Origin of the sequence: Vibrio sp. Hal054 (genome assembly GCF_037162405.1) — a bacterium.
Classification (GTDB): domain Bacteria; phylum Pseudomonadota; class Gammaproteobacteria; order Enterobacterales; family Vibrionaceae; genus Vibrio; species Vibrio diazotrophicus.
Map to the genome: position 1 here is coordinate 1,384,116 of NZ_JARLUT010000001.1, position 57,671 is coordinate 1,441,786.

At 43.8% G+C, this 57,671-nt stretch carries 48 protein-coding genes and 1 pseudogene (2 of these 49 cut by a window edge); 21 read left to right on the forward strand and 28 right to left on the reverse strand.

Features of this window, described 5'->3' with window-relative positions; genetic code table 11:
* Positions 1-532 carry the 5' portion of a 2-dehydro-3-deoxy-D-gluconate 5-dehydrogenase KduD gene (gene kduD / locus P4S58_RS06400; RefSeq protein WP_112404019.1) on the reverse strand. Its footprint begins 230 nt before the window's first position, so the window shows 532 of its 762 coding nt (coding positions 1-532); its start codon is at positions 530-532; its stop codon lies beyond the left edge, outside the window.
* A gap of 368 nt (positions 533-900) precedes the next feature.
* Complete coding sequence (locus tag P4S58_RS06405) at positions 901-2,391, reverse strand: alkaline phosphatase (RefSeq protein ID WP_337163238.1); 1,491 nt, start codon at positions 2,389-2,391, stop codon at positions 901-903.
* A 201-nt stretch (positions 2,392-2,592) separates the two neighbouring features.
* Here P4S58_RS06405 and P4S58_RS06410 point away from each other — a divergent pair, with 201 nt between their 5' ends.
* A complete protein-coding gene (locus tag P4S58_RS06410) occupies positions 2,593-3,138 on the forward strand; it encodes a DUF3299 domain-containing protein (RefSeq protein WP_337163239.1) in 546 nt (181 codons plus the stop codon).
* An 80-nt stretch (positions 3,139-3,218) separates the two neighbouring features.
* On the opposite strand, the gene puuE is transcribed toward P4S58_RS06410, so the two are convergent.
* Both puuE and P4S58_RS06420 read right to left on the reverse strand, forming a co-directional pair.
* Complete coding sequence (gene puuE / locus P4S58_RS06415; protein ID WP_337163240.1) at positions 3,219-4,148, reverse strand: allantoinase PuuE; 930 nt, start codon at positions 4,146-4,148, stop codon at positions 3,219-3,221.
* A 41-nt stretch (positions 4,149-4,189) separates the two neighbouring features.
* Entirely contained in the window at positions 4,190-4,852 is a 663-nt protein-coding gene (locus tag P4S58_RS06420; protein WP_337163241.1) for a GntR family transcriptional regulator, read from the reverse strand.
* Between the two features lie 299 nt (positions 4,853-5,151).
* Here P4S58_RS06420 and P4S58_RS06425 point away from each other — a divergent pair, with 299 nt between their 5' ends.
* The 6 genes from P4S58_RS06425 to P4S58_RS06450 are packed head-to-tail and all read left to right on the forward strand — an operon-like array spanning position 5,152 to position 11,440.
* Positions 5,152-6,147 carry a bile acid:sodium symporter family protein gene (locus tag P4S58_RS06425; protein ID WP_042482662.1) on the forward strand — a complete coding sequence of 332 codons (996 nt, stop codon included), beginning with the start codon at positions 5,152-5,154 and terminating at the stop codon, positions 6,145-6,147.
* Between the two features lie 25 nt (positions 6,148-6,172).
* The gene (locus P4S58_RS06430; RefSeq protein WP_337163242.1) at positions 6,173-7,375 is read left to right on the forward strand and encodes an amidase; all 1,203 of its coding nucleotides are present in this window, start codon (positions 6,173-6,175) and stop codon (positions 7,373-7,375) included.
* Positions 7,372-8,937, forward strand: a complete 1,566-nt coding sequence (locus P4S58_RS06435; protein WP_337163243.1) for a gamma-glutamyltransferase family protein — start codon at positions 7,372-7,374, stop codon at positions 8,935-8,937. The genes P4S58_RS06430 and P4S58_RS06435 overlap by 4 nt, the downstream gene beginning before the upstream one ends.
* 1 nt (position 8,938) lies before the next feature.
* The gene (locus tag P4S58_RS06440) at positions 8,939-9,421 is read left to right on the forward strand and encodes a hypothetical protein (RefSeq protein WP_337163244.1); all 483 of its coding nucleotides are present in this window, start codon (positions 8,939-8,941) and stop codon (positions 9,419-9,421) included.
* The gene (locus P4S58_RS06445) at positions 9,322-10,188 is read left to right on the forward strand and encodes a pyridoxal-phosphate-dependent aminotransferase family protein (protein WP_337163246.1); all 867 of its coding nucleotides are present in this window, start codon (positions 9,322-9,324) and stop codon (positions 10,186-10,188) included. Before P4S58_RS06440 ends, P4S58_RS06445 begins: the two co-directional genes overlap by 100 nt.
* 10 nt (positions 10,189-10,198) lie before the next feature.
* Entirely contained in the window at positions 10,199-11,440 is a 1,242-nt protein-coding gene (locus P4S58_RS06450) for an allantoate amidohydrolase (protein WP_337163247.1), read from the forward strand.
* Between the two features lie 69 nt (positions 11,441-11,509).
* On the opposite strand, the gene sbmA is transcribed toward P4S58_RS06450, so the two are convergent.
* On the reverse strand, positions 11,510-12,781 hold the full coding sequence (gene sbmA / locus P4S58_RS06455; protein WP_112404013.1) for a peptide antibiotic transporter SbmA: 1,272 nt from the start codon (positions 12,779-12,781) through the stop codon (positions 11,510-11,512).
* 318 nt (positions 12,782-13,099) lie between these two features.
* On the opposite strand from sbmA, the gene P4S58_RS06460 reads away from it, so the two are divergent.
* On the forward strand, positions 13,100-14,098 hold the full coding sequence (locus tag P4S58_RS06460; RefSeq protein ID WP_102966621.1) for a branched-chain amino acid aminotransferase: 999 nt from the start codon (positions 13,100-13,102) through the stop codon (positions 14,096-14,098).
* Between the two features lie 93 nt (positions 14,099-14,191).
* Here P4S58_RS06460 and P4S58_RS06465 read toward each other — a convergent pair whose 3' ends face one another.
* The 3 genes and pseudogenes from P4S58_RS06465 to P4S58_RS06475 all read right to left on the reverse strand — a co-directional run bounded on the left by P4S58_RS06465 (position 14,192) and on the right by P4S58_RS06475 (position 17,243).
* Positions 14,192-15,577: a TRAP transporter large permease gene (locus P4S58_RS06465; RefSeq protein WP_337163248.1), complete on the reverse strand. Its 1,386-nt coding sequence runs from the start codon at positions 15,575-15,577 to the stop codon at positions 14,192-14,194.
* A complete protein-coding gene (locus P4S58_RS06470) occupies positions 15,564-16,106 on the reverse strand; it encodes a TRAP transporter small permease subunit (protein ID WP_042482643.1) in 543 nt (180 codons plus the stop codon). The genes P4S58_RS06465 and P4S58_RS06470 overlap by 14 nt, the downstream gene beginning before the upstream one ends.
* A 67-nt stretch (positions 16,107-16,173) precedes the next feature.
* A pseudogene (locus P4S58_RS06475) lies at positions 16,174-17,243 on the reverse strand (TRAP transporter substrate-binding protein).
* Positions 17,244-17,447: 204 nt separating this feature from the next.
* On the opposite strand from P4S58_RS06475, the gene P4S58_RS06480 reads away from it, so the two are divergent.
* From P4S58_RS06480 to P4S58_RS06510, 7 genes are all read left to right on the forward strand, one after another.
* A complete protein-coding gene (locus P4S58_RS06480; RefSeq protein ID WP_337163249.1) occupies positions 17,448-18,833 on the forward strand; it encodes a cache domain-containing protein in 1,386 nt (461 codons plus the stop codon).
* On the forward strand, positions 18,830-19,459 hold the full coding sequence (locus tag P4S58_RS06485) for a response regulator transcription factor (protein WP_337163251.1): 630 nt from the start codon (positions 18,830-18,832) through the stop codon (positions 19,457-19,459). Before P4S58_RS06480 ends, P4S58_RS06485 begins: the two co-directional genes overlap by 4 nt.
* Complete coding sequence (locus tag P4S58_RS06490) at positions 19,459-20,403, forward strand: LysR family transcriptional regulator (protein WP_337163253.1); 945 nt, start codon at positions 19,459-19,461, stop codon at positions 20,401-20,403. The genes P4S58_RS06485 and P4S58_RS06490 overlap by 1 nt, the downstream gene beginning before the upstream one ends.
* A 106-nt stretch (positions 20,404-20,509) precedes the next feature.
* Complete coding sequence (locus tag P4S58_RS06495; RefSeq protein ID WP_337163254.1) at positions 20,510-22,093, forward strand: acyl CoA:acetate/3-ketoacid CoA transferase; 1,584 nt, start codon at positions 20,510-20,512, stop codon at positions 22,091-22,093.
* Positions 22,094-22,156: 63 nt separating this feature from the next.
* Positions 22,157-22,891, forward strand: coding sequence for a 3-oxoacyl-ACP reductase FabG (gene fabG, locus P4S58_RS06500; RefSeq protein ID WP_337163255.1), 735 nt, complete (start codon positions 22,157-22,159; stop codon positions 22,889-22,891).
* Between the two features lie 16 nt (positions 22,892-22,907).
* Positions 22,908-24,119 carry an acetyl-CoA C-acetyltransferase gene (locus tag P4S58_RS06505; RefSeq protein WP_337163256.1) on the forward strand — a complete coding sequence of 404 codons (1,212 nt, stop codon included), beginning with the start codon at positions 22,908-22,910 and terminating at the stop codon, positions 24,117-24,119.
* Between the two features lie 638 nt (positions 24,120-24,757).
* Positions 24,758-25,588, forward strand: a complete 831-nt coding sequence (locus P4S58_RS06510; RefSeq protein ID WP_337163258.1) for a LysR family transcriptional regulator — start codon at positions 24,758-24,760, stop codon at positions 25,586-25,588.
* A 110-nt stretch (positions 25,589-25,698) separates the two neighbouring features.
* Here the strand turns inward: P4S58_RS06510 and P4S58_RS06515 are convergent, their stop codons facing one another.
* The gene (locus P4S58_RS06515; RefSeq protein WP_337163260.1) at positions 25,699-26,631 is read right to left on the reverse strand and encodes an alpha/beta hydrolase; all 933 of its coding nucleotides are present in this window, start codon (positions 26,629-26,631) and stop codon (positions 25,699-25,701) included.
* An 877-nt stretch (positions 26,632-27,508) separates the two neighbouring features.
* On the opposite strand from P4S58_RS06515, the gene P4S58_RS06520 reads away from it, so the two are divergent.
* Positions 27,509-27,853: a DUF3316 domain-containing protein gene (locus tag P4S58_RS06520; RefSeq protein WP_102964307.1), complete on the forward strand. Its 345-nt coding sequence runs from the start codon at positions 27,509-27,511 to the stop codon at positions 27,851-27,853.
* Positions 27,854-28,019: 166 nt separating this feature from the next.
* Here the strand turns inward: P4S58_RS06520 and nlpI are convergent, their stop codons facing one another.
* Together nlpI and P4S58_RS06530 are read right to left on the reverse strand one after the other, a co-directional pair.
* On the reverse strand, positions 28,020-28,955 hold the full coding sequence (nlpI, locus tag P4S58_RS06525) for a lipoprotein NlpI (RefSeq protein WP_237292632.1): 936 nt from the start codon (positions 28,953-28,955) through the stop codon (positions 28,020-28,022).
* A gap of 399 nt (positions 28,956-29,354) precedes the next feature.
* Complete coding sequence (locus P4S58_RS06530) at positions 29,355-31,388, reverse strand: methyl-accepting chemotaxis protein (protein ID WP_337163262.1); 2,034 nt, start codon at positions 31,386-31,388, stop codon at positions 29,355-29,357.
* 392 nt (positions 31,389-31,780) lie between these two features.
* Here P4S58_RS06530 and P4S58_RS06535 point away from each other — a divergent pair, with 392 nt between their 5' ends.
* On the forward strand, positions 31,781-33,244 hold the full coding sequence (locus P4S58_RS06535; RefSeq protein ID WP_337163263.1) for a hypothetical protein: 1,464 nt from the start codon (positions 31,781-31,783) through the stop codon (positions 33,242-33,244).
* Between the two features lie 375 nt (positions 33,245-33,619).
* Here the strand turns inward: P4S58_RS06535 and P4S58_RS06540 are convergent, their stop codons facing one another.
* From P4S58_RS06540 to P4S58_RS06590, 11 genes are all read right to left on the reverse strand, one after another.
* Positions 33,620-34,882 carry a urate hydroxylase PuuD gene (locus P4S58_RS06540; protein ID WP_337163264.1) on the reverse strand — a complete coding sequence of 421 codons (1,263 nt, stop codon included), beginning with the start codon at positions 34,880-34,882 and terminating at the stop codon, positions 33,620-33,622.
* Positions 34,828-36,195 carry a guanine deaminase gene (guaD, locus tag P4S58_RS06545; protein ID WP_337163266.1) on the reverse strand — a complete coding sequence of 456 codons (1,368 nt, stop codon included), beginning with the start codon at positions 36,193-36,195 and terminating at the stop codon, positions 34,828-34,830. The genes P4S58_RS06540 and guaD overlap by 55 nt, the downstream gene beginning before the upstream one ends.
* A gap of 1 nt (position 36,196) precedes the next feature.
* Complete coding sequence (gene uraH / locus P4S58_RS06550; RefSeq protein ID WP_042482607.1) at positions 36,197-36,520, reverse strand: hydroxyisourate hydrolase; 324 nt, start codon at positions 36,518-36,520, stop codon at positions 36,197-36,199.
* On the reverse strand, positions 36,517-37,008 hold the full coding sequence (gene uraD, locus P4S58_RS06555; protein ID WP_337163268.1) for a 2-oxo-4-hydroxy-4-carboxy-5-ureidoimidazoline decarboxylase: 492 nt from the start codon (positions 37,006-37,008) through the stop codon (positions 36,517-36,519). The genes uraH and uraD overlap by 4 nt, the downstream gene beginning before the upstream one ends.
* Entirely contained in the window at positions 37,005-37,946 is a 942-nt protein-coding gene (xdhC, locus tag P4S58_RS06560) for a xanthine dehydrogenase accessory protein XdhC (RefSeq protein WP_337163269.1), read from the reverse strand. Before xdhC ends, uraD begins: the two co-directional genes overlap by 4 nt.
* Entirely contained in the window at positions 37,930-40,314 is a 2,385-nt protein-coding gene (gene xdhB / locus P4S58_RS06565; RefSeq protein ID WP_337163271.1) for a xanthine dehydrogenase molybdopterin binding subunit, read from the reverse strand. The genes xdhC and xdhB overlap by 17 nt, the downstream gene beginning before the upstream one ends.
* On the reverse strand, positions 40,307-41,716 hold the full coding sequence (gene xdhA, locus P4S58_RS06570; RefSeq protein WP_337163273.1) for a xanthine dehydrogenase small subunit: 1,410 nt from the start codon (positions 41,714-41,716) through the stop codon (positions 40,307-40,309). The genes xdhB and xdhA overlap by 8 nt, the downstream gene beginning before the upstream one ends.
* A gap of 160 nt (positions 41,717-41,876) precedes the next feature.
* Positions 41,877-42,953, reverse strand: coding sequence for a BMP family ABC transporter substrate-binding protein (locus tag P4S58_RS06575; protein WP_102964317.1), 1,077 nt, complete (start codon positions 42,951-42,953; stop codon positions 41,877-41,879).
* A gap of 415 nt (positions 42,954-43,368) precedes the next feature.
* Complete coding sequence (locus P4S58_RS06580; protein ID WP_102942098.1) at positions 43,369-44,298, reverse strand: ABC transporter permease; 930 nt, start codon at positions 44,296-44,298, stop codon at positions 43,369-43,371.
* Positions 44,298-45,404: an ABC transporter permease gene (locus P4S58_RS06585; RefSeq protein ID WP_102955044.1), complete on the reverse strand. Its 1,107-nt coding sequence runs from the start codon at positions 45,402-45,404 to the stop codon at positions 44,298-44,300. The genes P4S58_RS06580 and P4S58_RS06585 overlap by 1 nt, the downstream gene beginning before the upstream one ends.
* Positions 45,397-46,926: an ABC transporter ATP-binding protein gene (locus P4S58_RS06590; RefSeq protein WP_337163277.1), complete on the reverse strand. Its 1,530-nt coding sequence runs from the start codon at positions 46,924-46,926 to the stop codon at positions 45,397-45,399. The genes P4S58_RS06585 and P4S58_RS06590 overlap by 8 nt, the downstream gene beginning before the upstream one ends.
* Before the next feature lie 261 nt (positions 46,927-47,187).
* On the opposite strand from P4S58_RS06590, the gene P4S58_RS06595 reads away from it, so the two are divergent.
* A complete protein-coding gene (locus tag P4S58_RS06595) occupies positions 47,188-47,832 on the forward strand; it encodes a TetR family transcriptional regulator C-terminal domain-containing protein (protein ID WP_337163279.1) in 645 nt (214 codons plus the stop codon).
* A gap of 27 nt (positions 47,833-47,859) precedes the next feature.
* Positions 47,860-48,687, forward strand: a complete 828-nt coding sequence (locus P4S58_RS06600; protein ID WP_337163281.1) for a DUF5718 family protein — start codon at positions 47,860-47,862, stop codon at positions 48,685-48,687.
* Between the two features lie 72 nt (positions 48,688-48,759).
* Here the strand turns inward: P4S58_RS06600 and P4S58_RS06605 are convergent, their stop codons facing one another.
* On the reverse strand, positions 48,760-49,986 hold the full coding sequence (locus P4S58_RS06605) for a sensor domain-containing diguanylate cyclase (protein ID WP_258006724.1): 1,227 nt from the start codon (positions 49,984-49,986) through the stop codon (positions 48,760-48,762).
* A gap of 614 nt (positions 49,987-50,600) precedes the next feature.
* Between P4S58_RS06605 and P4S58_RS06610 the strand changes: the two genes are divergently transcribed.
* A complete protein-coding gene (locus P4S58_RS06610) occupies positions 50,601-53,498 on the forward strand; it encodes a ligand-binding sensor domain-containing protein (RefSeq protein ID WP_337163282.1) in 2,898 nt (965 codons plus the stop codon).
* A gap of 62 nt (positions 53,499-53,560) precedes the next feature.
* Here P4S58_RS06610 and P4S58_RS06615 read toward each other — a convergent pair whose 3' ends face one another.
* Positions 53,561-54,754 (reverse strand): class I SAM-dependent methyltransferase, encoded by a 1,194-nt coding sequence (locus P4S58_RS06615; RefSeq protein ID WP_337163283.1) that lies wholly within the window; start codon positions 54,752-54,754, stop codon positions 53,561-53,563.
* A 222-nt stretch (positions 54,755-54,976) separates the two neighbouring features.
* Between P4S58_RS06615 and yccX the strand changes: the two genes are divergently transcribed.
* Positions 54,977-55,252 carry an acylphosphatase gene (yccX, locus tag P4S58_RS06620; RefSeq protein WP_102955053.1) on the forward strand — a complete coding sequence of 92 codons (276 nt, stop codon included), beginning with the start codon at positions 54,977-54,979 and terminating at the stop codon, positions 55,250-55,252.
* 58 nt (positions 55,253-55,310) lie between these two features.
* Here the strand turns inward: yccX and P4S58_RS06625 are convergent, their stop codons facing one another.
* From P4S58_RS06625 to P4S58_RS06640, 4 genes are all read right to left on the reverse strand, one after another.
* Positions 55,311-55,640 (reverse strand): TusE/DsrC/DsvC family sulfur relay protein, encoded by a 330-nt coding sequence (locus P4S58_RS06625; protein ID WP_337163285.1) that lies wholly within the window; start codon positions 55,638-55,640, stop codon positions 55,311-55,313.
* 122 nt (positions 55,641-55,762) lie between these two features.
* Complete coding sequence (locus P4S58_RS06630) at positions 55,763-56,425, reverse strand: Bax inhibitor-1/YccA family protein (RefSeq protein WP_042482578.1); 663 nt, start codon at positions 56,423-56,425, stop codon at positions 55,763-55,765.
* A 309-nt stretch (positions 56,426-56,734) separates the two neighbouring features.
* Positions 56,735-57,490, reverse strand: a complete 756-nt coding sequence (locus tag P4S58_RS06635) for an amino acid ABC transporter ATP-binding protein (RefSeq protein WP_102955055.1) — start codon at positions 57,488-57,490, stop codon at positions 56,735-56,737.
* Positions 57,491-57,512: 22 nt separating this feature from the next.
* Positions 57,513-57,671, reverse strand: the 3' portion of a protein-coding gene (locus P4S58_RS06640; protein WP_042482572.1) for an amino acid ABC transporter permease. Its footprint extends 939 nt past the window's final position; only the last 159 of its 1,098 coding nucleotides appear in the window; its start codon lies off the right edge, out of view; the stop codon is at positions 57,513-57,515.

Here is a 57,671-nt window from a genome sequence, read left to right on the forward strand (position 1 = left end):
TAGCCCATTCGTTCGCCATCAGGCGAGTAATACCCATTACGCCGCTCTTAGAAGCTGTGTATGAAGGAACACGGATACCACCTTGGTAAGAAAGCATAGAAGCGATGTTGATGATCTTGCCGCCGTTGCCTTGAGCCATGAATTGCTTAGCGACTGCTTGAGACATAAAGAATACAGACTTGATGTTGATGTTCATAACGTCGTCCCAGTCTTGCTCTGAGAAGTCGATAGCGTCGTTACGACGGATGATACCTGCGTTGTTTACTAGGATGTCAATGCGGCCACACTCTTCAACAGCGCGGCTAACGATAGAAGGGATGTCGTCCAGTTTCATTAGGTTGGCGCGAATGTCGATGAACTTTTGGCCAGTTGCTTTGATAAGTTCGATGGTTTCAGTTGGTTCAACAATGTTTACACCAACGATGTCACAACCAGCTTGTGCAAGACCTAAAGCCATACCTTGACCTAGACCAGTATCACAACCGGTTACGATTGCAACTTTACCCTTCACATCAAATGAATCAAGAATCATTACTTTTTCCTCAACGTACCTAATTAAATATGAACAGGAACGCCCTGAACATCATGAAAAGGAATATAACAAGAAAAAACTCTTCAACAAATAAAAATGAAAGGGTGTTTCAAAAAATATAGCTGATCTCTAATTTTTGAGGTGAGTTGACTGTTGTTAAAAAATCAAAAATGCATTTTAAAATCAATTTTCGTGAGGGTTTGAGCGCTGTTATTGAGGATTAGGGAGTCTTTTGGTGAGTGTAAGAGAGTTAAAATAGAGGGCTAGTTTCAACCAGCAAGATCTTTTATAAACAAAAAAAGCCACCTTCTTGAGATTAAGAAGGTGGCTTTATACAACTTGCCAGATGAAGAATCAGCGCATTACTTCTACTTCGTTAAACTTAATGCTTCATTCATTACGTGGAAGATGTAGTTTTGCTCAACTGCACCTTGGAACAGGTAAGCCTGAGGACCACGAGCGAAGATAGCAACGTCTTCACCTGAGTGAGTTTCTGAATCAAGTTTGATTAGAGACTGTTGCAGGTAATCAATGTTCATCACTTCTTCAGCAGTTGGGTTAGGGCGATCTGCACCGCCTTTTTCAACCGCACCAGGACCATTACCGTAGCTCAATGTAGTGTAGTTTTTGCCATAAGCATCGACACTCAATTTACCGTTTGATTTAGATAGACCAAGGATTGGATTGCCGCGCTCTGCGTAACCGTTTGAAATCAGAGTGTGCGCATGGTCAGCAGTGACAATGATCAACGTATCTTCAGGGTTTGTTTTATCAAGTGCAGCTTTGACTGCTTCGTCATAAGCAACGGTATCCCAAAGTGCACGAGCTGCGTTACCAGCGTGGTGTGCGTGGTCAATACGACCCGCTTCAACCATGAGTACGTAACCTTCTTTGTTTTGAGAAAGAAGATCAATCGCTTTGGAAGTCATTTCCGCCAATGATGGCTCATTGCCACGGCGATCCGCTTCATACTTCATGTGGCTGCTTTCAAACAGACCGAACACTTTTTTCGCGTCTGCTGGAATGCTTTCGAAACCTTTTTGATCGTAAACATATTGACCATCTGGGTGTTGAGTTTGCCATTTTTCAACGAGGTTTTGACCGTCTTTACGTTTACCTTTTTTACCTTCTGGGTCAACAACATCGACAGGTAGGAATTCACGGCGTCCACCACCGAACACCACATCCATACCTTTACCTTCGTTGAAGCTAATCAACTGCTGAGCGATATCAACACAACCTTGATTCTTGGCGATGTTTGGAAGCGAAGCATCGTTCTCCCAGTTACGATCGGCTGAGTGAGCATAAGCGGTTGCAGGTGTTGCATGAGTGATACGTGCAGTAGACACAACACCTACAGACAGTCCTTTCTCAGCGGCCATTTCCCAAGCTGTTTTTGCTTCGTTGCCTTTTACTGTGTTACAGAAACCACGTTTAACGTTGTCATCAACACTGATGACACCTTGCTTGGTTTTAACACCTGTCACGATTGCAGAGGCAGTACCCGCTGAATCCGGAGTTTGAGCGTTGGTATTGTAGGTTTTAGCCAAAGCCATATTTGGCATGGTTTCCATGTTCAGTTTGTACTCTTCGCCCATTAAACCGCGACGCTGGCCTTCAAAAATACGCGCTGCGGTAATTGTACCTACGCTCATACCGTCACCAACAAATAAGATCACGTTCTTAGCTGGTTTATCGATAGGCATGTTCGCTTTTGCTTTTGCGATATTTTCCTGTGCTTGCTTGAACCACACGTCATCTTTCTGTGGTGCATCGACACCAGTGGTTTGGCTCTGTGTCGAACAGCCAGCTAGTGCTGTCAAAATACCACTGACTAATAGAAGTTTTTTACTTTTCACGGGCATAGGCTCCAATTGTTTTTTCGAATTTCCATGTTGCTCAAAGGCTTAACGGGGTCTAATTACCCAACATATATATGAATAATGCGTTACTAATGGATGAAGTTTTTATTATTGTCATATTACTGTCTTATGCTGCAGGTACTTTTATTAGCAACAATGAATAACGTATCTTTTTGATATCAATAGAAATTACAACTTATGAAACTGACTTTATTAAAACGTTTTGGCCGCATTAGCGCGTTAGGAATATTACTGGCACTTGGTTGTGCTTCTGGTACTTATGCTCAAGAAGACATCAATATCGCAAGTTCAGATGTTATCACTTTGGATTGGTTCGATCTGATCCCAGAAAGTGAACGCAACGCGGCACTACTGCCAAATAAAGCGCCGCTAAATCATGATAGTGATACTCCACCTCAGAATATGGCTGGAGGTTTTCGTGATGACTTAGATGGAAAACAAGTGCGAATTCCGGGCTTTGTCATTCCGTTGGAAGGTGACGATAAAGTGGTAACTGAGCTACTTTTGGTTCCTTATTTTGGCGCTTGTATTCATGTTCCGCCTCCGCCACCGAATCAAATTCTTTACGTAAAATTCGATAAGGGCGTGCCTATTCAGGGACTTTGGGATGTGGTTTACATAGTGGGCAAGTTGAACGTGGAAATGGTTGAGTCTGATTTGGGGCAAGCGGGCTATCTGATTAACGGTGTGACTGTTGAAGCTTATAACGACTCAAGCTCGTAGTATTGGAAGCAAGAAAAACAAGCCGCTGAGAATAAGGTGATGCTCAGCGGCGACAGAGCCTATATACCAATATTTAATGGTTACTTAGGCGGATGGTGCTCGATCCAATGGCGGGCAATTTGTTCGCGGGTTGCAACCCAAACGCCTTCGTGAGATTGCACGTAATCAAGAAACTTCTTCAGTGACATAAACCTGCTTGGTTTGCCTATGATTCGGCAGTGTAAGCCAATCGACATCATTTTTGGCTTATCTTTGCCTTCTTCATATAAGCAATCAAAGTTCTCTTTGAGATACTGAAAAAACTCTTCACCGTGGCTAAATCCGTAGGGCGAGGAAAAACGCATGTCATTGGTATCTAACGTGTATGGAATCACCAGGTGTGGCCGAGTTTCTCCGGGTTTCTGGCTATTGGGTACTTGAGTCCAGAAAGGCAGGTCATCACCGTAGTAGTCTGAGTCATACAAGAGCCCATCCTGTTCTGCGACTAACTCGCGCGTATTTGGTGAATCTCTTCCTGTATACCAGCCAATAGGGCGCTTACCTGTCAGGCGCTCGATGATGTCTAGTGCCTGTTTCATGTGTTTGCGTTCTTTCTTAACGGGCATGTTCTGGTAGTGAATCCACTTTAGCCCGTGGCAGGCGATTTCATGTCCATCTTCCATGATCGCTTTGGTCACTTCTGGATTACGCTCTAATGCGGTGGCCACACCAAAAATGGTTAATGGCAGTTTGCGTTTTTTAAACTCGTTTAGAATGCGCCAAACCCCTGCACGAGAGCCATATTCATACAGTGATTCCATGCTCATATGGCGGGTAGGGTAAGCCTCTGCGCCTGCTATCTCAGACAAGAAAATCTCAGAGTGTGAATCGCCATGCAATACGCAGTTCTCGCCACCTTCTTCATAGTTAAGAACAAACTGAACGGCAATTTTTGCTTTGTTAGGCCAGTTGGCGTCTGGGACATTATCGCGTCCGTAACCGATATAATCGCGAGGATTAAAATCTTTCATTCGAATTCCTTATCTAATCGTCCACGTTTTTATGTTATTTGCTAGGTGAAGAGTTTGCTGAAATCAACATGCGTTTCTTGCTTGTTGGTTAAAGATATAGAGGCCTTGAGCTGTTCCAGATGATGGCGCATCCAATTTTGAGCTTCGCTGATCAAATTTCTATCGAGTAAATCTATTAAGTTCGAATGGTCACCACAGTCGCAATTCACACTTTCGCGAGTACCATAAGCGGCAATAACCAGAGATGAGCGGTAACACAACTGCTCGACAAACTCAGCCAGAACCAAATTGTGACCGACACGTGCAAGCTCATAATGGAACTTAGCGGTAAGTTGAATAGCTTGCGCCATATCGCCGTTATTATTGGCTCGCTTTTCCAGCTCTACCATTGACCGAAACTGTTGTGACAGCTTGTCGTTCCAGTTTTCACTGATTGAGGGGATGAGAAGAGGCTCTAGCATGATTCGGCTATCCCAGACTTCAGAAGCTTCTCTGCGACTAGGGCGGTTAACCTGAGCCCCTTTGTTTGGTTGAATAACGACAAATCGTTCCAACGCTAATCTTTGCAGAACTTTGCGAATACCAGTACGGCTAACGCCAAAAGCTTCAGACAGTTTGTCTTCTGGCAAACGTTCACCTGGTGGAATTTGGTGTTCAACAATGGCCTTTAGCATTTTTTGATAAATGATTTCGTCGTTAGACATGCGGAACTCTCTAATTACGTTTGTATACAAAGCAGTAGTGCAATATGTATACCAAACAGACTTTTATTGTTTTCCGTAAGCACCAGTCAATCTCTCGCTGTCAGCCTTCCAACTTCTTGCACTAAGATGCAGCATTTGTTCGACTCTGGTGCACAAAACTGTGTGTACAATATTCGGTAAGCTAGTGATATGGTAGCTTGTGAGTTTGGCACACTACTTGTATTTATAATTGTATACAATTAATGCGAATAAAAGCTTACATGGGAATGTAGGGAATAATTAAAGAGCAGACACGATATATGAAAGTATTAGAAAAGTTGAAAAAGGAATGGTTTCTTGTTGGCATGGTGGTCGCTATTGCATTGGCAACAGTGAGTTCAGATGTAGGTAAATCTGGAGGATGGATTCACCTAGATCAACTGACGGGCATTGGTGTGGCCATTGTCTTCTTTCTACACGGTTTGGGGCTTTCTCCTCAAGCAATCAAAGCGGGCATGACCAACTGGCGTCTTCACTTGTACATTCAAGCAGCGACCTTTGTTGTTTATCCACTATTGTGGGTCATCTTCGGTGAAGCATTCATGGCGTATATGCCAGCGGCTTTGGCTTTTGGTTTTTGCTATCTGCTGGTGCTACCAAGCACAATTTCTTCTTCTGTTGCGATGACCAGTGTCGGTAAAGGTAACGTTCCGGGCGCGATTTTCAACGCTTCACTTTCAAGCATTATTGGTGTTTTCATCACGCCGTTTCTTATTCAACTGTTTATGGGCGTGGAAGGGGTAGAGCTTGATCTGATGGCTTCCGTTCTTTCAATCGCTAAATTGTTGCTGGTACCAATGATCGTTGGGCAAATCCTTCGTCCATACCTTATTAGCTGGATCGCTAAACACAAAAGTGCAGTAGGCAAAGTTGATAAATACGTCATTCTGGCGATCGTCTATAACGCATTCTGTGATTCAGTAGAGAACGGCATCTGGCATGAATTCTCTATTGGTCTGCTGGCAAGTTCTATTGCTATTTGTTTAGTGGTTCTTCTTTTTATGGTTCATCTCATTCAATGGGGCGCGCGCCGTGTGAATATGAATCTGCCGGATGAAGTGGCGGCGGTGTTCTGCGGAACTAAGAAAACGCTGGCAGCGGGTATCCCTATGGCGAAAGTGATATTTGGAACCGATCCTACACTTGGCATGATCTTGTTGCCTATCATGCTTTACCACCCAATTCAGATTTTCTACTGTGCAATATTAGCGAATCGCTATGCTCGCCAAACAGAAGGTGCAGCAGTAACAAACTAAAACAATTAAAAAGTAAGGAAGCGAAATGACTAAGGATAGTCGAGTCTATTGCTCTCAAGGGCCAGAACAGTTACCTGCCAAAGAACGAGGAAGCCTAAGCGGCACACAGTTTGTATTTAAAGACTTGTTTGATGTTAAAGGCTTTAAAACAGGCGCAGGAAATCCACAATGGTTGGCGACTCATCCCTGTGCGCCAACCACATCTTCATTGATATCAAAGTTGCTGAACAATGGTGCTGAATGTGTCGGCCGTGTACAGACCGACGAATTGGCATACAGCCTAAACGGACAGAACATCCATTACGGTACGCCAGTTAATCCTGTCGCTCCCGATTGTATTCCCGGCGGTTCGTCTAGTGGCAGCGCAGTCACAGTTGCAAACGGCGAATGTGACTTTTCAATCGGAACAGATACCGGAGGATCGGTTCGTGTTCCCGCCAGTTATTGTGGCTTGTTTGGTCTTCGTCCTACACTTGGTTCGCTTGATCTTCACGCTTGTTTTGAACTGTCGAAAAGTTTCGATACCGCAGGCATTTTCAGTCGCGAATTACCATTACTACGCAAAGTTTGGCGTGTGCTGTCTGGGTCAAAATCAGAAAGTCGCAGTGCCACACATCTGTATTTGGACAATCAGTGCGCTCATGTGCTCAGCGAAGAGCGATTAGCTCGCCTGAAACACTGGTGTAAACAAGCTGATATTGAGTTGATATGTGGCGATCTGTTGCATGAGAACGGATGGCAACTGAGTGACCTAAGCTTGCTGTTCAGAACCATTCAAGGTTTTGAGATTATCCAAAAGCTCGGTTTATGGCTTGAGCAGCATGGCGAGAGTTTAGACCCAACCATTTTAGAGAGAGTGAAATGGTCACGTACCATTTCCGAGCAAGATTACTTACAAGCCTTGGATAAGCAAGCGAAGTTCAAAGAACTCATTACTTATCACCTGACTGAATACGCACTGGTTTGGGCGATTCCGACTACACCATCGGGACCACCGGCACTCACTATGTCTGGTGAGGCATTAGCCACTTACCGGATGCAGTTGATGGGGTTAACCAGTATTGCGGGCTTAAGTGGTTTACCGCAATTGCATTTACCCATGCGAGGATTGCAAGAAGGGCCATGCGGCATTTCCGTTATGGGCTTAACGAATCGTGAAGAAGATCTGATTACGACGGGCGAAACGCTGATTCAAGGAGAAAAGCTTGTTCAAGGAGATAGTAAATGAAATATCAAACCGCTTTCACAGCTCCGCATTACAAGGCCGCTCAAGTAGGTCAGAAGATTCTCGACCAAGGTGGAACAGCGAGCGAAGCTATGGTTGCAGCAGCAGCAATGATCGCTGTGCAGTATCCACATATGAACAGCATCGGTGGTGACAGCTTTTGGTTGATCGCCAAAAAAGGCCAAACACCCGTCGCCATCGATGGTTGCGGTTCTGCTGCGTTGGAGGTTGATGTTGAACACTATCGCAGTCAAGGTGAAGAACTTCCGGAATTTGGTGGTGAAGCGGCGATTACCATGGCAGGCACTGTTGCTGCGTGGCAAAAGGCGCTAGAACTGGATTCAACCGATATCAGTTTACACACGCTACTAGAACCAGCCATTGAAGCTGCGCAGCAAGGCGTCGAAGTGACTCAAAGCTTAGTTAATGCCAGCGAAAAAACCTTCGGTAGATTAGCTCAGCTCAAAACGTTCTCTGAACATTTCCTGAAGGAAGGAAAAACACTCACGGTAGGTGACATTGTCACTAATCAGGCGTTAGCCGAAACGCTCAAAACTCTAGCAGAAAACGGGCTGGATGATTTTTATCGTGGCGAAATAGCCAAAAGTGCGGCAGAAGAACTTCAGCAGGCAGGCAGCCCGATTACTTTAAAAGATTTTCATCACCACCAAGCCAAGGTAATGGCACCACTGAGTGTCAATACCTCGAAAGGTAAATTGTACAACTTCGGTGCTCCGACTCAGGGGGTGGCTTCGTTGTTGATTCTGGCGATTTATGATCGTCTCGCTTCACAAGCACAAAGCGACGTTGATCATATTCACCTGTTAGTGGAAGCAACCAAGCAAGCCTTCATCATTCGCGATAAAGAAGTATGTGATGAAGAGTATCTGACTCAGCCTTTGCAAGAGTGGCTCAATGAATCAGTGATTGATCGCTGCGCTGAGCAAGTGTCTATGGAACAGGCGCTACCTTGGCCACACCAAGCGCAACCGGGAGACACCATCTGGATGGGGGCTACCGATCAGTACGGCACTATGGTGAGCTTCATTCAAAGTATTTACTGGGAGTTCGGCTCAGGTCTTGTGCTGCCAAGTACCGGCATATTGTGGAATATCCGTTCGAAAAGCTTCTCTTTGGATGCCAAACATCACAACGTGCTGGCGGGTGGTAAGAAGCCATTCCACACATTAAACCCAGCTTACGCAGAGTTAGGTGATGACCGCCGTATGGTTTACGGCACTATGGGAGGCGAAGGCCAACCACAAACACAGGCATGTTTGTTTAGCCGTTATCACTATCAAGGCTATGAATTGGATGAAGCGGTAGCACTGCCAAGATGGTTGTTGGGTCGTACATGGGGTGATCCAACCAACAACTTACGTCTAGAAGAGTCTTTGTATCACCAGTACGGAGAACAATTTAAACAAAGAGGCCACGATGTTACTTACGTGGCTGATAACAATGAATTAATGGGACACGCTGGCGCAATCATTATTGATTCGCATGGAAAAGCCTTGGCGACCAGTGATCCTCGTAGCGATGGAACTTATTTACTTGGAGAATAAAATGACAGCCCATTATGAATTGCATTCAACTGGCAATCTGTTTGAAACGCTCAACCCGCCACAACGACTGCTTATGGGGCCGGGCCCAATCAACGCGTATCCGCGTGTACATCAAGCTATCTCTCAGTCATTGATTGGCCAGTATGATCCTGTGATGACAGGTTACATGAACCAAGTTCAGTCGCTGTATCGCGGCGTGTTTTTCACTAATAGCCAACAAACCATGTTGGTGGATGGCACTGCGCGCTCTGGGATTGAAGCGGTATTAGTGTCGGTTCTTCAACCGGGTGACAAAGTGTTGGTTCCGGTGATTGGCCGATTTGGTCATCTGCTGTGTGAAATAGCGCAACGTGTCGGTGCTGTTGTTCAAACCATTGATATCGAATGGGGGAAGTGTGCCCAGCGGAGAAAGTCGAGCAAGCAATTAAAGCCTTCAAGCCCAAGCTACTTGCCACCGTTCAGGGTGATACATCCACAACCATGAATCAGCCGTTGCAAGAGATGGGTGAGATTTGTCAACGTCACGGTGTTCTGTTCTACTGTGATGCCACAGCATCGATTGCGGGTAATGATCTCAAAGTCGATGAATGGCATTTGGATGCGGTATCGGCGGGTTTGCAAAAATGTCTCGGTGGCCCTTCTGGCTCGGCACCTATTACCTTAAGTGATCGATGTGCTGAATTGATTAACCGACGCAAACACGTTGAAGCAGGTATTCGTGCCGATCACCATACCCAAGGTGAAGATGCGATGATTCAGTCGAACTATTTCGACTTAGCAATGATCATGGATTACTGGGGCCCAGAACGTCTTAACCACCATACAGAAGCGACCAGCATGCTTTATGCCGCTCGTGAATGTGCGCGACTCTTCCTTGAAGAAGGCCCAGACAAGGTGATTGCGCGCCACAAACAAGCGGGTGATGCGATGGCGGCAGGTTTGCGTGCGATGGGGCTTGAGCTGTTCGGCAATCAAACATACAAGATGAACAACGTTGTCGGTGTTTATATCCCCGCAAACGTGAATGGTGATGTGGTTCGACTCGAACTGCTAAACCGCTTTGGTATCGAAATTGGTACTTCATTCGGCCCGTTACATGGCAAGATTTGGCGTATTGGCACAATGGGTTATAACGCTCGCCAAGAGTGCGTACTTTCAACTTTGGCTGCGTTAGAAGCGCTGCTGATTAAGCACAAAGCGAAAATCGATCCGGGTCAAGCTGTTGCTGCGGCAATGGCATTTTATCAGTAGTAGGAGTGTTATGACTGTTCTTAATGAGATGGAAGGACAAAGTCGCGCTGCACGACTTATGGAGCAAGCGGATGTACTTGCTTCATTCAGCGAGAGTGAAACGGGCTTAACGCGTGCGTATTTAACACCACAACATCGCGCGGCTCATGATCAAATATCGCTCTGGATGCAACAAGCAGGTTTACAAACATGGCAAGACAGCGTTGGTAATCAGTGGGGAAGAAAAGTATCACCCAACCCGACCAAGCCAACGTTGATCTTAGGTTCTCACAGCGACACGGTGGTAAACGCTGGCAAATATGACGGTAACTTAGGTGTCTTGCTCGCCATTGAAACACTGGCGGCGCTTCGTGGGGAAACCTTTCCTTTTCATATTGATGTTGTTGCCTTTGCTGATGAAGAAGGTACACGGTTTAACACCACGTTAATTGGCTCAAGTGCGGTCGCTGGTTGCTTTGATTCCAATTGGTTAGAGGTGACTGATGCGAACGGTGTCACCATGGCACAGGCGATGCGAGAGTTTGGTCTTGACCCTGCAAAAGCGGGTAATGATGCGCGTCAGGCGCAAGAAGTACAAGCCTATCTGGAAGCGCATATTGAGCAAGGACCAGTACTTGAAGCGGAGAATCTCGCTGTAGGTGTGGTGACGGGTATTGCTGGAGCAAAGCGTTTTCAATGTGAAGTGACAGGCATCGCTGGGCATGCGGGCACGGTACCTGTGCATTTACGTCAAGACGCGATGACTGGCGCTGCTGAAATGATTTTGTCCATTGAGAAATTGGCGAAAGATGAGGGCGTTGTGGCAACCGTTGGCAAGTGTGAAATTGTATCCGGCGCGGTAAACGTAATTGCTGGCAGAGTAAGATTTACGATTGATATCCGCAGCGCTTCTCAATCAGCATTAGAGAATGCGACCTATGAGATGCTGGAGCAACTCAAACATATTGCGCAGCAACGTAAGCTCTCTTTTGAGTATGAGAACATCTACAAAGCAAAAGCGGTTCAATGTAACAACAAGCTGCAACAGAAGTGGGCCTCTGCGATTGAAAAAGTCACCAATTCGTCCGCCCGTTTTCTGCCAAGTGGCGCGGGGCATGACGCTATGGTAATGGCTGACTTGACCGAAACGGCAATGCTGTTTATTCGCTGTGAAAAAGGCATCAGCCACAACCCTAAAGAACAAGTGTTAACCTCTGATGTTGAGATTGGTTTAGCGTGTTTTATTGAGATGATTCGCAGCTTTAACGCTTGATGAGAATTGCCTTTTGAACGCTCGACAGGATAAATAAAGAACCCCACAGGAGTGGGGTTCTTTTTATGCTTAACTGATTTCTTTTGCTTCAACCAAACTTGCAGTTTTCTCTTCATAAGCGTGTTCAAACGCTTTAAGACGTTTGTAGATAGACAGCAGTTCTACAATCGTGGTCCACGAGTTGACTAAGTATTGGAAAGAGTTCTCTACTTGGTTGAACGCGTTCATGATTCGTTGCATCACGCCAAGCGTAAATGCACCAGCAACAATTGAAGGTGCAAGAGCAATGAACGGTATAAAAGCACCGAACTGCAAGTAGCCATAGCGAACCACGTTGAAGTACACATAGTGCATGTACAGTTTGAAGTAGTTTTGACGAACGTTTCCAAACAGTTCTTCTAATGTGAGTGGATGTGCGCGGTCTTCGTAGTCTTCCCCGTAAACCAATTCTTTACGATATGCCGCTTCTACTTTCTGGTTGTTAAATTCCAGACCCGGTAGTTTGATACCCGCAAACGCAAGTAGCACAGTACCAAAAATCGACCAAATAATAGCGACGAAAACCAGCGCTTGAGGTACTTCTCCGACAAACGGAAGCGTCGTGACGTAACCAGACAAGCCCCAAAGAATAGGCAGGAAGGCGATCAGCGTCATTACGGAGTTGAGCAAGCGAACGCCTAAGTTTTCCATAATGCTGGCAAAACGCATGGTGTCTTCCTGAATACGCTGCGCAGCACCTTCAATATGGCGAACATGTTCCCATCTTGCGGTGTAATGCTCGGTCATTGCGGTGCGCCAACGGAAGACAAAATGGCTGACAAAGTAGGCGTTACCAACTGCCACCATAATCGCTATCATCAACAGCACCATTACCGTTGATAGCTCAGAATAGAACTCAGTTAGGGTAATACTGTTTGGTGCGGTCAGTGCTTTTTGAATTAGGTTGTAAAAGTCACCGTACCATTCGTTAAGCATGACGCTGACTTCCACTTGGAACCAAGTAATGAACACAATTAAGCCTGAACCAAGTACCGACCATTTTGCCCATTTTTGTCCACCAAGCACCATCCAACCGCCAATGAACAATGCATAACACACAGTCATAAACTGATAGAGCCAAGCATTGATTGCAGACTGTGTCGCTGCTTGAAATTCAGCCGTGGCTGCCTCACTTGCGCCTTCAGCTAATGCTGGTGGGTAATCGACACCGAAAATATGAGCCAGACTGAGGTGAGGGCCAAGATCCTCAATAACGGTATACCAGCCAATAACACAAACGAGAGCCCAAAGAACAAAGCTCAGAAAAAACAATTTGGGTTTTGGAAAAAAAGAACTAAACACGGCATCTTCCTTTTGATGACAACTCGCATACCCATCCTTTAAGAGTTTGAGTCAGGGTATCTTTGATTTCAGTATATTACTGACCGCATAAACTACGATTAGTTTTATACACATCCTAATTTAAACCATTTTAGGCATGGCTTGATTTGTAAAAAAACTATTAATTGGTGTTAATGAGTATTTAATCCAACAAACCTCTTTTCTTACGGGTTCAACTTGTTTTAGTATCAGAACACTAAGTATTGGACATGCATCTCACATCGCCAGCCCAGACTTAACGGACTTATCTTTAGTAGTAATTTATTTGTAGGAAAACATATGGCGGCTTTTGGTACTGTATTTATGCCTAAGATGGCATTAGCAACATTCGAAAATAATCAATGGTCAGACGCAGAAATCGTAGCTTCTGACAGCATCTCGCTTCATCCAGGTGCTCACGTCTTGCATTACTCAAGTACGTGTTTTGAAGGTTTAAAAGCATTCCGTCACGAAGACGGTAGTGTGCACGTCTTTCGAATGGATCAAAACGTCGAGCGTTTTGCTCAAAGCAGCCGACTACTTTCTTTACCAGAAGTGAACAAAGAACAACTTTCAAAGATGATTGTCGATGTTGTTGCTGAGTTCGCTTCAGAAGTACCAGCGCCTCCTGGTTCTATGTACATTCGTCCAACTCACATCGGTACTGAAGCGGCGGTTGGTAAAGCAGCAGCGCCATCTCTTTCATCTATGATGTATGTGCTGCTTTCTCCAGTGGGTGACTACTTTGCTGGTGGCGCAAGTGCACTGCGCCTGCTTCTGGACGAAACAGGTCAACGTTGTGCACCGCACATGGGTATGATCAAGAGCGGTGGTAACTACGCAAGTGCGCTTTCTCCGACTCTAGAAGCGAAAGCAAAATACAAAGCTGACCAAGTTCTGTTCTGTCCAAACGGCTACATTACAGAAACAGGTGCTGCAAACTTCCTGTTGGTTGATGGCAACGAAATCATCACTAAAGCATTGGATTCAAGCTTCCTACACGGTGTTACTCGTTCGAGTATCCTGACTATCGCAAAAGATCTTGGCATGACAGTAAGCGAGCGTGAAGTATCTGTAGAAGAACTTCTAGAGCGTGCAGCGAAACCGGGTGTAGAAGCAATGCTTTCTGGTACAGCTGCAGTTCTGACTTCTGTTGGTACTTTGATTCACAACGGTGAAGATGTGAAAGTAGGCAGCGGTGAAGTTGGCCCTATTGCACAGAAACTTCGTCAAGCACTGAACGACATTCAGTGGGGTAAAGCACCAGACACACACAACTGGCTAACTAAGATTGCTTAATTCAATCAAGTAAATAGTTAGAAAGAGAACATAGAAAAGCCAGCGATGATCGCTGGCTTTTATGTTTATCGATGTCAATCTATTGGGGGCTAACTACCCATAAGCCACACTTGGGAACCACAATACCAGTTGTGGCCAAGCGACGAGACAAACCAGAGCCATCAACTGAATCACAATGAAAGGTACTACGCCACGGTAGATATCTTTCAAGGTTACGCCTTCTGGGCAAACACCTTTGAGATAGAACAGCGCAAATCCCACTGGCGGTGTTAGGAAGCTGGTTTGAAGCGCCATAGCCACTAACATTACAAACCAAACCAACGACGGGTCATCAACCACGCCGTGACCATCCAGTTCGATACCTAAACTTCTCACCACAGGCGCAAGTAATGGCAGCGCAATTAAGGTTATTTCTATCCAATCTAGGAAGAACCCAAGGAAGAAAACAATCATCAATATAAACGCAATAATGCCGTATGGACCAAACGGTAATCCACTTAGGAAACTTTCAATCAGTTCGTCGCCACCCAGTTCGCGCAACACTAGCGCAAAACAAGAAGCACCTAAGAAAATCATAAAGATGTAAGCTGTTGTGCCGTAGGATGCCAACACCACTTCTTTGACCACTTTCAGGTTGAGCTTCTTGTTGTAAGCCGCAAGTAATGTTGCTCCTAGCGCACCAATACCGGATGCTTCGGTCGGTGTAGCGATACCCGCGAAAATAGAACCTAGTACAACAAAAATCAGTAACACAGTTGGAGTGATATCTTTAAACACTTGCAGAATCAAGTTCCATTCTACTGGCTGAATGTTTTCAGGAACCGGTGCTTTGACAGGGTTCATCTTACCTACAAACAATATGTAGAGGATGTAAAACAGACCTAACAACAAGCCTGGTATTACAGCGCCCATAAACAGGTCGCCAACGGAAAGCCCAAGTTGGTCAGCCATGATAACCAGCATGATTGAAGGTGGAAGAAGGATTCCCAGAGTGCCAGCAGAGGCTACTGTACCAAGTGCGAGAGGTAAGTGGTAACCTTGGCGCATCATGGTTGGCAGTGACATTACCGCTAACAGAACCACTGAAGCTCCGATGATTCCTGTTGACGCTGCTAGAATAATACCTATAGCCATAACAGTGACGGCGAGTCCACCATGCACTTTTCCAAACAGAGCTTGCATGGATGCCATCAGTTTTTCGGCAATACCGGATTTATCGAGCATGTTACCCATAAAGATAAACATCGGAAGCGCCACCAAAATCCAGTTATCCATGATTTTGTAAATGCGATTCACCACTAAGCCGAGGCTAGTGAAGTTCAATCCGGTAAAAGTATCGAGATAAATATCGGCTAGGTATCCAACACCCGCGAAGAATACGCCAATGCCACCTAAAACATAGGCTACAGGAATCCCAGTAAATAGAAGCAGGATAAACGAGCCAAACATCGCGATTACAATCCACTCATTTGGTTCCATGGCTATTTCCTTTGTAAATGATCTCTAAATTGCGCAGCACTTTTGCCAGCATGGAAAGCAGCAACAGTGAGAAGCTGATTGGGATAACACTTTTGATTAACCAACGATAAGGTAAACCAGAAGGTGAAGCGGAGCTTTCATTGACACGCCAAGACTCATAGGTGAAGTCGTAGGAATGGATGATCACCACAATCACAAAGGGTGCGGCCAAAAATAGCAGACCTAAAAGGTCGATCATCGCTTTTTTGCGCTCGCTAAATTTGTGATAAAAAAGGTCGACCCGCACATGCATATTGCATATTTGCGCGTACGCGGTGCCAAACATGACGGCAGTCGCATACAAATGCCATTGCAACTCTTCTAAGGTAATCTGACCGTTAGAAAACACTTTGCGCAGAATGACTTGAAGAACAATGACACCGATAAGAATGACGTTGGTCCAAGCGATAAATTTGCTTGTGGACTTAACGAATCTTTCGATGTGGTAGTAAACAGGGATAGGTGGGGTTGAGCATAACACCTTACTCATAGCTTTCTCCTTGCCTGATTAGGGCTGGATGACCAAATCCAGCCCATATTTCCGATGTATGTAAGGATCACTCTAGAGTTGCGCGAGGTAGGAAACCGTTCGCTTGCCACAATGCATATCCCTGACGGAATGTGCTTAGGTCAGCCCACACCTTATTGAAGAAAGGATCTGCAGATTTTTTCTCTTCAACTACTTCTAGCCATGTTTTCTTGAACAAATCCAACATCTCTTTGTTCCAGTAGCGAATTTCTACGCCATTCTGCTTCGCTTTTTCCATCGCTGTGAATTGAATTGCTTCACCTTCGGCGATCGAGTAGGTCATCGATGCCATACAGGTCGTTTCGATGGCGTCATGCTGCGTTTCGCTCATTTCGTTCCACGTATCTTTGTTGATCAACAGTTCAAAGATGGTGGATTGTTGGTGCCAGCCAGGGAAATAGTTGTATTTCGCAACTTTGTGGAAACCTAAACGCTCATCGATGGCTGGTTGAGAAAATTCAGATGCATCGATAGCCCCTTTTTCTAGCGCGCCAAAGATTTCCCCCCAGGAAGTTGTACGGTACCCGCACCGAGTTTCTCCATCACGGAAGCACCCAAGCCGAAGAAACGCATATTCAAACCTTTCAAGTCTTCTGGTTTTTCAATCGGCTTTCTAAACCAACCTGAAGATTCAGGTGAAATGATCGCACAAGGCAGAACTTTTACGTTGTAGCCGCCTTGGTCATACATTTCTTGATAGAGCTTCAGACCGTTACCGAAGTATATCCAGGCCATGTATTCACCCGCTTCAGGACCAAATGGAACCGCAGAAAATAGAGCAGAGGCAGGCAGTTTGCCTTGCCAGTAGCCTGCTGTTGAATAACCAGAATTTACTTTACCTGTCGATACTGCATCCAAAATTTCAGCAGGATTCACTAGTTTACCTGGCTCATAGATTTTCATTTTTACCGTGCCGCCAGACATCTGTGTGATGTGGTCTGCATACCACTGGATTGGTGTACCTAGCGCAGGCAAGTGGCTGCCAAAAGCAATCGGAGTTTTCAGCAGAATCTTCTTGTCTTCAGCGTGCGCACTTAGCGAGAGTCCAACTGACGTTAAAGCAATGGCAGTTGCAATGGCAGCTTTTTTCAAATTCATAACGTAATCCTTGTTTGGTTTTTATGTGCGAATAAATGTGAACATTTCGTATTTAACGATGTTAATTTGATGTTACATTTGGGCTGAGTATAAGCAGGGGTAAACAGATGCTCTATTGGTGAAATTGCGCAAATTGTGTCGGTAGTATGTGCAGTTTTTGACAGGACGAATCAGTAAAACTACGTACAAGAATTGGAAGCAAATATGGGCTTTACCAGGAACAGAAAGCTAACGGTTAATATCATCTTACTGTCGATTGTCCCCTTGATTATTGTGGTTGCGATTGTCGCTGCCATCCTATTTAGCCAAGCAAAACAATTAGTTGAAGACCAAGTTCAACTCACCAGAAATAATATTCTGGCGGCCAAAAAACAAGAACTGAAACAGTACGTAGAAATGGCAGTGAAAAGCATCACGCCTTACTACCTAGACGAGTCGTTAAGTGATGAACGCGCGAAGCAAATAGTTGCTGAAAAGTTGAGCCAGTTAACATATGGAGTAGATGGTTACTTCTTTGCCTATAACTGGCAGGGTGATGCGATTGTGTTGCCTTATCAGCCTGAACGTATCGGTCTTAATTGGTGGGAAGTTGAGGATGTAGAAGGTAAAAAACTGCTGCAAGAACTGATTCGCGTAGGCAGGGCTGGCGGCGGTTTTGTCGATTATTTATGGCACAAACCGTCTACCAAAGAACCACTACCTAAACTCAGTTACGCCATTTCATTGGACAGATGGCAATGGATGGTTGGGACTGGTGTCTATCTCGACGATATAGAACATCAAGTTGCCCACATGCAAAACGGCTACGATCAAAACGTAGGCAGAACCAGCAGCGCGCTGTTTTTTGTCATGCTGATCTCTATCACGGTTATTGCTGCTCTAGGTGCTTCTTTGAACTTAAACATACGACGCTTAGCGAATGAGCAGTTGAGTGTGTTGAATCAGCAGATCATCGATTCTCAGGAAAATGAACGACAGCGTGTATCCCGCGAGTTGCATGATGGTGTTAACCAACTTTTAGTTGCTGCCAAGTACCGTTTGGACAACGTTGGCAAAGAGCTCAATCAGGAAAAACAGGTGAGAGAACTCGATGCGAGCAAGCAAGTGATGGAACAAGCGATTGTCGAATTGAGAAGGATCTCACGAGACTTGAGACCACCGCAATTGGACGACTTAGGTTTGGTGGCAGGTATTGAAACCTATATCAACGACATGCGGCAACGCACCGAGCTTGAACTGGTATTCGAGCATGACATTGAAGGTTTGGAGATGCTTCAAGAGGTTGAGACTACCTTGTATCGAGTCATTCAGGAAGCAGTGCACAACGTGGAAAAACATGCTCAGGCGCAAGGCGTGGACATCATTATGCAGCGCGAAGGACAACTACTGATTTTAACGGTGAGTGATGACGGAATTGGCATCACCCCCACCATTGCAAAACCGGGTAAACGCAACAAACCAAATTTGGAACATATGGGGTTACAGAATATGAAGGATCGTATTCATGCCATTGGAGGTACGTTCGCCGTATCAAGTATACAGGGCGAAGGTACTGAGATTCGCGTCAGCTTAAATATGGAGTTCGTATGATTAAGTTGGTACTTGCCGATGATCATCGCCTGATGCAGGACGGTTTAAAATCGCGTCTAGAAAGAGAAAAAAACCTTGAGATTCTGTCTTGCGTCGGCACAGGAGCTGATGCACTCAAAGCGACACTCACTCTCAAACCCGATGTGCTTTTGTTAGATATTAATATGCCCAACATGAACGGCATCGAGATGCTGGAAAAACTTTCCCAATCTAAGTCAGAAACCGCAGTGATTATGCTGTCGATGCACGACAGCAAAGACTATGTGGTTCGCTCAGTAAAAGCTGGTGCAAAGGGTTACGTATTAAAAGATGTGGGCTCTGAAGAGTTGGTTATGGCCATTAATCAGGTGGCTCAGGGGCGATCGTATTTGTGCCCTCAGGCTTCCGATCGTCTTCTAGAACAAATCAACGACAAGCCAGAGCCAAAAGACAATGAGCTTTCCAAGCGTGAATCTGATGTCCTTAAACTTATTGTCAGTGGCGCATGTAATAAAGATATTGCCGATACTCTGCACATCAGTGTGAGAACTGTTGAAACTCACAGACTGAGAATTAAGAAAAAGCTCGGCGCTACCTCTACAGCAGCGCTGGTTAAGCTCGCGTTAGATAAAGGGTTGGTAAGTTGATGACAGGAAAATTGTTGTCCAGTCGCCAACCTATCTTGGATAAGATCGTCTTTTTCTGTGCGGTATTAAGAACAGGTTCATTTCGCGAAGCAGCTCTTCAACAAGGACTTTCTCCTGCAGCGGGAAGCCGCTGGGTGAAAGAGCTTGAAGAAGCCATGTCCGTTGAGCTTATTAAAAGAAGTACCCGACAGCTGGTGGCGACTCAGGCAGGGCAGCTTCTTTATGAACGCTTTTCACCGCTGCTGCCGAATATCAATAACTTGTGCGAAGAGGTACAGAATCTTGCGGCTGAGCAGCAAGGTGAAATCAAGATCTCCTCAACGCCTTTGTTTGCGCGCCAATATCTGACCAAAATTGTGGCGGAATATATGGAGATGCATCCTCAGGTGCATTTTCGCATCTTTATTGAAGCAGGAGACTTTGACCCTCTCACAATCGATTTTGCCTTTAGAGCCACAGCCAATTACGATGGTGATATCTCCCCTGATTCTTTGCTTGTGCGAAAGCGCGTTCTTACTGAGCCACTTTATCTCTGTGCTTCAAAACAGTATTTGCAGGAACATGGTGTGCCTGAAACCCCTGAGTTTTTAACACAGCATCGTTGCCTGTATGCGAGAACCTTATTGGGGGGAACACGCTGGAGCTTTGAACTTGGTGGCAAGCAAGAATTTGTGACCATTCAGGACACTCTAGAGTGTGACAACAGCGAAATGCTGCTCGATTTCGCAATGGAACACGCGGGAATTGCCTATCTGCCTCATTCATTGGTGCACAAATGCATTGAAAGCGGCGATTTGATTCATATTTTGCCTGAATATCGCTGTGCCAGCTTTGATATTGACCTTTTGTATCGACCTCGCTCGCCGATGCCCGAACGTTGTGCTCGCTTCAAACAGTACTTGTTAGAGCGAGTGAGTGCTATGCGCAGCGAAGGGATGTTCTAGCTCGGATGATTATTGCAAATTCGAAATTCACAATCTCTATATGTGCAATTATCAAAGTGCTCCTTTATGTCTAACCTGAAATTCATCGTATCAAGGAAGGTGAATTGTGGTTACGAAACTTACAGCAGATCAAGCAGCGCAATGGATTGAAAACGGGCAGTCAGTCATGCTCGGAGGCTTCATTGGTAGCGTGGTGCCAGAAGCCATCGAACGTGCGATTGGTGAACGGTTTCAACAGTCAGGTTTTCCGAAAGATCTCACTCTGGTTTTTGCTGCTGGTCAGGGCGATGGCAAATCACGAGCGATTAACCATCTGGCGCAACAAGGTTTAGTGAAACGAGCCATTGGTGGCCACTGGGGACTGGTGCCTAAACTGCAGCAACTGGTGGTGGATAACCTGATCGAAGGTTACAACCTGCCCCAAGGCGTAATTTCTCATTTGTTGCGTGATAGCGCAGCCGGAAAGCCCGGTTTGTTTACCAAAGTTGGATTGGGCACTTTCGTTGACCCGCGTATCGAAGGTGGCAAGCTTAATTCTATTACTTCTCAAGACTGGGTTCGATTGATCGAAATCGACGGTGAAGAATATCTGTTCTATAAAAAGCTTCCTATTGATGTCGCTATTTTACGTGGCACCACCGCTGATGAAAACGGCAATATCACCATGGAAGATGAGTGTCTGATTGTTGAAAGCCTTGCAGCGGCGCAGGCTGCGACCAACAACAATGGCAAAGTGATTGTTCAGGTTAAGCAAATTGTGCCAGCGGGTAAGCTAGACCCACATCTGGTCAAAATTCCGGGCATATTCGTTGATGCGGTTGTGGTGTGTGAAGACGTAAGCGAGCACATGCAGACGTTCGCAACCCAAATGAACCCTGAGTTTATCGGGCGCGGCAACAAACCATCCCACAGCAAAATTACAGCCTCGAATGTTGAACAGACGGTTGAACCGGTCATCGACGCGAAAACCATTATTGCCCGACGTGCAGCGATGGAACTCAAAGCGAACTCAGTACTAAATCTTGGCATTGGTGCGCCTGAATATATTGCGAAAGTCGCTCAGCAAGCGGGCATTCTGGATACATTCACATTAACAGTGGAACCGGGCGCCGTAGGTGGTTCACCAGCCAGTGGATTAGATTTTGGTGCTTCCGCATTTCCTGATGCGATTATCGGGCAAGATCAAATGTTCGACTTCTATGATGGTGGTGGTGTCGATCAAGCGTTTTTGGGGCTTGCTCAATGTGATGCTAAAGGTGATATCAATGTTTCCCGATTCGGCACCAAAATCGCCGGTTGTGGCGGCTTTATCAATATCACGCAAAACGCCAAAGAGGTGTATTTCTGCGGCACTTTCACCGCCAAAGGTTTGGATGTGCAGGTGGAAGGCGGGCAACTGCAAATCACTACTGAAGGCAGCCAAAGCAAGTTCATCTCCAGAGTCGAGCAAATCACCTTCAGTGCCAATCAGGCATTAAAAGCGAATAAGCCAGTGCTCTACATCACTGAAAGGGCGGTATTTCGAATGGTAGCGCAAGGTATTGAGCTGATAGAAGTTGCACCGGGTATTGATGTGGATCGAGACATACTTGGTCACATGGCGTTTAAGCCTTTAATTAGCCCTGAGTTAACAACAATGGACAGCGCAATTTTCCAACCCCAATTTTCATTAGATCTGCACTCTGACTAGATATCAGAAGCGGATTAAATCCCTACATTTCAATAAGAAAGATAAAACAAAAGGTCAGCAAATATGTTTCAGAACAAGATATGCATTGTCACAGGTGCCGCACAAGGAATCGGTAAAGCGATTGTTGAGCGTTTTTATACTCAAGGCGCTGAAATGATCTACGCGTTGGACATGAATGATAAGGCGTTGATGGAAGCGTATTCCCATATTGAGCGAGTGGTGCCTGTCACTATTAATATCTGCGACAGAGCGGCGATAGCAGAGCTTGTCACCAGTATTCAAGCACAGTTTGGAAGAGTGGATGTATTGGTAAATAACGCTGGTGTCACACGTGATGCACTCATCGAAAAAATGACCGAAGCGGAATGGGACTTGGTCATTGATGTCAATTTGAAGGGGGTGTTTAACGTTACTCAAGCGGTTGCCCCTTTAATGATGGAAAACAATTATGGTTCGATCGTCACTATGTCTTCTGTTGTTGGTACCGATGGCAACATTGGCCAAAGCAATTACGCAGCAACCAAAGGTGGCGTGATTGCAATGAGCAAAAGCTGGGCGAAAGAGTTTGCACGCAAAGGAGCGCAAGTGAGATCAAACTGTGTTGCTCCGGGCTTTATCGAAACACCAATGACGGCGGATCTGCCTGAAAAAGTCCTCAATTTGATGAAAGAAAAAACACCATTAGGGCGTATGGGAACCACCGAGGATATCGCCAATGGCGTAGAGTTTTTGGCAAGTGATAAGTCGAGTTTCATTACCGGACAAGTACTAAAAATAGACGGTGGCTTGGTGCTTTGATTGGAGGAATAACGCTATGAATAACAAAGTTTATATTGTTGCAGCGAAACGCACCGCAATCGGCACTTTTATGGGAAGTTTGTCGCCAGTGACAGCGGTAGAACTAGGCAGCGCCACAATTAAAGCGGTGTTGGAACAATCGGGTGTTCAACCTGAGAGCGTGGATGAAGTTATTGCGGCAAATGTGCTCAGTGCTGGGCAAGGACAGGGGGTAGGGCGACAAGCCGCAATGCACGCAGGTATTCCTGCTGAGACACCTGCATACACACTCAATATGATTTGTGGCAGCGGTATGAAGTCCATTTTGAATGCAGTGAACGCTATTCGAGCTGGCGATGCAGAGATTGTCGTCGCTACAGGAATGGAGAGCATGAGTAATGCGCCCTTTGTCATGAATGGCAACCTCCGTTCAGGCAATAAAATGGGCGACTTCTCAGCCATCGATACCATATTAAAAGATGGATTAACGGATGCGTTCAGCGGCATTCATATGGGCATTACAGCCGAAAATATTGCTAAGCAGTTTTCTATTAGTCGCGAAGAGCAGGATAAGTTTGCTTTAGCCAGCCAGCATAAAGCCGAAGCTGCAATTAAAGCAGGGCGCTTTAGCCAAGAGATAGTCCCGCTAGAAATCAAGACTCGTAAAGGTTCTTTCACGGTAGAAACTGACGAACACCCTCGCTTTGACGCAACACTTGAAGCGCTTTCTCAGCTTCGCCCCGCGTTTGACAAAGAAGGAACAGTAACCGCAGGTAATGCTTCAGGTATCAATGACGGCGCATTTGCACTTGTGATTGCTAGTGAGAACGCGGTGAAGCAGCATGGATTGCAACCGTTAGTGGAAGTAGTATCTACAGGACAAGGGGGTGTCGCTCCAGAAGTCATGGGCCTAGGTCCAGTTCCAGCGATTAAACAGGCGTTAACTCGCGCCAAGTTGAACCTTTCTGACATCGACAAGGTGGAACTCAACGAAGCGTTCGCTGCGCAGGCGATTGGCGTGATGAAGTGTCTTTCAGAGCAGCACAATCTGGACCAATCTTGGTTTGATGAACACGTAAATGTGAACGGCGGTGCAATTGCACTGGGTCACCCAATTGGCGCATCTGGTGGACGTATCGTCACAAGTTTGATCTATGAAATGCTACGTTCCCAATCTCAGTTTGGACTTGCTTCTTTGTGTATTGGTGGCGGTATGGGAACTGCGCTAGTGTTGTCTCGTTATCATTAAGCATTAGTTGCCTGCTCATAAAGCTCCGGTTAGGGGCTTTATGACTTTATATGAATCAGTATTTTTCATATGCAAGACTTCAGTTGTGTATGGGTACGGTGTGTTTGCTCAGTATTTATGCCGAAATATATCAATCTAATCCAATATCTCGTTTCATGTGTTCGCTAAGCTCACATTTACTACGTAGATTGATTCTATTCTTGTTGTGGCGAACTCTTAACTCATCACCAAATAACTTAACAAACACTTTTGTATAAAACTGGGTAGCATTATACAAAAGGTTTAAAAGTTTGCTTCCATTTTTATTATTTATATCTGTATTCATAGTTTCATTTCTCATGGTTAATTGTCCAATGCAAAAATATCGAAAGAATTGTTAGTTTCTTACTATTTATCAGTTTTTCTAAAGCTATACTTAATTGTTTGTTAATGGAGTTGCTCTTTATTAAAACTTTAATAAAGTCTTTTAGTTGTAATTTTTTTTATTATTTAAACCAATGGAGATTGATCTTTTTATTTGTGCGAGAATATTTTTCTTATAGTGGTTAAATATCCCTTCCATGCTCCGATGAAAGATAGTTATACTAAGTGAGCATTTAAAAGACAACGTGACTCAGAGTTGCAAATAGGTAACAATCATGGAAATGATGAACAATGAATTAATCTGCTTTGCTTCGGTTTGCAAGCATCTTTCCCTGACGGAGGCAGCAAAGGAGCTGGGATTGTCAAAGGCTCAAGTTAGCCGCCAATTAATGACTTTAGAGAAACAGCTTGGCGTCACGCTCGTCCACAGAACGACCAGAAAACTAGTTTTGACGGATCATGGAGAAAGCATTAAAGAGCTTGCGATTGAATCTTTAGATAAATTAAAAGAACTCAACTACAGAGCGAAATCACTGAGTGACTGCATTAGTGGTAAATTTAAAATAACAATGCCTAATTCAATTGCTTCTTCTATTTTTGGTGAAATACTGAAAAGCCTTAAAGAGCGTTATCCAGCCGTTAACTTTGAAATATCTTCAAGTAACAATGTTGAGAATTTATTAGAAAGTAAAGTGGACATGGCAATTAGACTTAATAATATTGTTGATGAGACTCTGATTGCACATAAGGTAGGCAGCTATCACGATATTTTAATATCGAAATCGGATAACGCTAAAAACAATACACTACTCATCTATAAGAACCACTCTAATAAAGAGGCTATAAAGACCAATTACAGTGATGTTATTGAGGTTGATAATACGTCTATTTTGATGAACTTTGTTGCCAACGGTATAGGCGTGGGTGTTATTCCTAACTATCTGATGAAAGGAAGCAATGTAAATAATCTTCACGTTACTCAAACGTTTGATACGGAAAGGTCGATGTACATCGCTTATCCGTATCAAAATCCACTTCCCAGAAAGTTGGCCGAGATATCAACTTTTATTAGAGATGAACTAACCAGTATCTTAAGTAACAAATAAAGGGTTGTTTCTTATCCATTCAACCTGCTTACTCAGAGCTTAAATTTCTATAACTGGTTGTTCCGTTCAATGTACACACTGCTGAGACCGTTGAAATGATGAGTCTGGTATTAATCGCATGTAGCCCTAATTTCTTCGGAAATACGACGTAAGCAACGTTTGGCACTCTCACTTACGCCCGACAACTGATGAAAACCATGAATCACACCTAAGTATCTTTCACAATATGCCTCAACTCCGGAATCCAACAACTGCTTATACAGTTGTTCACCTTCATCCCGCAATGGGTCGAATTCTGCGGTGATGATATGCGTCGGCGGTAATCCTTTTAACTCGGCGCACGCTAAAGGATGGAGATCTGGATTGGTGTTGATTGAACCTTTATCCATTTCACCCGTGTACATAGAGAAACCAGAAAGCAGCATGTTCGCTGTGATGATGTAGTCAGTGCCGTTTTGAACATAGCTCTTTGACTTGCCGAAAGGATCAAGCATCGGGTAAAGCAAAATTTGTTTCTTCGGTAGCCATTTTTGATTTTGCTTTAAGCGTAAAGTCGTGGTTAGTGCTAATTGTCCACCGGCACTATCACCAACAAAGACGATGTTACTGGTATTGCCACCGTATTGAGCTGCTAACTCTCTTATCGCCAATACGGCGTTGTAAACATCATCGTGTGCAGCTGGATAAACGTTTTCAGGCGCTAAACGATATTGAATACAAATTACGATACTGTTTGACAACTTGGCTATCTGTCTTAGTTGTTGTTCATGTGTTTTGAATCCACCACTGATAAAACAACCACCATGAAAATAGATGGTAATCGGCAATCCTTCATCGTTGCTCGGTTTGTAAACTTTCAAAGTGATACCGTTGAGTTGATCGACGAACTCGTCAAACATCTCAGGGCTGCTGCCTGATAGAATCGTACTGGAAAGGTAGCCAGCTCTTCGATTTTCAATGTCATGTGCCGAGGGGCAAGATTTTCCGTCTGCAATAAAAGCTTCAACAAGTTCTCTTATTCCTTTTTCTAGTTGATTCATCATCTAAGCCACCGAGTTGTTTCATATGTTAGGCTTCAATTGTGCATGTTTACTGTGTATTTGTACAGTAAGATGTTTTTAAAAACACACACACAACAACTGTTTTTTGGGAATCAACAAGTATAAATACTACTAAGCCTTTGTAGGGAAGGGGCAATGAAGTGATAGGGAAGATACCTGAGTCATTGCGTATTGAACAATCGCTGTTTTACTGGAAAAATGCCTATGTAAGTAACTTATGGATTTTATATCAATAGGTTATGGTTAAATATCTAACACGTCCTTATAGTGGTTTATGTGTGTAAGTAACGGCTTCTGTTCGGCGACCACTTATATAATATTCAGTTATTAGTAGTATAAAAAAGTAGCAATTAAAATTAGTGAGTCGTTAGAATAAAATTATAATAAGAATTAACGGTTGATTATTAAAGGAAAATTATTTAATTCTAAAAGGATTTTAAGTAGTTATTTAAAAAATAATCTGTAACTGCATAATAATAAAAGAAATTTAAATTATTGAATGCATGTGTTTGTTAATTATATATTTATTTTTCATGTCGTAGTGTGTTTATATATTTTTATATCTAACAGTATGTTTATTAATGACTTTGTTTGTCATTATGCTTATAAGTAATATTGTATATTAATATTTTATTAACTGATTTACTTTGTTTTACGAGAAATTATATTATAAAACTTGATCTAAATCATAATAATACTAAAGTGTAAGTGTATGACCAGAAATACCTTGGCTTACGTTTACCATAGAAATTATTTATATTGCTTATAAGTTGCTAAATTTCTTGGTAATAGGAAGGTAAAGCAAGTACCAATACTACTTACGATACTTTCATTGGTTAGTTCATTGTAAGGAAATATTATGAAAGCGTTAATCACCTTAGCATGCTCTATGCTAGTTGCGTTTACCGCTACAGCAGGGCCCCGTGAAACAATCCATAGAGATGCAACTCTGTATTCCGATTCGTTCGCTTCCAAACAAGAAGCAATCGATGCCGGTTTTAACATGTATGAGGCACTAGAAACGGCAAGCGATAGCGATTTGCGATGGAAACTAAATACGACCGGAGATACTGTAATCGGTGGCACTATGGTAGTTGAAAGTGCACAAGTAAAAATTGAGGAGTTCCCTGCAAGCAGAGACACCATGCAATATCGTGCGATTGTAGAAGTTGATTACAACTACAAAGCAATTTCAGATAATTAATTAAATTTTTATCTCAACTCTGTTTAATACAGAGAATATAGTTACATCTATATCGATGAGTAAGTTATGGTTAAGCATGAGTTGTTTGATTGCTATGCTGAAATAAAAGGTGATTGTAGTTAATCACCTTTTCAGTATTTATTGTGGGTAATTTTATCGATATACATTAACGATAAACAAAATTCTCTTGTTTGTCGTTTTTTCTTGCAGATTTAAACTGGTCAGAAATTCTATCCAGCTCTAATAAAGCATAGCTATGTTCACTGTAGTTAAATACATTTAGTGATAAAGCAAGTTTATATACACATAGTGCTCTTTTAATATCACCATTAGCCATGTAGCTTTTACCTAAATAAAAGTAAGCCTCGGTGAATTTTTGAGCCATTACTGTATTGTTCGCGGTGCTGTTGACGATATAGTTTGAGATATCCTCTTCATTTACCTGATTTAATATAACGCCTACCAGCATCCATTCCCATTGGTCAGTTTTATTTTCATAAGTCGATTTTAGTCGGGTAAGAGCGGCGTTTTTATCTGACTCAGATTCAATAATATAGAGCCACAATGCGCTGAAAGGATCACTTGGATTACTTTCGTAGTAAGTTTTCATGTCTTCTAACGCGAGATCTGGTCTTTTTCCATAGTACTGAGCAACTGCTCGGTTAAATACGGCACCTAAATTTGAAGGGTCAAGTTCGATGGTTGAATCGAAAGCTTGATAGGCCGTATCAAACTTACCGATTTGCGTGTAGTACATACCAAGTAAGTTATAAACATCAGCTTGTCTTGGATTAATTTCTAATGACTTAAAATAATCCATTCTGGCAAGGTCTCGTAGGCCCATACTGTCGTAAGAACGACCACGATCTAGGTATATCTGGGCTTTATCGGCAGCCTTAACTTTGTCTCCAGACAGGAGTTGGGTCAGCTCTGCGATATTGTTTTCTGCCAATGCATTCGGCTGTAAAGGGACTGCCATTGCAGGATAGCTCTCTTGCTGGGCAGTACTTGCTGTATTAACAGGTGTATCGACTGAACTGACCGGATTACACCCAGCAATAGCAACAATACTTACACACAAAAAGCCGAACTGTTTAAACATAAATCTACTCCTTTTTACTTCCGCATACCTGATGGAAGTAACTTCGGCACCTTTATAGCACAAAAAGTAACCAGATAGTCAACTGTTGAGTGTTTAATCATTAGTGCAATCACAGTTCCTGGGTTTCTGAACTTAAAAGGACACCTAACAATATGAAATTAAAGAAAATATTTTAAGTGACTGATATCACTAGATATTGTGCAGATTGCTAAAAGTGTAGGGTAGATTCATTGTCGTTAGCACAGTCGTTTAGGTGGCTTATCTGTCCACCTAAACGTTCCTTAACGGTCACTTTTTGCTAAGCAGCGACAGCGACCAATTATGTGACATTAAACGACATGTATATGTGCAGAGTAGCAAATCTTCTAAATATCGATGGTTTGTATCTATAGAATTTACTCAGACTCTAAACTTCGACACTTGGTTGTTCAGCTCAATGTATACACTATTGAGATCATTAAACTGTTGGCGAATCTCTTTGGATGCTCGGTCAACTCCGTCAGTTTGGTCTTTCATTGAGATTAGATTTTGATTGATCTCATTGGAGACGCTGGACTGTTCTTGAGTAGCCAGAGCGGTCTGTTCGGACAAATCTCGTACTGAACTGAGAGAACTGTTCAGCGCATCGAATACCTGAATAACGCTGTCAAAATTGCTCACTGCGCTGTTGGCGTTGTCTTTACTGAGCTTGATTGCGGTAAACGCGTCAGAAACGCTGTCGGTCAATTGGCTAATCATTTTCTCAATCTGGTTGGTACTTTCACCTGTCTGAGTTGCAAGTTTGCGAACTTCATCTGCAACAACTGCAAAGCCTCGTCCAAATTCTCCTGCACGTGCAGCTTCAATTGCAGCATTCAAGGCGAGTAGGTTGGTTTGTTCGGCAATCCCACGAATGACTTCGAGAACAGATGAGATGGCCTCTGAGTTTTTCTCTAGCTCTTCGGCTTTGGTCATCGTCACATCAATATTGTCGACAAGTGAATCAATACTGGCGTGGGATGATGTCACTACATCTCGGCCTCGGTCAATGTGCTCGGCTGCGGATGTGGATTCATCAGACGTATTGGCTGCAACATCTGCCATCTGAGCGTTAGCCATCGACATTTCGCTGGCAGCACTAACGATGGAATCGCTCGATTCCACTAACTTTTGCGTGATATTACTGACTGAGTTAGCCACAGCCTCCAAGCGATGTGTTGAGTCACCCAATGCTGAACTTTTTGATTGGATAGTCTTCATTATCGTTTGCAGATTTCCAACGAAGGTATCGAACTCTTGCGCCAAATCTCCCAACTCATCTTTTGCGCTAGAGTTGATTCGTGCTGTCAAATCACCATCACCTTCCGAGATTTCGCGAATTCGATGCGAGATGTTGTTTACATTTTGCGTAATGTTTTTCGGTATGTAGTAGCTGATCAAGAATGCTATCAGAAAACCAACTGCCACTATACCAATGGTAATTTGTTGATAACGTTGAATCTCCTGAGCCGTCTCCTGTTCTTTTATCCGACCTTGGTTCTTTACTGCTTCTCCGGCTTTATCGAGTACGTCTCTAATACGCTCAAACTTCTCGTCGGTAGAGGACAACACGTCTTTCTGACTGCCAGCGATTTTTATTTCATCAGAATCCATGAGATCTGAACTCTCTTTAAACCAGCCTGAAAAAAGGCCGTCAAATTGTTCATAGGGAGTAACAAACTCAGGTTCGGGAGACATCAAGGTTCTGTAAGATTGAAAACGGTTGTTTGCTTGTAGAGCGTTTTCTTGGAAATCGTTGAGGTTTTTCTCTGCATCACCAATACCAGTGACAAACTTTTGCTGAGCTAAACGTGCTTGATATAAATCACGGTCAGCATTGAGCACTTCTGCCAGAGCATCGAGGTAGCGTTTAAGTATCTGACGGTCAGTATTATCTTCACTCCAGTCTGACGCATGGACACGAAGTTTCGCCTCAGCCTGATCGAGCAAATTACGCATAGTAAAGAAGTCTTTATCGATATCAGCCAAACGATCATTCACGAGCTGGCTTGCAACATAGATAGAAGAAACATTTTTGCTGCTTTGGAGCCAATCATCGTAAAGTGCGTCAAAGTTATTAAAAGGTGCTACTAATTCTGGTTCATCAACCAGATACTTGCGGAAACTTTGGAAGCGATCATAGACTTGTTGTGCGTTCTCATCGAAGTCTTTTTGTTGTTGTTGTTTGTCTCCGTAGTCCGAGAGCATTTCTGCCTGAGCTAAACGCGCTTGATAGATATCCCGATCCGCATTCAGCACGACTGCTATGGCTTCGAAGTAGGACTTGGTTTGTTTCTCCATCGCCCGATCTTCTATCTTGATGATGACCTGCATAAAGACAAAAATTGAAATCACTAGCACAGTGAGCAAAATAATGGGCAACATCATTTTTAATCGAATCGAATGAAGTCTCATACTAACCTCTTAAAGAAATAAATGTTGACCACACTAAAGTGGCACTTTTCGTTAAGATTTAGTGTAGTTCACCGTTGCATATGCGCAAATTTGAATCCAACAAAGAGCATGTAAAAGGCTTATGATTAATTAAGAGAGAACAAGTAAAGAAAGGAGTTAATATCCTTATTCAAACTTCTAATATAGATTTATGACTAAGTAGCAACAATATGCGGTTACTTTATAAACTTCAGACGGTTGTTTTCTGTCATTGATTTGAAATTCGATTATGGGTAACAAAAATTGGTGCTCGTACTTTAAGTTAATCTTGTCTAGAGCTATGCCCAAAGGTGAAAATATTTAAAAACGCAAGTATTATCAATCAACATTAATAAATATTAGAGAGCTAGGTGATGAACGGTAGTCGTTGGGTCAGTAACTTTGAAAATCATGCGTTTAGGCAGATCTGGAACCAGATTTTGGCGTATGTAGATGAAGAGCCAGAAGCATTTGACAAAACAATTGCTGCAGATGTTCAAGAGATAGCGAGATTGGTGAAAGCCGTTACTTATTTAAATGAGTTACTTGATGGATGTGACCCAGAGCTAATTCCTCTATCAACTTGGGGTAATTTTGGAACTCAGTGTCAAGAGTGTTGGAACCAAATCAATACTTACAAAAGTAATAAGAACATTGGTCACATTAGAAACGCAAATAATAATCTCGATAACCTTCTTTCATATCTACGTCCATATATGCAAGTTAAGGGGAATCAAGCCAAATCAATGAGTGCCTCTCTAAATGCTTATCAGAAATCTATAGATAACCAACTAGAACAATATCTAAAGAAACTATCTGAGTTGAATACTGAGATCAACTCTATAAAGAAAGAGGTAGAAGAATCACTTACGATAACAAATTCCGCAAAAAATAGGATCTCAGAATATGAGGACGAACTATTTGAGGGTGAAGGTAATCTTCGAGATCAAATTAACTCGCTGACTCAACATCTAGAATCTACCAAAGAAGATTTCGATTCATATAAAGAGGAATTGCTTGAAGAGCATGGTGGTGAAAATTCAATAGAAGCAAGTATTACCAAAGCTTTAGAGAACGCTAAAAAAGATCGAAAATCGATTAATGAAGATTTGGTAGAAGTCCGTAAAGAAACAGAGTTTCTCTACGATGTATATAAAAAGGTGCATGGAGTAGAAGACGAAAATGGAGAGGTGACTGGAGGATTGCTAAGTGAGATCACCGATAGGCAAACTAAGCTGGACGTATTTAGAGATAAGCATGAGCAAAGATATAAAGCCTTAAATGAACAAATAGAAAAATTATTACCTGGGGCAGCCAGTGCTGGTTTAGCTAGTGCGTATCATGACTTAAAAATAGGTTGCAAAGGCCCGATAAAGACTTACAGTCTGCTGTTTTATGTAAGCATGGTAGCTCTTATCTCGGCTGGTTTTTTGTTGCTAACCAAAGAGTTATCTTTTTCACCATTCACAATATCCTTTATGGAAAGCTCGACTGATTGGGTCAGTATTTCTAAAAGTTTGATACGTAAATTACCTGTAATAGTTCCTATCGTTTGGTTTGCACTATTTGTATCTAAACGAAGAAATGAGTTTAGCCGTTTACATGAAGAGTACGCTCATAAGGAAGCATTGGCTAAATCATATCAAGGATTTAAGCAGCAAATTGAAGAGCTATCTGATAATGATGACAAGCTATTAAAAGAACTACTGTCTGAAGCAATTAAAGCAATATCATTTAATGCGTCCACGACTCTTGATAAGAAACATGATGAAGGAACCCCAGCCAAAAGTTTGGTTGATTCGATCTTGAAACTAAAAGATATGGGAGTGCTTAAATAGCGACTAGAAACCTTAAAACCAGAGACTCTTGTAGTTGCTTAGAAAAAACGAAGATGAATAGCCGGCATTTTCTATGCGGGCTATCAGCTGCTTTATTTCCTAGGACAAATGGCACTCTATTTATCCCATATCATTCTCTCATTCGTTATTTTGCTGGAAATGTAAGACGAGTTTTAGGTTATATCTTGCTCACTCTCAATATGCAACAGTACGGATTCAGTGAGGTTGGCTTGCTTTGCTAACGATGCGAGTACGGCTTACTAAACGATTTGAAGCGCGATAGAAGAGATAGAAGAAATAGAAAAGAGGCTGTAGTGATGCCTACATCTTCAGAAGGAATGTAAAACCACCAGCATTGTGCTGGTGGTTTTTGGGTTACTCGCTGGCGCTGAGTATTTTATTCAGCTCTTGGCGTTCAGCATCGGTCATTTCTGTTTTATTGAGGAACGGCATATCGCCACTGACGACAGCGCGAGCAATAATGCGGGATTTCCAACGTTCTACATCTTGCCATGTATCGAATACTGCGCCACTTGGTGCCACTTTAAACACATCATCTGTAGGTGTTGAACTGTGGCACTGGCCACAGCGAGCTTCAATAATGCCTAACGCTGAGTGCTGCTGTTCTGTGAGTTGAGGTGCAGCTTCTACGGAAGCAGTCGCCACTGTTTCCGTTATCGCAGACTCAGAACCTTGCGCCGCAACCACTTTTGGCGCGTGTAGCTGTGATGTCGCTTGCCAACTAATGGCAACTGCCAGTGCAAACATAGCGCCAGCCCCAACATACATAACGCTCGGTTTTGACTGACCAGAGTGCTTGAGGTTGAAGTAATGGCGAATGTAAGCACTGATAAGCATAATCAAAAGCCCAATTAACCAGCTTTGTGCGTGCTGGTAAATCATCGGATAGTGGTTACTGATCATCAAAAAGATGATAGGCAGCGTGAAGTAGTTGTTGTGGATTGAACGGCGTTTGCCTTCTAAGCCCGGGGCTGGGTCTACAGGTTCACCGGCGGCCACTTGTTTTACCATTTTGCGTTGACCTGGGATGATCTTATGGAAAACGTTGTTCACCATTATCGAACCGATCAGCGCTCCCATGTGAATGAAAGCTCCACGGCCACTGAACATATGGGCGAAAGCATAGAAGAATAGCGCGCTGAATAGCACTAACACTGCAATAAACAGCGGTGTTGAACGGTTCAATGGAGAACGCATTAATCCTTCGTACACAACCACGCCAAGGAAGATAGTTCCTATTCCTAAACTCACAGCTTGAAGCGTGCTCAGTTCCATAACACGAGGGTCAATAAGGTAAGCTTGCGCGTTGAAGTAGTACATCCAAATTAACAACGCAGTGCCTGTCAGCCAAGTGGAGTAGGCTTCCCATTTAAACCAGTGCAGCTTTTCAGGCATTTGTTCTGGGCCAACTTGGTATTTGGCGACTTCATAGAAGCCACCACCGTGGATCGCCCAAAGATCGCCTTTGATTCCTTTGTCCTGTTTCCACTTTGGCGGCGTTTCTAAAGAGTTATCTAACCAAGTGAAATAGAAACTTGCGCCAATCCATGCAACACCGCAGATTACATGGAACCATTTGATAAATAACGCAATCCATTCGTAGAGTTGTGGCCACATAACATCACATCCTTTTGATAAACTAAATTTCCATGAACATAGGTTTTCTCGATCACTCGCTCGTCACCCAGTGTGACCAAAGCGAAAAGTTGCTCTGACAATTCCTGACAACGCAAAATGCGCTGTTTGAGCATCGGAAATGCTGTGAGATCGAGTTCTACGAAATCGGCTTCGGTGCCGATATTAAAATTGCCGATGAGGTGGTCGAGCCCCATGGCTGCCGCAGCTCCCTGAGTGCAGAGATAGAGAGATTCAAACGCATCTAAGCTCACGCCTTGTAACTGACATACTTTATAAGCATCACTTTGGTTACGCAGCAGACTCAAACTGGTGCCAGCACCGACATCACTGGCGATAGCGATTGGAATTCCAGCCTCTTTTGCTTTTTGATAGTCAAACAGACCACTACCTAAAAACAGATTCGATGAAGGGCAGAAGGCAATAGAAGCGCCGTTTGCCGCCAAAGACTTAAACTCACGGTCATTGAGATGCAGAGCATGCCCAAACAGAGCGCGGTCGCGCACAAGGTTGTAGCGCTCATACACAGCTAGGTAATCGTCGTCTTCAGGGAAAAGATCTTTTACCCACGCCATTTCACCGTGGTTTTCACTCAAATGGGTCTGAATGAAAGTGTCCGGATGTTCTTTGGCAAGTTGCCCGGTTTTAGCTAGTTGCTCTGGTGTGCTGGTTGGCGCAAAGCGAGGGGTAATCGCGTACAGTGCACGCCCATTTTTGTGCCAGCGTTCAATCAGCTCTTTGCTGTCACGATAGCCGGATTCCGGCGTATCTTGCAGCTCGTCAGGACAGAAACGATCCATCATGATTTTGCCGCAAATCATCCGCGCATCATGTCGTTGCGCTGCGCTAAAAAACGCGTTAACCGACTGCGGATGAACGGTGGCAAACACGCTGGCTGTGGTTGTGCCATGAGCAAAAAGTTGCTTGATGAAGAACTCTGCCTGAGCATTGCAGTAGTCTTGATTCGCGAACATTAGCTCTGTCGGAAAAGTATATGTGTTTAACCAATCCAACAGTTGCTTACCATAGCTGGCAATCATCTCTATTTGAGGGAAGTGCACATGAGCATCAATCATCCCCGGAATAAGCAGCCCGTGATGCTGAGTCACATGTCCTTGAATCAACAACGCTTTATTAGCTGAGATTGAAAAGAACGCTTTGGCATCTCCTACATGGGTAATTCGTCCATTTTCCACCACGAGCACGCCGTCATTCCAATACTGATAGTTCTCAGACGGTGACGATGTCACTTTTGGAAAGTGGAGTAAGCTTCCTCTATGTACCTTTAACGTCATACTAACTACCTCGATAGCTGGAATATGAGTAAGGCGAGAGAAGTAGAGGTATGTGGTAGTTTCTGTCGTCGCTCACGGTGAAATGCACATCGATCATTGGGAAGAAAGACGCTCCGAATTGTTCTTCACAGTAAGGCTGAACGAGAAAGCGCAAAGTAAAGTTATGTTTATCAAGCGTAATGCCTTCAAAAACGGCACGACCATCTTCGTTTGTGGTTTCCTCAGCAAGGCAATCGAAACTGCCCAAGCGATAAAGTTTTACAACGATATTTGCAGCGGGATGCCCGTTAGCGGTGTCCAGTACATGGCAACTGAGTTTGTTCATAAATAAGCTTCCATTCTTATCTGACTGATTTTTTGTTGTTCTATTGCGGCTTGTTGCAACTCTTGTTCTCGAGTGCGGTTAATGCGCGCTTTTAACATGCTGAGCATTTCATCTGCGCTTTTGTTTGTAGCGCATACGATGAAGATAAAACCGAATTTCTCAACGTATTCTTTGTTAAGTAACAGCAACTGCTGTAACGTTTCATCGGAAGCATCTTTTACGCCGCCTTGTTCTTTTTCACTTAACGATTTTCCCTGCGCGTATTTCTTTTGCAGTGTAGAGATATCACCAATCATCGGGTGACCAGCGAACGCCTCCAGCCAATCTTGTTCTTCAAGTTCTACAAACGCTTCCTCTGCCGCGTTTTTGAGCTCTGAAGGGCTACTAAAAGGCATTTTGTCTTTCACCAACGATACCCATTTCTGACTGGTGCAGATTTTGTTCAGTGCTTGATCGTCGAGTTCCAAGCTCGTTCGTACTGCTGTCATTGCTTTTCTTCCTTTAAAACCTTACGAGCTTCATTTGCCTGCTTCCATTGCACTTCTTCGTTGTTGCTTTCACGGTTAATGGTGTTGGCTTCTTGTTCATTGAATAAACCAATCAGTTGAGCCGCCACTGAAACAGCAACCTGCATTGGCAATTTGCCTTTCACATCCGGATGACCAATCGGGCAGGTTAGGTTATGAATGAGATCTGCATCGGTGAGCTGTTCTTTCAAACGGAATTCAAAGCGCTGCTTTTTACCTTGTGAGCCGATAAGGCCGACAAACGCGAAGCGGTTTTCTTCCAGTGCCAAACGCGTAATTTCAAAGTCGAGCCCATGATCTTGAGTCATCACAATGACATACGCGTTGTTAGGTAGTTGGCCCAACGCTTCAATTGGATTTTCCAGCAGTTCAACCTTGATACCTTTGTCCTGTAGAGGCGCAAGCCATTCGTGGCGGCTATCAACCACTGTCAATTGACAAGGCAACTCATTTAACACTGTGGTTAATGCTTGGCATACGTGCCCAGCGCCAAAGATAACTACCTGAGGTGTCCGAGTATGGAAATATTCGAACATCACCTGAACCGCGCCGCCGCAACATTGACCGAGATCCGCCGAAAGGGAGAAACGTTCAATGGCGACTTGGCTTTGATGAGAAGCTAATCCTTCACGAGCCTGAGCGATAACTTGAAACTCAAGGTTGCCACCACCCAGCGTGTCGAACTGGCACGCTTGAGTAATCACCATTTTTGCACCGCTTGATCTCGGTACCGAGCCAACGTAAGCAACCACAGTTGCGATGCAATAAGCTTCACCTTGCTGTTCAAGCATCTGGCACGCTTTCAGCCAGTGCATGCTTGGGTTGTTGAGTAGTCCTTTCTTATTGAACTGATCAACATTGAACTGCTCAAAACCTTGAGGATTATGGTGTGACGGCATCTTCGGTCTCCTTCACAACATGGTGTTCAAGCCATTGAAGCTGCTCTTCACACGCTCTCAAAATGGTTTCGCCGGTAGCAGGAGCATGCAACTGCGGCGCATGTTTGTGACCACTGATAGAAGCCACTGCATCATAGGTTGCACACCAAACGCTGATTGCATGCATAAAAGGCGGTTCGCCCACCGCTTTCGAGCGATAAATGCTGTGTTCTGGGTTAGCTTTTTCATACAAATCAATGTGCATCTGTTTTGGATAGTCACCAATGGTCGGGATCTTGTAGTTCATCGGGCTGTTACTGAGAAGTCGGCCGTCTTCATGCCACACAAGCTCTTCGGTGGTTAGCCATCCTAATCCTTGCACAAACGCGCCTTCAATCTGACCTCGGTCGATGGCTGGGTTTAAGCTGTTGCCCACATCGTGCAGAATATCAACGCGATCAACACGCATCTCTCCGGTTAGTGTGTCGATGGTAACTTCTGAACAGGACGCGCCTAATGAGAAGTAGAAGAAAGGATGTCCAGTCGCGGTTTTTCTGTCATAACCAATTTTTGGTGTTTGGTAAAAGCCAGTTGCAGAAAGAGATACTCGTGCCATATAAGCTTTTTGTACCAACTGAGCCCAAGTGACGGTTTCATTCACACCCACAAGCTCACCGTTAACGATATCGACGTCTTCAACCTTGTAGTGGTTACGTGCAAATTCCAGCAGGCGCTGTTTAATCTCTAATGCTGCTATGTGCGCTGCCATGCCGTTTAAATCGGCACCAGAAGATGCTGCGGTTGGCGAGGTGTTGGGCACTTTGTCGGTACGGGTAGAGGTAACCAGCACCTTGTCTAAGCTCACGCCAAAAGTTTGTGCCACGATTTGTGCAATCTTGGTATGCAGACCTTGACCCATTTCGGTACCGCCATGAGAAACCTGCATAGTGCCGTCTGTGTAGACGTGGATAAGTGCACTGGCCTGATTGAGGTGCGTTGCGGTAAACGAAATACCGAATTTAATCGGTGTTAACGACAAGCCTTTTTTCAATACTGAATGGCTTTTGTTCCATTGGTTTATTTGTTCACGACGAGCACGATAGTCACTGCTTTGTTCAAGCTGCTTCATGATTTCAAGCATCGCGTCGTATTGATCGACCTGCATGCCATAAGGAGTGACATTTTTACCTGCGCGGTAGAGGTTTTTAAGGCGAATATCGAGCGGGTCTTGTCTGACGGTTAGCGCCAACTCTTCCATCGCTTTTTCGATCACGATCATCCCTTGAGGACCACCGAATCCACGATAAGCTGTATGAGAAACCATGTCTGTTTTAAGGCGATTACCTTCAATGCATGCTTTACCAAGGAAATAAGCGTTGTCAGCATGGAACATTGCGCGATCGACAATCGCATCAGACAAATCAGGGGAGTGACCACAAATACCGTTCACTTGGATATCAGCCGCGATGATTTCACCTTGTTTGTTCGCCGCGATTTGGTAGCGGTTGTAGAACGGGTGACGCTTGCCCGTTGCCGTCATATCAATACCGCGAGGCAGACGCATTTTAACGGCTCGTTTTGTGTGATAAGCCCCTAATGAGGCCAAACATGCCCACTGCGCCGCTTGGCTTTCTTTACCACCAAAGCCACCACCCATGCGTCGCATATCAACGGTGACTCGGTTGAAATCAACATGCAGAACTTCAGCAATCAGTTTCTGAATTTCAGAAGGGTTTTGAGTTGATGAACGTACAAATATGCCGCCATCTTCGGTGATTTCTGCAAGGCTCACTTGTCCTTCCAGATAAAAATGCTCTTGACCGCCAACGTGCATATCGCTGTCTATGGCGATATCCGCATTATCAAACACGCTCTGTTCAATGTGTCTGCCCATTTGGTGCGAAGGAAGCAGCTCACCGGCGTTTTCGTGGCTTAGCACAACTTCTTCTTGTTGGTATTCAACAGAAGCTAAACGTGCGGCTTTCCATGCTTGGTCGTGAGTGGTTGCCAATACTAGCGCGATAGGCTGACCGAAATAACGAATTTCATTGTCCAAAGCCAGCAGTGGATCGCCTTTGAAAATAGTACCAATGTCTTTTTCACCGGGAATCGCATCCGCAGTAAAAACCTTAACCACACCTTCGGCATTCTCAACAGAAGAAAGATCCAAGTTAATAATTTTGCCTTTGGCAATGGATGAGATGACAACCGCTGCATGAAGGCAGTTTCTCGGAGTTACATAATCATCAACAAATAGGGCTTCGCCGCTCACTTGTTTATCGGCACTTTCATGTTTGTGGGGTTTGCCTACAACACCAGTTGCCGATTGTTGAGCAGGTGTTTGTGTATCAACAGTAGTTTGTTTATCAACAGAAGTTAATTTACGCATGTTGCACCAACCTTGTTTCAACTTGCTGTGATTCTAGGTAAAAGCGTTGCAGCAGGTTTTGTACCAGCTTTACGCGATACTCCGCAGAGCCGCGAACGTCACTTAACGGATGAATCACCTGAGTAACCTTTTGACGTGCTTTGTTCACGATAGGTTGGGTGAGTGAATGACCGACAAAGACTTCTTCCAGTTCAAATAAACGTACAGATTTAGCGGCCACACCGCCTGCTGAAATAATGCAGCTCTTAACGCGTTTGTCTGAACCGATTGTCATGTTGATGGCCAGAGTCACGGTAGCAATGTCGTCCTCGTAACGCTTACTGACTTTGTAGATCGCATGAAGCTGGTTTGGTGCTAAACGCGGTAGGTGAATCGCACTGATCCACTGATTCGGTTTAATTAAGGTTTCGCGATAGCCAGTGATGTAATCTTCTGGTGCATAAAGGGTTTTGTTTACGCCATCATCCAGTTCAATTTTGCCCTGAAGGCTCATCAGCAGTGGTGCAATATCACCGATAGGCGAGGCGTGACCAAGGCTTCCGCCCAGTGTTGCTCGGTGTCGAATGGTTAAACTTCCTAAACGTTCTATAACTTCATCCGTTGTTGGGAAGTGTTTCTTCATAAATTCATGAACAATGTTCATCGGTACCGCAGCGCCGACACGCCAGCCTGCAGTGGTTTCGCTAATACCAAGCAGGTCATCAACGTGCGAAATATCAATCAGTTCGGGAATAGATTTCAGTTGTTGCGTGACTTCCAGAGACAAATCAGTACCGCCAGCAATCAATTTTGCATTCGGATGTTCAGCACGTGCTTTTGCCAGCGCTTGACGAGTGGTTGGTTTAATATACTGAGCACTTTCTAACGGCTGAACAGATTTCATCCATGCTTTAACGCTTTCGATTTCAGCGCTGAGTGGATCTTCAATATCAGTGGTTGCAATGGTGTTGGCGGCTTCAATCAGCGGACCGTAACCGGTACAACGGCATAAGTTACCTGCTAAGAAATCGGCAGGGTGTTGTGGTTTTTCGGTTTGTTTGGAAAGTGCGTACAACGACATGACAAAACCCGGTGTGCAGAAGCCACATTGTGTACCGTGTTTATCTACCACTATTTGTTGAACAGGGTGGAGTTGGTTGCCCTGTTTCAGGTGTTCTACCGTAATGATCTGTTTGCCATGCAGTGAGTGAATTGGCGTAATGCAGGCGTTTATTTGGCGATAATTGACGTTATCACCCTCTAAGCTGACTAAAACGACAGTACAAGCTCCGCAGTCGCCGCTTGCGCATCCTTCTTTAGAGCCCGTCATCTGCTTTTGTTCGCGCAGGTAGTTCAGCAGCATGGTATCTGCTTTGGCAGACGCCACTTTGACGACCTCGCTATTAATCATTAGCTCTAACATAACTTCCTCTCTCCCTTTCTAATTGTAGCTTTAGCCTTACTTTCTGCGCTTCCTTGCTTCAATGAGTACGGGTTTTTGTTATTAAACTTGTCCAACTGGTCAACTATTTGGTTAAAAAAAGACTCGTCTGCTGTGAGCTAGCAGACGAGTCGCGACGTGATTAATTAGGAATTTTTGCGTCGATACCTTCAACGTACCAGTTCACTGCTGCTAGCTCTTTGTCTGTCAAAGAGTGACCTGCCGGTATAACTTCCTTGCCTTGGTTGTCTTTCATAGGCCCAGTAAATGGAACGATTTCGCCTGAAATGATCTTCGCTTCTGTGTCAGAAATCGCAGTCTTAATCTCTTCAGGAAGGCTAGGGTTGATAGCAACAATTTGTAGCAACTCATCTTTTAGGCCACCCCAGTAGTCTTCTGGTTTCCAATTACCGTCCATAACCGCTTGCACAGTTTTGATGTAGTGTGGTGCCCAATGGTCACGTACTGAGAACATGTGAGCTTTAGGTGCGAAGTGGCTCATATCAGAGGCTTGACCAATAGCCATCATGCCGCGTTTTTCTGCTGCAATCAGTGGTGCTGGGCTGTCAGTGTGTTGAAGAATAATGTCTGCGCCTTGATCCATAAGTGCATTCGCAGCATCCGATTCTTTACCTGGATCGTACCAAGTGTTCACCCAAACGATTTTTAGTTTGATATCTGGGTTTACGCTTTTCGCGCCAAGATAAACGGCGTTGATATCACGAATAACTTCAGGGATTGGGAACGTTGCAATGTAGCCAAGCGTGTTTGATTTTGTTGCCATACCCGCTGCAACACCAGATACATAACGACCTTCGTAAGTACGAAGTACGTAAGTACCTAGGTTTTTATCCATTTTGTAACCCGTCGCGTGTTCAAACGTTACTTTAGGGAAGCGTTTAGCTGCTTTCGCTGTTGGGTTCATAAAGCCGAATGACGTTGTGAAGATAACTTCATTGCCTGACTTAGCGAGCTGAGTGATAACACGTTCAGCATCCGCGCCTTCTGGTACGTTTTCCACGAATGTAGTTTGCACTTTGCCGTTGAAGTGTTTTTCCATTTCCAGACGGCCTTGGTCGTGCTCATAGCTCCAACCGTGATCGCCCACAGGACCCACGTATACAAAACCGACTTTCATCGGATCTTCCGCAAGGGTAGAAGTTGAAAACACTGCAGACACTGAAAGTGCTGCAACCGTCATCCACTGATTTATTTTCATGAAATTCTCCATTTCAAAGATATCGCTATTTTAAGATAGCTATTTGGTTGTCCATTTTTGCTCGCAAAAGTGTGTTGATAGGGAGTTGCTTGCAAAAAATTCGTGATACGAGATTGTTAGCAAAAAGTTGACCAACTGGTCGTGTTTTGAATAATTATTTTCGAATGGGCTTGTAAGCATTGTGCACAAAGGGGTTAGATATATTGTATACAGTCAGTATAGACACTGATGGGAAATTAACTTTAAGTGGATGTTTTACAATGGTGCTTACATGTATACAAAATGCACCATTTTGATGCGCAAGTGTGGACTGAAAAGCTTGGGGAAATACAGCTAAATAGAGAAGCCTTTTCGAATAAATGCAGCGATATAGCAAACAGAAAGCCCGCAAAAGCGGGCTGATTTGTATCTGTTGTTATTGACGTTTAGGATCGAACGGTTTGCCTAAACTCATTGGCGTTGCCAGTTTCTGACGCAACTCATTCGAGCTCAGTAACACCATGACAACGACCGTTGCTACATAAGGGGTCATCGCGAGCAGGTTAGGAGAGATGTCGATTCCTGCTCCCTGCATCATCAAATGCATGATGGAAGTAAAACCGAATAAGTATGCACCCAGCACCAGATAACCAATGCGCCACGAAGCAAACACAACCAGTGCTAACGCGATCCATCCGCGACCCGCTGTCATGTTTTCCATCCACATCGGTGTATACGATAACGACATGTAAGCTCCCGCAAGACCTGCTAATGCTCCGCCAAGCAATGTGACCATGTAACGAACTTTAATCACTTTAATACCTAATGCGTTCGCCGAGTGCGGGTTTTCACCCACAGCGCGAATAACAAGACCAATACGTGTTTTGTGCAGCGTCCACCAAGCTGTGCCGACAAGAATAAAACTCGCGTACACCAAGATGTCATGGTTAAACAGCAACGGACCAAAGAATGGAATATCACTTAGTAAGGGAATCGCGATTGGCTTAAACCCTTGAATGGTGCTACCGACTAAGCTTCCGCCTAAGAACGCACTAAGCCCTGTTCCAAAGATGGTCAGTGCTAAACCTGTAGCCACCTGATTTGAGCTAAGTGTTAGCGTTAATACGCCAAATAACCAAGCCATCATCATACCTGCGAACATGGCAACCAAGACGCCGACGAGCAAGCTGCCCGAGACCATAGCGCCAGCAAAACCAGCCATTGCACCCATCAGCATCATGCCTTCCTGACCAAGGTTAAGTACCCCAGTCTTCTCACAAATTAACTCGCCCAAAGCGATGATAAGCAAAGGGGTACCTGTTTTTAGTGCCGCGATAAACAGCGACTGAATTAGCATTGCATCCATTATGCGGCTCCTTTCTCATTAACCAGTGAACTAGCGGTTTTCTTGCTTAAAGAACGATTCGGAACGAATCGATAGTAGATTAAAAAATCACACGCTAATAAGAAGAAGAGCAAAGTGCCTTGGAACAAACCAGTGACGGCTGTTGGCAGGTTAAGTTCAATCTGTGCAAGGTCACTTCCCATGTAAAGGGCACCCATAAACAGGGCAGCGATAATCACGCCTATTGGATTCAAACGGCCAAGATAAGCGACAATAATCGCAGCATAGCCATAACCGGGTGACACCGAAGGAACAAGCTGACCAATTGGGCCCATCACTTCTGCCGCGCCGGCAAGTCCTGCCATTGCACCCGCGAATAACATCACGCCCCAGACCAATTTGTTTTCTGAAAAACCTGCGTATTTTGCGGCTGCACGCTCTGAACCCATGACTCGCAACTTAAAACCGGGCAATGTTTTGAACAGCATTAATCCTGCTGCTATTGCGACGATCACTGCAATCACAATTGACATGGTTGCTCGTCCAGATTCCGTCAGAGGTGACATCATGACCGCATCGACAAACATGGACGATTCAGGAAAACCAAAGCCTGAAGGATCACGCAACGGGCCATGCACCGCCCAAAGCAGAATATACAAGCCAATGTAGTTAAGCATGATGGTGGTAAGAATAATGTTGGTGTGAAAACGGCGGTTTAGCCAAGTGGGAATACCTGCCCATAATGCACCCGCGATAACACCAGCACCAACGGTAAGCAGGAAGGTACCAAAGCCTGAATCGTCAGTAGCAGTTACCGCTACCGCGCTGCTGGCTACTGCACCGATTAAGAGTTGGCCTTCAGCGCCGATGTTCCACATGTTTGCGCGGTAACACAGTGCCAAACCAATCGCACATAACATCAGAGGTGCGGATTTGACCAGCAGCTCGCCTAAGTTGTAGCTGTCAGAAAATGGCATGATGACAAACACTTGAAAGGCTTTGAGCGGATCAACATCTAACCAGACAAACATCAGACTGGAGACAACCATAGTGAGTGCTACTGCGATGAATGGAGAAAGCCAAGACATCAGCTTAGAGCTTTCTAAACGAGGTTGAACCTTAAGCATTTGCGACCTCCACATGAGAAACGAAACCACCGGCTATCCATTCCCCAATTTGATCGATAGAGGTATTGCTGGTTTTGACTGCATCTGACACTTGGCCTTCATAAATTGCGGCTAGGCGGTCACACAAAATAAACAGTTCGTCGATATCTTCAGAGACAACAAGAACCGCTGTGCCAGCATCGCGCAATGCGATTAGCTGACGATGAATTGCACTCGCAGCGCCGATGTCTACGCCCCATGTTGGATGCGCACAAATAATAACTTTGGGTTGCTGAGCGACTTCACGTCCCATAATAAACTTCTGTAAATTACCGCCTGAAAGGCTCTTAGCTTGAGAGTTTTCATTGCGGCATTTCACTTGGTTGTTGCTGATAAGCTGCTTGGCAAGTTGTTTGAGCTTAGGAAAATTAATGACACCACGAGAGCTTAGTGCACGAGAGTGAGTGAGCAGGGTATTTTCTTCCAAACTCATTTCGGGAACGGCTCCCTGACCAAGGCGGTTTGCCGGTACATAGGCAAGACCAAGCTCGCGTCGTTTACCTGCGTCCCAATCACCAATGTTGATCTCCTGCCACTGAATGCTGTCAGCGTTGCTACGCGTGTCTTCACCACTGAGGACCGCAAGCAAATCTTCCTGACCGTTACCAGCAACACCTGCGAGACCGAAAATTTCGCCAGCGCGAAGTCGCAGATTTACTTTCTCTAGGCCACAACCGAAAGGGTGAGAAGGAGAGAGTGTCAGATTGTTTGTTTGCAGAATGACATCGCTGGTTTCTGTTTTTGGGTAGCTTTCCGATAGCTGGGTTTCATCACCCACCATCATTCGTGCAATCGAGTTTGGTGTCTCTTGGCTCGGGTCACATTCACCCGTAACTTTTCCGCCACGCAAAATCACTGCGCGATGGCATAAAGAGGTGACTTCCTTAAGCTTGTGGCTGATGAACAAAATGGCGCAACCTTCGCTCGAAAGTTGGTTAAGCACTTCAAACAAGCCTTCGATTTCTTGAGGCGCAAGCACGGATGTAGGCTCATCGAGGATTAAAAGTTTAACGTCCTGAATCAAACAACGAAGTATTTCAACACGCTGCCTCTCTCCGATACTCAGACTGTGTACATATCTGTCTGGATCTACATGCAGTTTGTATTGTTCACTTTTGGCGATGATAAGTTTGCGTAAATCCGAAACTGAGTTGAGAAATTCCTTATCCAAACCCAGTTGAATGTTTTCCAGTACGGTGAGTGTTTCAAAAACGGAAAAGTGCTGAAACACCATGCCGATACCCATCGCTCTTGCTTGGTTTGGCGAGTTGATCGTGACTTCGTGGTTATTCCACATAATAGCGCCTTCACTTGGGCTATTAACGCCATATATCATTTTTACTAGCGTTGATTTTCCTGCGCCGTTTTCCCCTAGCAGAGCAAGGATCTCTCCTTGATGGAGTTTTAAATTTACTTTGTCATTGGCCACGACGCCGGGGAAGAACTTACTGATGTTCCACAGCTCGAGTAGTGGTGTGTCCATGTTGAGCAGATTCCTTTCCAATTATTTTTATGGCTATTTTGGTTTAATTATTTGTTCTTCTATTGAATTTATAAAAGCCAAATGCAAAAACCTGACCAAGTGTTCAACATCAACAAGCGTAAGGCTTCGCATTGAGAACTCTCATTTGCTTCGCTTTATATTGGTGCAGAGTGTTGAAAATGGTGCAAAAAATAGATACTTGACAACAACAGGCTATCCATTGATTACTTTAAATATAAGCCTAAATCGAAAGGAGTTCTTTTGGATACTGAACTTGCGCATCACAAGCGTTCTATTTCTGGAGAAATACGCAGGCGTAACGAAACGCTAATCCTGCAAGCGGCGGCTGATGAATTTGTAAAACATGGATATAAAGGAACGTCGGTTCAAGCGATAGCGGACAGAATCAACTTACCCAAAGCGAACATTCTGTACTACTTCAAGTCGAAAGCAGGGCTTTATAAAGCTCTGCTGAGAGACATTTTAAATTTATGGAATGAAGGTTTTTCAGAAGACGCTGCCAATATGTCGCCAGAGGCGGTTTTAAGGATTTATATTGTTGGCAAAATGCGCTATAGCCGTACACATCCGCAGGAATCGAAGATCTTTGCTCAGGAGATCATTCAAGGAGCGCCGAATATTCGAGATGAAATCCAGTTCCCAGTGGTGGAGTGGACCGCGGGTAAATCATCAGTAATTCAGACATGGGTGGATAAAGGATTGATTCGGCCAGTCGAGCCTTTGTATCTGCTGTTTTTGATTTGGAGTTCAACCCAATTCTATGCAGATTTTGATACTGAGATTCAGTTGATCAAAGGATCGTCTATGTCAGAAAGTGAATTTGAAGACGCAGAAAATTTCTTGGTCAACATTATCATCCGCGGTATCGCGCTAACAACATCATAAGGAAGTGAGGGAAACTTGAGTCAGCCAATGTTTGAAATACCTATCTTTGGTATTGGAATAGCAGGAAATTTTGCAGGACATCTGCAACAAACAGGTGAAGAAAAGGGTTTACAGGGAAGCGTTGATACACAAAGCCCACAGGCGTTATTTCCGTTTTATGTCGCTGGTGCTAGTGATGCTTATCTGAACGTGAATCCGTACTCATTTGACGTTCTCATGTTACCTACTGATCCCTCTGCGAAAGTGCAAATGGAGCCTGAGATTGCTCTGATTGCCAAGGTACAATATTTGGGGATGTCAGTGCTTGGTTTTGAAGCTGAAGGGATGACCTTGTTTAATGATGCAACTCACCGCAACGCTGTGGTAGATAAGTTGGCTCAGAAGAAGAACTGGGGCGCCGCGTCTAAAGGTATTGCAAGTAAAGTCATTCCACTTGCAGACTTCAGCAAAAATTCTGACTTGGATAAGTATCGCTTTTGCAGCTTTCTTGGCAGAAATGAACAGTGGAACCTGTGCTGTAATGATGTTTCATTGGGTGATTACAGCTACAGTTACGAGCAGTTAATCGCGTGGCTAGTCAGTCAGAGCAATGGACAGAAAAACGAAGGTGCTTTGCATTCTATTCAAGAGTTATTAGGTCAGGCGGGTTATCCCGAACGTATTTTGATCTCTCTTGGTTCTTCTCGCTACACACCATTTGGTGAATGCCATCAACTTGGTGCAAAAGACAAAGTTTGCGCGGTGTTATATGACTCTACACGTATTGATCTTGATGAGATTCAGTCGTTTGTTGAACGCGGAGAAGTGCATAAGTTGAAACGTAATCACGTGGTGCTGTGGCAAGAGTGCCAATAAAGTAGTTCACTTGGTCAAAGTGAATATTTAGAACGGCTTATCTGATGCAGGTAAGCCGCTTTTCTATGAGGGTTAAATGCTCGTTTTAGAAAACGCATTAGCGTTTTTGTTGAGATACATAGCGTGGTCAGCTTTAGTGATCAGCGTTTCAATATCGATGTTTTTATCGTTATAAATCGCGTAACCAATACTTAAGCTTGGCTTGATTTCTTTGTTGTTGTGGAAAAATGATTCACTTTCGATTTTGTTTTTAATCGATTGGGTAACGCTGTTGACCTTCTCTGGAAGGTAGATGTTGTTCAAAATAACAAGGAACTCATCACCACCAATTCTTGCTACTGTATCTGTACTGCGAACATTTTCTTGGAGCTTTATGCTGATGAATTGCAAGAATCTATCGCCTACATCATGACCATAATTGTCGTTTACTAACTTAAAGTCGTTAACATCAACGCTTAACAGGGTAAAAAAGCTATTGCCCTCTTTTTTGGTGGACATTTTCTTGAGCAATTTCTTAATGTAACGTCGGTTTGGAAGATGAGTTAACTCATCCTGCATCGCAGCTTTATGAATGGTTTTATAGTTCTTATAAATTAAGAAAAATAACGCATAGATAAGACTCACCGAGATAAGGGCCATTGATAAAATTGTTCTTTCAATGAATGTCAGATGAGCACTGTCACTGAGTTTATATTTAGCCGCTAATTGCCAACGTCCATAAGGTAAATTGATGAAATGCTGAATGTCTGGGTTATCAAAGATTTCGATATCACCATAGAGCACTTTTGGGGTGTTTGTGATGTTTCTAATTGCAACTTCAGCATCAAAAATGTCGTAAATACCGCTGTACGTCATTAACTTGTTGTAATCAATAACCACACTTACGGTGCCCCAATAGGCTTTGTTGTATGGGAAATCTGAATAAATCGGATAGCGAGCAATCAGGCCTTGTCCACCTTGTACTAGATTGACTGGACCATCGATATAAATGTGTTGTTTTTGCTTTGCTAATTGGATGGCTTTGTACTGTTCAGGTATACGTGATAGGTCAACACCTAACGCTGACTCGTTACCTTCGAGTGGATAGATATAGGTAATGATATTGTTCGGTGAAGCGGTCACATTTCGTACGTGTTGAGATTTGCTCAGAAGCTGGCTTGCGACAACATCCCATTTTTTAAATGCGGCATCCGGATCAATGGTGATTAAGGTTGCCAAACTATCAGCAAGAAAAGTATCCATAAAAATGGACGCTTCAAAGTTGGAACGCACAAGAGAGATGTTGTTTGCAACAACCATTTCCACTTTTTTCGACTCCAAACTGACATAATGATTTTTTATCGCTATTGAAATTGGAGTGGCAATCGCAAAAAAAGCAATGGAAATTAGGGCAAAAATGAAATCTGTTTTCTTGTTATATGACACGTAGTTATGTATCCAGAGTATTGAAAAGCTGTGTAACTTATCTTCTAGGCATACGTCTTCGAAACGAAAACTACCAATTAGCAAAATATATTTTTGGCTACAAATATATTTATAGTTCTATTTATATAAATGCATCAATTGATGGCTAAAAAATATTTTTGCTGTGAATGAAATATACAGTTTGAGCAAATATTTGTGAAGTAACTCGTAAAAAAATTGTGGATTACCTTAGCTTCTTATAAGCATCAGGATTCGTAATTTAGATAGAACAACCGAGATTGTTTTTGGCATTTTTATAACGGTTCAAGAACAGAAAATCTGTATTGTTATTGTTTTTAAATGATATCCGACCAGTTCATTCGTGAGATTTGCAACTATAACAGTATCTTCTCATAGACTTTTTTCATTAGGCGTGGTGATATCTAGTGAGTAAAGTATTATTAAATTCGATGTAATTAACGTTACTAGACAAGGAAGTAAAACGTTAAATGATCTCTCCCCAATATTCTTCTACCCGTCGCTTTATTATTTTCATTATTTTGGGAGTGCTTGCGCCTGTCTTTGCTTGGGCAAAAGCGAGCCTTATGACGCCCAACTCACTCTCTGATTACTACGTTGATACTTGGACATCTACAGAAGGTTTACCTCATAACAGCATTAATGCGATTGCTCAAACTCAGGATGGGTATCTTTGGTTTGCTACATGGGAAGGTGTTGCAAGATACAACGGTTTAGAGTTTAGACTTTTCGACCGTGGTCCCATCACACATATGCTAGATTCGGGTACCCGCGCCTTGGTTTCCGACCAAAACAATTCGTTATGGGTGGGAGGTGCGAGAGGAAGCTTAAGTTTCAGAACGGGCTTTACTTGGCATTCTCAGCCAGCGGCTCCGAGCATGGTCAACCATGTACTGATTGATCACTCTGGCAATCAATGGCTGGCGATAGAAGGACAGGGCGTTGTACGCAGGCAAAAAAATGCGGACGGATCCTATGGAGAAAGTGTCTGGATACTAGAAAATATCGGCGCTTACAGACTGATCAAAAACAGTGCGAATGAGGTATTTGCTGGTACTGAAAAAGGCTTGTACCAGCTTTCTGAGCATTCCTCTGCGAGAATTGAAACTACCCAGTTTGATAAAGTTTACTACCTTTCTCTATCCCACAATGGCGATCTTCTTTTAGGTACAAACCGTGGAGCATGGCGCTATGATGGAAAAGAGTTATCCCTGATTGACCCGAGAATAAATAACACGGTTGTGACGGTTGTCGAGCAGGATTCGGCTGGAAACATCTGGTTGGGTACCATCAACAAAGGATTAGCACGTTTAACGGAAAATACTCTTGAGTTTTTGGATGCCAGTAAAGGCTTACCGAATAATCGTGTGCTTTCTTGGTATCAGGATATTGAAAGTAGCATCTGGGTTGGGACTAACGGAGGTTTGATTCGCCTTCGTAATGCGCCTTTTATGTCTATTACTCAAGATAAAGGCTTAGTTGGCAATTATGTTCGCACGGTTTTGTCTATTGACGATGAGACGCTTTTAGTGGGTACAAGTAATGGCTTAAGTATTATCAATCAGAGCTGTCCAGAACCTGCTTTAAATGATGATATTTCCTTATCGGTATTGAGCTTGGCCAACGCGTCAGATGGTGGTGCTTGGGTGGGTACTTATCAAAATGGCTTGATGAAATGGAATAACGGGTCGATTGAACCGATTCTAACCGATAAAGAAGGTTTGCCGACTAACGAAGTTCGAGCGATTTTAGAAGACAGTCAACACAATCTTTGGATAGGAACTCCGTTTGGTGTCATGAAGAAGCAGCCTGACGGAACAATGCAACACTTTACTCAGCAAAATGGCCTTAGTGACGATTATGTCATGGCACTGGCTGAAGATGAGTTGGGGCATATTTGGGTTGGTACCGGAGTGGGCGTTGGCTATTGGGATAACGACAAGTTCAAAAATTTGGAGTTAGACCAATTAGAACAGGCTCAATATGCTTTTGGATTCTATATTGAACCCGGATATGTGTGGATTGCGACAGACAGGGGTATCGTCCGCTATCGTTTGTCTGACCAATCTTCTGCGCTTGTTGGGCGTCCTCAGGGATTGCCAATCGATAAGTTTTTCCAGATTCAAAAGGATGACGATGGCTACTTCTGGCTGTCGAGTAATCGCGGTATCTGGAAGATCAATGCCGACAGAGCTCATGATGTCGCCGACGGAAAAGAATCAAGCATTGTGTTTGAGCACTTTGATGAAACTGACGGTATGGCAAGTAGCCAAGCGAATGGCGGTTCGAACCCTGCTTCTGCAAAACTCAGCAGTGGTTCAATTTATATCGCAACAGCGAAAGGTGTGGCATCTATTCATCCCAATAAACTTCATACTTTAAGCAGTAATCCACTGCCTCTTGTATTGCAGTCTGTTCGTTTTGATTCGAATTACATTAACCCAGAAGCAATGCCTATAGTGCCTGCCGGAACGAGCAGAGTATCCATTAACTATGTTGGATTGGGTTATGTGATGTCTGAACGAATAGAGTATCGTACCAAGTTGGAAGGATTTGATAACACATGGTCTGAACGCAGAAATACTCGCAGCGCAGAGTTCACTAATTTACGTCCCGGTCACTACAAGTTTCTGGTTAGCGCCCGTTATCCTTATGGTAATTGGACTGAAGCCAAAGTGCTTTATGAGTTTGATGTCGAACCTCTATTTTGGCAGAGAAAAGAAGTCATCGTTTTTATCATTCTTTCGTTACTGGCGCTGATTGGTTCCGGCGTTTTCTGGCGCATTCAGAGCTTGAAGCGAAGTGAGCTGCGCTTGAAGCAACAAGTCGCTCTTCAAACGCACGAGTTACGCTCTCAGGCGACCATGTTTGAAAAGTTGTCTCATGAAGATGAATTAACAGGTTTAGCCAACCGAAGAGCATTTGACTCAAAGCTTAAAGAGCTATTCGATAAGGCGAGAGAAAGTGGAGAGGTATTGCAACTGGCGGTACTGGATATCGACCACTTTAAACGTATTAATGACAAATATTCACATTTAGTAGGTGATCACGCCATTGTGGAAGTGGTCGATATTCTGAAACGTCATATTGAGTCGGATACATTGCTGGCCAGATGGGGCGGAGAAGAGTTTACTCTTTTGTTTGTCAGTGATACTCATCAATCAGACGACTATTTAGAACGTTTACGTTCGGCAATAGAAGCACACAACTTTGACGATGTAGCTTCGCAGTTAAAGATCACTGTGAGTATTGGTGTTTCAAGTAGTGAATATCTTTCAGATTACGAAGACCTGCTGAAACTCGCAGACCATGCACTACTGAAGGCAAAACGTAATGGCCGAAATAGAGTTGAAAGAATAAGCGTTTAAAGAAATAAAAAACGGTCGCAATTAGCGACCGTTTTACATGGTGTCTTATTTGTTTTCCGCTATCAGAAAACCTTACACGCAAACCCTTTAAGATAGAAACCTTCTGGATACGCGGTATCTGTTGGGTGGTCTGCGGCTTGTTCAAAACGCTCTACGAACTTCACGTCACGTCCAGCATCCAAAGCGGCATCCGCAATGATTTTTTGGAACAGAGCTTGATCCATTAAACCTGAACATGAGTAAGTCAGCAGCGTACCGCCCGGTTTTAAAATTTGCATCGCTAGCATGTTGATGTCTTTATAGCCACGGCATGCACCGTTCAGTTGAGCTTTTGACTCCGCAAACTTTGGTGGGTCCATAATAACCACATCAAACTGAGTACCTTGATCGCGATATTCACGAAGTAGTTTGAATACGTCTGCGTTGAGGAATACAGCACGTTTTTTCGATATATCAAATTCATTGAGTTCTGCGTTGAATTTGGCCGTATCAAGAGCAGGTTGAGAAACGTCAGCGTTGATCACGCGTTTTGCTCCGCCTTTCAGTGCGTATAAGCCAAATCCACCGGTGTAAGAGAAGCAGTTAAGAACTTCTTTGTCTTTCACATATTTCATTGACTGGAAACGGCTGTCACGTTGGTCAAGGTAGAAACCAGTCTTATGGCCGTTAACGATATCAACATTAATTTTGATACCGTTTTCTTCGATCACAACAGACTTAGGTGGCAATTCACCATGAAGAACACCAACACGTTCTTCCAACCCTTCTTTTTTGCGTACAGCAACGTCAGAACGCTCGTAAATATGGCATTCAGGGAAACAGGTATTAAGGGCTTTAACTAACGTTTCTTTTTGGTACTCGGCTCCTGCACTCAGAAGCTGGCACACAAGGTAGTTATCGTATTTGTCGATAGTAATACCAGGCAGGCCATCAGATTCCGCTGCAATCAAACGATAGCCAGTTAAGCCATCACGTTCGATAAAATCGTCACGAAGCATTTGGGCTTGTTGAATTCGTTTGATGAAAAATGCGCTATCAATCTTTTCTTTCTCGAAGCTCCAAACACGAGCACGAATTTGCGAATGCGGAGAGTAGGCGGCTTTTGCTAACCACTGACCGTCGTTTGAATAAACATCGACGGTTTCACCTAAACTTGGTTCACCTTCGATGCGTTGAATACCACGGGAGAAAACCCATGGGTGTTTACGACGTAATGATTTATCGCGGCCTTTGACCAAATAGATTGCAGAAGTCATTGCTCTACTCTGAAGAATGATAGAAAAGGTCGGGTATTGTCGTGGAACTGAGCTTGAAAAGCAACTCGACTTAATGATGTTCGTTATCGAGTGAGCTGAGCCTAATTCCAAACGAACTTGGTTTCGAAAATAAGATCATTATCCAATAGTGAGTGCTAGGTAAAACAATGAGCTAACTATTGGCTATCCTTAAAGGAAGTCGATAAATAGGGAAGATTTCGAATGGCGACAAAGTGCGACAAATTTATTGTTTCCGGTGTGGTTCAGGGGGTAGGGTTTCGCTATCACACTTCTCATCAGGGATTAAAGCTTGGATTAACGGGTTACGCTAAAAACCTGAACAATGGGGATGTTGAGGTAATCGCTTGTGGCCCAGTTGAGCAGGTTGATGAATTTTACGAATGGTTAAAAGAGGGGCCGAGAACGGCGGTAGTCGATAAAATCGTACGCACAACCTGCACGATTGAGAAAAGTTACCGTGGATTTGAAATTCTGTAGGCCTATATTTGCCTAGTCTAATAAGCGAGACCTACAGAAAGAGATACTCAATGAAAGATTAAAGACACTTAGCCGGTTTTGGTAACCCTGCTATTTTTGTCGCCTGTTTTGCCGGACCTTTAGGGAACAGTTTAAATAGATACTTACTGTTGCCTTTTTCAGGGCCGTGTTCTTTTTCCATCGCTTTTACCAGCATTCGAATCGCTGGAGAAGTACTAAACTCTTCGTAGAATTTGCGAACAAAAAGTACCACTTCAATATGTGCATCAGTCAGTTGAATGCCTTCTTGCTCAGCTAAGATGTCCATCATGCCTTCAACCCATTCCGTTGAATTAAGCAGATAGCCCTGAGCGTCAGTTTCGATTGTGTTTCCGTTGTATTCAAACATTGCGTTTAACAGTGAGTTGTTTAACTAATTGCGCATAGGGTAGCGAAGGGAGTGGCTTTGCTCAAGAAGAAAAAAGCCCGAGATAATCTCGGGCTCTTGTATTCAATCAGTTTGAAGACTTATTAGTCGTCGTTCATGATGCCAAGGATGCTTAGCAGGCTGATGAACAAGTTGTAGATAGAAACATATAGCGTGATGGTTGCTGAGATGTAATTTGTTTCACCACCGCGAACAATTTGCTGAGTAGTTAGCAAGATTGCGCCTGTTGAAAACAGAACAAATAGGCCGCTCATCGCCATGTGTAGCATTGGCATTTGTAGGAAGATATTTGCAACCATACCGACTAGTAGTACAACAAAACCAGCCAACAGCATGCCGTTCAGGAATGATAGGTCACGTTTAGTTGTCAGTGCGTATGCAGATGCACCCATGAACGCCAGCGCAGTACCGCCTAATGCAGTTAGGACCACATCACCCATACCAGCGCCAATATACATATTAAGAATTGGACCGATGGTGTAGCCAAGGAAACCTGTAAATAGGAATGTAAATACAAGGCCCATGCTGTTGTTACGGTTCTTCTCTGTTAAGAATAGCAAGCCGTAGAAGCCAACCAGCATGATGATGATACCTGGACGAGGTAGGTTCATCGCCATAGAAACACCAGCAACCACAGCCGACCATAGAAGCGTCATAGAAAGCAGCGCATAAGTGTTTCTTAGCACTTTGTTGGTTTGTAGAGCACTGTCATAAGACGATGTGCGAGAATACATTGGAGTGTTCATACTTTTACTCTTCCTCATTGAAAGGTGTTTCTTGTTTATATAGACATTAATGAGGCTAATAGTTCCGTTTTTCAAGCCTCTGCCTTGTACTAACATTAAAAATAATAAACAAAAATCGTCGAAATAAGCGTGACAAGTTGTAACACAATATTTCCGTACATCTTAGTTTATAGCAGGGTTAATACTAACACTAAATGATGAACTTTTTTGTAAGTTATTGTGGAAATAAACCATTAGTTACAAAAGAAAAAGAGGCGATGATATCGCCTCTTTAAATATGCATGAATCACGCTGATTGTTGGTGAAGCATTAGTGGTGAAGAATCTGCGCTAAGAAGTTTTGTGTGCGATCAGATTGCGGATTTTCAAAGAAATCTTTTGGATTGTTTTCCTCAATGATTTCACCTGCGTCCATAAAGATCACTCGGTCAGCAACTTCTTTTGCAAAACCCATTTCGTGAGTTACACAAAGCATCGTCATACCTTCACCAGCAAGTTCAACCATTACGTCTAGTACTTCGCGAACCATTTCTGGGTCAAGTGCTGATGTCGGTTCATCGAACAACATCACTTGTGGGTTCATACATAGAGAACGCGCAATAGCTACACGTTGTTGTTGACCACCAGAAAGCTGACCAGGGTATTTGTCTGCTTGGTCTGGGATCTTAACGCGCTTCAAATACTTCATTGCAATCGCTTCAGCTTCGTCTTTAGGCATTTTCTTTACCCAAATAGGAGCAAGCGTACAGTTCTCTAAAACCGTTAGGTGAGGGAAGAGGTTAAAGTGCTGGAAACACATACCGACTTCACGGCGTACCGCTTCGATGTTTTTTAAGTCTTCAGTAAGTTCTGTGCCTGCCACTAGAATCTGACCTTTTTGGTGTTCTTCTAAGTGGTTGATACAACGAATCATGGTTGATTTGCCAGAACCTGAAGGGCCACAAATAACGATCTTTTCGCCTTTTTTAACATCCAGGTTGATGTTTTTTAGTACGTGAAACTCACCGTACCATTTGTTCATGTCCTTAATTTGAATCATGAAATCTTCTGCAGTTTGTTGCGTCATAATACGTTCCCTGAATTATTGTTTATCGTTTGTGACCGGTATGGAGTTTGTTTTCTAGCCATATCGAGTATCTCGACATGCTAAAACAGAACACCCAGAACACTAACGCGACAAATACGTAACTTTCTGTAGCAAAACCTAACCATTCAGGGTCGGTGTTTGCTGATTGACCAATACCAAG

Excerpts from the sequence above, each read along its gene's own strand:
- xdhC (WP_337163269.1), bottom strand. The coding sequence starts at position 37,946 with ATGCCGTCACACCATAATCCTCAAGGTTTTGAGCAGTTCAATGTTGAT.
- P4S58_RS06635 (WP_102955055.1), bottom strand. The coding sequence starts at position 57,490 with ATGACGCAACAAACTGCAGAAGATTTCATGATTCAAATTAAGGACATG.
- P4S58_RS06615 (WP_337163283.1), bottom strand. The coding sequence starts at position 54,754 with ATGACTTCTGCAATCTATTTGGTCAAAGGCCGCGATAAATCATTACGT.
- P4S58_RS06510 (WP_337163258.1), top strand. The coding sequence starts at position 24,758 with ATGGAAATGATGAACAATGAATTAATCTGCTTTGCTTCGGTTTGCAAG.
- P4S58_RS06490 (WP_337163253.1), top strand. The coding sequence starts at position 19,459 with ATGACAGGAAAATTGTTGTCCAGTCGCCAACCTATCTTGGATAAGATC.
- P4S58_RS06580 (WP_102942098.1), bottom strand. The coding sequence starts at position 44,298 with ATGGATGCAATGCTAATTCAGTCGCTGTTTATCGCGGCACTAAAAACA.
- P4S58_RS06590 (WP_337163277.1), bottom strand. The coding sequence starts at position 46,926 with ATGGACACACCACTACTCGAGCTGTGGAACATCAGTAAGTTCTTCCCC.
- P4S58_RS06430 (WP_337163242.1), top strand. The coding sequence starts at position 6,173 with ATGACTAAGGATAGTCGAGTCTATTGCTCTCAAGGGCCAGAACAGTTA.
- P4S58_RS06425 (WP_042482662.1), top strand. The coding sequence starts at position 5,152 with ATGAAAGTATTAGAAAAGTTGAAAAAGGAATGGTTTCTTGTTGGCATG.
- yccX (WP_102955053.1), top strand. The coding sequence starts at position 54,977 with ATGGCGACAAAGTGCGACAAATTTATTGTTTCCGGTGTGGTTCAGGGG.
- P4S58_RS06435 (WP_337163243.1), top strand. The coding sequence starts at position 7,372 with ATGAAATATCAAACCGCTTTCACAGCTCCGCATTACAAGGCCGCTCAA.
- P4S58_RS06470 (WP_042482643.1), bottom strand. The coding sequence starts at position 16,106 with ATGAGTAAGGTGTTATGCTCAACCCCACCTATCCCTGTTTACTACCAC.
- P4S58_RS06445 (WP_337163246.1), top strand. The coding sequence starts at position 9,322 with ATGGGGGAAGTGTGCCCAGCGGAGAAAGTCGAGCAAGCAATTAAAGCC.
- uraD (WP_337163268.1), bottom strand. The coding sequence starts at position 37,008 with ATGACAGCAGTACGAACGAGCTTGGAACTCGACGATCAAGCACTGAAC.
- P4S58_RS06575 (WP_102964317.1), bottom strand. The coding sequence starts at position 42,953 with ATGAAAATAAATCAGTGGATGACGGTTGCAGCACTTTCAGTGTCTGCA.
- P4S58_RS06465 (WP_337163248.1), bottom strand. The coding sequence starts at position 15,577 with ATGGAACCAAATGAGTGGATTGTAATCGCGATGTTTGGCTCGTTTATC.
- P4S58_RS06625 (WP_337163285.1), bottom strand. The coding sequence starts at position 55,640 with ATGTTTGAATACAACGGAAACACAATCGAAACTGACGCTCAGGGCTAT.
- P4S58_RS06460 (WP_102966621.1), top strand. The coding sequence starts at position 13,100 with ATGGCGGCTTTTGGTACTGTATTTATGCCTAAGATGGCATTAGCAACA.
- P4S58_RS06520 (WP_102964307.1), top strand. The coding sequence starts at position 27,509 with ATGAAAGCGTTAATCACCTTAGCATGCTCTATGCTAGTTGCGTTTACC.
- puuE (WP_337163240.1), bottom strand. The coding sequence starts at position 4,148 with ATGAAAGATTTTAATCCTCGCGATTATATCGGTTACGGACGCGATAAT.
- P4S58_RS06515 (WP_337163260.1), bottom strand. The coding sequence starts at position 26,631 with ATGATGAATCAACTAGAAAAAGGAATAAGAGAACTTGTTGAAGCTTTT.
- P4S58_RS06480 (WP_337163249.1), top strand. The coding sequence starts at position 17,448 with ATGGGCTTTACCAGGAACAGAAAGCTAACGGTTAATATCATCTTACTG.
- P4S58_RS06535 (WP_337163263.1), top strand. The coding sequence starts at position 31,781 with ATGAACGGTAGTCGTTGGGTCAGTAACTTTGAAAATCATGCGTTTAGG.
- P4S58_RS06440 (WP_337163244.1), top strand. The coding sequence starts at position 8,939 with ATGACAGCCCATTATGAATTGCATTCAACTGGCAATCTGTTTGAAACG.
- P4S58_RS06505 (WP_337163256.1), top strand. The coding sequence starts at position 22,908 with ATGAATAACAAAGTTTATATTGTTGCAGCGAAACGCACCGCAATCGGC.
- P4S58_RS06585 (WP_102955044.1), bottom strand. The coding sequence starts at position 45,404 with ATGCTTAAGGTTCAACCTCGTTTAGAAAGCTCTAAGCTGATGTCTTGG.
- P4S58_RS06610 (WP_337163282.1), top strand. The coding sequence starts at position 50,601 with ATGATCTCTCCCCAATATTCTTCTACCCGTCGCTTTATTATTTTCATT.
- P4S58_RS06410 (WP_337163239.1), top strand. The coding sequence starts at position 2,593 with ATGAAACTGACTTTATTAAAACGTTTTGGCCGCATTAGCGCGTTAGGA.
- P4S58_RS06600 (WP_337163281.1), top strand. The coding sequence starts at position 47,860 with ATGTTTGAAATACCTATCTTTGGTATTGGAATAGCAGGAAATTTTGCA.
- fabG (WP_337163255.1), top strand. The coding sequence starts at position 22,157 with ATGTTTCAGAACAAGATATGCATTGTCACAGGTGCCGCACAAGGAATC.
- xdhB (WP_337163271.1), bottom strand. The coding sequence starts at position 40,314 with ATGCGTAAATTAACTTCTGTTGATAAACAAACTACTGTTGATACACAA.
- P4S58_RS06530 (WP_337163262.1), bottom strand. The coding sequence starts at position 31,388 with ATGAGACTTCATTCGATTCGATTAAAAATGATGTTGCCCATTATTTTG.
- uraH (WP_042482607.1), bottom strand. The coding sequence starts at position 36,520 with ATGAACAAACTCAGTTGCCATGTACTGGACACCGCTAACGGGCATCCC.
- xdhA (WP_337163273.1), bottom strand. The coding sequence starts at position 41,716 with ATGTTAGAGCTAATGATTAATAGCGAGGTCGTCAAAGTGGCGTCTGCC.
- P4S58_RS06630 (WP_042482578.1), bottom strand. The coding sequence starts at position 56,425 with ATGAACACTCCAATGTATTCTCGCACATCGTCTTATGACAGTGCTCTA.
- P4S58_RS06540 (WP_337163264.1), bottom strand. The coding sequence starts at position 34,882 with ATGTGGCCACAACTCTACGAATGGATTGCGTTATTTATCAAATGGTTC.
- P4S58_RS06420 (WP_337163241.1), bottom strand. The coding sequence starts at position 4,852 with ATGTCTAACGACGAAATCATTTATCAAAAAATGCTAAAGGCCATTGTT.
- guaD (WP_337163266.1), bottom strand. The coding sequence starts at position 36,195 with ATGACGTTAAAGGTACATAGAGGAAGCTTACTCCACTTTCCAAAAGTG.
- P4S58_RS06450 (WP_337163247.1), top strand. The coding sequence starts at position 10,199 with ATGACTGTTCTTAATGAGATGGAAGGACAAAGTCGCGCTGCACGACTT.
- nlpI (WP_237292632.1), bottom strand. The coding sequence starts at position 28,955 with ATGTTTAAACAGTTCGGCTTTTTGTGTGTAAGTATTGTTGCTATTGCT.
- P4S58_RS06605 (WP_258006724.1), bottom strand. The coding sequence starts at position 49,986 with ATGGTTGTTGCAAACAACATCTCTCTTGTGCGTTCCAACTTTGAAGCG.
- P4S58_RS06485 (WP_337163251.1), top strand. The coding sequence starts at position 18,830 with ATGATTAAGTTGGTACTTGCCGATGATCATCGCCTGATGCAGGACGGT.